The organism is Brevundimonas sp., from assembly GCF_046295075.1.
Lineage (GTDB): Bacteria > Pseudomonadota > Alphaproteobacteria > Caulobacterales > Caulobacteraceae > Brevundimonas.
Window position 1 is genome coordinate 223,990 of sequence record NZ_JBKBOC010000002.1, and the last position, 57,671, is coordinate 281,660.

A 57,671-nucleotide genomic window follows, 5' to 3' on the forward strand; every position below is an offset into this window, starting at 1 on the left:
GCATGGGCGACCGGGTGGTGGACACCAACCTGATCCCGGTCGGTCTTCTGGAACGGGTCGATGTGGTTCAGGCGGGCGGCGCGGCCGTCTATGGCTCGGACGCCATCGCCGGCGTGATCAACTATGTGCTCAAGGACGATTTCGAGGGGCTGGAGGTGGACGCCCAATACGGCATCTCCTCGCGTGACGACTATCCCCAGACCAGCCTGCGCATGACGTTCGGCGACAACTTCCTGGACGGTCGGGCCAATCTGGCGGGCAATGTCGAATGGTCGAAGTCGGACGCGCTCTATGGGCAGGATCGGCCCCGCTCGAACCTGTCGCGGCTGACCGTCTCGAACTCGGCCAACACCGGTCCCAACGACGGCGTTCCGGCCGTGCGCGAACTGCTGGACGCCCATTTCTGGCCGTTCAACACCAACGGGCTGATCTTCTCGACCCCGGCCCCGGTCCAGGGCTTCTTGGTGCGTTCGGGTGGCGTGCCGCAGCAGTTCTCGGCCGATGGGTCGAGCCTGATCGCCTATAACACCGGCGTCGTCGCCGGGGTGCCCTTCGCCTCGGGCGGCGACGGCTTCGACTATCGCGATCTGGCGGCCCTCTATTCGGGTGTCGAGCGGTTCAACGTGAACCTGCTCGGCCGCTACGATCTGACGGACCGGATCAAGCTGAAGGGCGAACTGCTCTATTCGAACACCGAAGGGCGCGATCCTTACGGCACCCAGGGTTCGACCCGCACGGTGCTGAACTCCGCCGCGTCCGGCGCGGGCCCCATCGCCTTCTTCAGGACCAACCCCTTCCTGACGCCGACCGCTCTGGCTCAGCTGACGGCCGCCAACCCCGGCTTTGCCGCCGGCGCGCCGCTGTGGCTGTCCAAGAGCTTTTCCGACGCCCTGCCCACGCGGGAGTTCGTGACCGAGACGGACGTCTGGCGCGGCCTGGTCGCGCTGGAAGGGGACTTCGACTGGGCGGATCGCAACTTCTACTGGAGCCTGTCGGCCAGCCGCGGGATCACCAAGGGCGAACGGTCGGGCTGGGACACCTGGACCTCGCGCCTGACCAATGCGGTCAACGCCACGCGCAATACCGGCGGCCAGGCCGTGTGCGCCATCAACGCCGACGCCTCGACAGCGAATGACGACGCCGCCTGCGTGCCCATCAACATCTTCGGCACCGGCACGATCACCGACGAGATGCGGGCCTATGTCGCCGTGCCGGTGGGCGAGCGGTTCGAGAACACCCAGGACGACATCCTGGCGACCATCGGCGGCGAGATGTTCACCCTGCCGGCCGGTGCGGCCAGCTTCAGCCTCGCCTATGAGTATCGGCGCGAGAAGGCCGAGTTCAATCCTTTCGACGCCAATCAGCGTGGGCTGACGGGATCGGGCACGCCGACGCGGGCCGCCAGCGGCGCCTACAACACCAACGAGTTCTCGGCCGAAGTCCTGGTGCCGATCTTCGGCGGCGACTTCACCCTGCCGTTCGTCAACTCGCTGGAGGTGGATGGCGCCTATCGGACCGTCGACAACTCGATCGCCGGCAAGGCCGACGTCTGGGGTGCGGGCCTGCGTTGGGAAGTCGTTTCCGGCGTGACGGTGCGTGCGTCGCGCAGCCGCAACTTCCGGGCGCCGACGTTGGATCAGTTGTTCTCGCCGTCCAGCACCACCCTGGGCGCCATCGCGCAGAACCCTTGCGATGCGGACCGCATCAACAGCGGCGCGAACCCCGCCGTTCGCCTGGCCAATTGTCAGGCGTTGTTCGCCGCCAATCCCGGCTATGGCGCGCTGACGGGCTTCCAGGATCCGGGCGAGAACTTCAACAACGTCCTCATCACGACGGGCGGCAATCCGAATCTGAAGAATGAGATTTCGGACACTACGACCTTCGGCATCGTGCTGCAGCCCAGCTTCGCGCCCGGCCTGACCATCGTGGCGGACCGTATCCAGGTGGAGCTGCGGGACGGCCTGTCGGCCTTCACGCCGCAGGACTTCATGGCGACCTGTTTCGATTCCACGCCGCAACCGGCCGACGTGTGCGGCCAGTTCACCTTCAACGCCCTGGGCCAGGTGGCGACCGCCAACTCGACCACCTTCAACGCCGGCACGGTGCGGTATGAGGGCGAAATCTACACGGTCAACTACGCCTTCGACGTCGCGGACCTGGCGCGGAGCGATGCGGATTGGGGCCGCCTAGAGCTGGGGCTGGAAGTCACCCACAACGCCCTGCTGGAAACCTCGGTCACCGGCTTCGACTACAACCGGACCGACGACACGACCCTGACGCCCGACTGGGTCAGCCGGTTCGATGCGCGTTATGCCCTGGGGCCTGTGCGCCTCAGCTATTCGATGAACTATCTGCCCAAGTCCCAGGTCAATCGGTTCGACACCATCGAGACGACGCCGACGCCATTGATCGAAGAGAACGTCCGCCACAACCTGTCGGGCGAGTATCGATTCGGCGACTATGCGGTGCGGGCCGGGGTCATCAACCTGACCGACGAGGAGCCGTCCTATCCGACGCGGAACTATGGGGACATTCTCGGTCGCCAGTATTTCGTCGGCCTGAACGCGCGCTTCTAAGACTGGGTCGTCGTCCCCGAGCGTTTCGGCGCTCGGGGACGGGACTGCGTGAGATTTCCGGGAGAGCCTGCGACATGACGATTGCCGACGTCCTGCGTCATCCTCTGTCGGTTCTGGCGGCCGTCATGCTGCTGTTGGGCGCGTTTCCCGCCTCGGCGTCGGCGCAGACGATGCAGGTCACGCTTGCGCCCGGCCATGTCGATGTCGCGCGCGGCCTCGCCCGGATGGATGTGGAACTGCAGATTTCGGCGATGGAGGCGGAGGCGGGGCAGGCCGTTCTGACCCTGCCGGTCGTCATCGCCAATACCGACACCATCGCCACGACCCTGACGGATCTGACGATGACCGACGCCCTGGGGCCGGTTCCGTTGACGGTGCGGGACGATCCCGTGGCCCTGGTCTATGCGCGGCACTGGATCGCCGGGCGAGCCGTCAGCGGGGACGTGACCGTTCGCTATCGCGCGCCGATCGACAATACGCCGCCGCGTCGCGGTTCGGGGCCGCCCTACAGCCTGCGCACCGAAGGCGGGGGCGTCTCGGGCGTCGGCAACACCTTCATCCTGATGCCGGAAGACGACCGTGATTATCGCATCGCCCTGCGCTGGAATCTGACCGGGCTGGGCGCCGGGGCCGGGGCGACGTCCAGCTATGGTGAGGGCGACGTCGAGTTGGAACCGGGGAAGGCGGACAGGCTGTCCTCTACCGTCTTCATGGCGGGGCCGATGCACCGCGAGCCGATGCCGGTGTCCAACGCCGGCTTCTCGGCCGCGTGGATGGGCGAGACGCCGTTCGAGGCGCGGCCGCTGATGGCCTGGACGCACCAGTTGCACGGCTGGATGAGCCGGTTCTTCGCCGAGCCGGGCGACCCGCCTTACCGCGTCTTTATGCGCTACAATCCGATCAACGCCGGCGGGGGCGTGGCGCTGACGCGGTCCTTCCTGGTGACCTACGGTCAGGCGACCGATCCGGCTGATCTGAAATCGACCCTGTCGCATGAGATGATCCATACCTGGACCCAGTGGGACGGGCGCGGCCAATGGTATGGCGAAGGGATCGCCGTCTATTATCAGGGGCTGCTGCCGTACCGCGCGGGGCTGATCACGGCGGATGACTATCTGGCCGACATCAACGAGACCGCGCGTCGCTATTATTCGAACCTGCTCAACGACACGCCGGACGATCAGATCGCGCCGCGCTTCTGGGAGGACAGCCGTATCCGGGTGCTGCCCTATGATCGCGGTGGTCTGTATTTCGCCGTAGTCAACGGCAAGATCCGTCGGGCCAGCCAGGGCGCGCGGTCGCTGGACGACCTGATCCTGGAGATGAACCGGCGCCGGCGCGCAGGCGAGCCGGTGGACGAGGCGGCCTGGGTGGCGCTTCTGACCGCCGAATTGGGCGAGGACGGGCAAGCGCTGCATGCCGCGATGAAGGCAGGCGAACTGATGCTGCCGGAATCCGGCGACTATGGTCACTGCTTCACCCGCTATGTGGGCCGGGCGCGACGGTTCGATCTGGGCTTCGACCCGAAATCCTTCGTCGGCGACGTGAAGACCATCCGGGGCCTCGTGCCCGGTTCGGTGGCTGAGCGGGCCGGGATTCGTAACGGGGACGTGGTCACCTATGCCGTGGCGATGGACGGCGTGCAGAGCGACCAGGAGGCGACGCTGACCCTGCAGGTGACGCGCGGCGAGGACCGCTTCCCGGTGACCTATCTGCCCAGGGGTGAAGAGGTCGATGTCTATCAGTGGCGGCGTGTGCCGGATGCCGCCGACACCGCCTGCAAGACCTGATCAGCCGCCGTGCGCAGCGGAATACAGCAGGCCGGCCGCCGCAATGTCCTGCACGGCGTGGCCCAGCGACTTGTAGACCGTGATCTCGTCGCTGTGGGTCCGCCCCGGCGCCGCGGCGGACAGGACGGCGCCGATCTCGGCCGCGATATGATCCTCGCCGATGCGGCCGGTTGCACGTGCGCGCAGAAACTCGCCGCCATGGACCCGGACGTGTTCGGCGTGATCGACGATGAAGCGGCTGCGTGCGACCAGGTCCGTATCGATCTCGGCGGCGGACGGTCCGCTGGAGCCGACGACATTGACGTGGGCGCCGGGCATGACCCAGGCGCCTTCCAGTATCGGATCGACGGCGGTGGTGACGGTGCAGAGGATGTCGGTGCCCTCGGCGGCGGCTTGCGGGCTGGCGACCGCCGAGACGGGAAGGTCGGTCAGCGCCGTCATCTCGGCCGCGAAGGCTTCGGCCCGCTGCAGGTCGCGGCCCCAGACGCGGATGGACGCCAGCGGGCGAACCCTGGCGATGGCGACGATATGTTCGGCCGACTGACGGCCCAGCCCCAGAACAGAGAGGGTTTTCGCATCGGGACGGGCCAAGGCCTGGGTGGCGACGGCGCTGGCAGCCGCCGTGCGCAAGGCTGTTATCTCGCCCGCATCGGCGATGCAGATCGGAACCCCCGTACGACCGTCGAACAGCACGACGACGCCCTCGTGCGCCTTGCGGCCCGCGCCATCGGCGAAGACGCTGACCAGCTTGGCGCCGAACAGGCCCTCGTCGGAAAAGGCGGCGGGCATCAGGGCGAAGGTCCGGCCTTCGCCCAGGCCGATGAAGCTGCGCAGATTCTGGCGCACCCGCCCGTCGGACAGGGCGATCATGGCGTCGCGGATGACAGGGATCAGCCGTTCGGCATCCAGACCCACGCGCACGGCCGCAGCGTCGAAGACGACGAGGGAAGTGGCGGGGGAGGGCGATGAAGACATGAACGGACGGACGCGGTGAAGGGATGGAGTTCGCGCAGCCTATCGCATCGTCCGTGGCTATTCCTGCCTTTCGTGGCGGCCGTCGATCGACAAGACGAAAGGATTATTCCGCCGCGTCGTCCTAGGATGGCGCGTTCCGAGCCTGTTGCGAGCCCCGCCATGCGTTTCACCCGAAGATCCCTGATCGCTGCGGCCGCCGTCTCGCCGACGGTCGGGCTGGCCTCGCAGACCACGGCGGAGGAGGCGCGGTCGGAGCCGCAGTTGACCCTGCCGGCGCGGGGGGCTTTCGCCGCCATGCCGGTGACCTATCTGGACAGCGGATCGACCCACCCGATGCCGCTGGGCGCCCGCACGGCGCTGGAGGACTATCTACGCTACAAGACCCGTGCGACCGGGGCGCCCGATCTGGACCTGTCGGCGATGGAAGAGAATGCGATCCGTCAGTTCGGCCTGCTGGTCGGGGCCGACCCTGACGAGCTGTGCTTCGTCCAGTCCACGACCATGGGCGAGAATCTGGTCTTGCAGGCGCTGGACATGCCGGAGACGGGCGGACGGATCGTCACCGACGCCCTGCATTTCTTCGGCTCCTTCTACACCTATGGGGAACTGGCCAAGGCCGGGATGGACGTCGTCACCCTGCCCATGACCGCCGAGGGGCGGATCGACATGGCGGCGATGGAGGCGGCGGTGAACGACCGGACGCGGCTGGTGTCCATCAGCCATGTCTCGACCATCAACGGCTTCGAGCACGACCTGAAGCGGGTCTGCGACCTGGCCCATGCTCACGGCGCCTATGTCTATGTCGATATCATCCACGGGGCGGGCTCGACGCCGCTGGACCTGAAGGCGGCGGGCGTCGATTTCGCAGCCTGTGCCTCTTACAAGTGGCTGATGGGGGACTTCGGCCTGGGCTTCCTCTATGTGCGCAAGTCCGTGCAGGACAAGATCCGCCGGCCCTGGTGGGGCTATCACCAGATCCGCTCCTTTCAGAGCCATGCCTACCCCTATGACGCGCCGGGCCCCATGCCCGCCGACTATGCGGCGCGGGAGGACGCCTCGGGGCGTTTCGCCATGGGGACGACCTCGTGGACGGGCGCGGTGCAGCTCGACCATTCCCTGACCTGGATCAACCGGCTGGGCGTCGACGCCATTCAAAAGGCGCGTCAGCCGCTGGCGGATGCGGTGCAGTCGGAACTGCGGCGGCGGGGCTATGAGCCTTTGACGCCGTTGGACAGCCGCACGGCCCTGGTCGCCTTCGCGCTGAAGGACTCCCGGCCCAAACTGTCGGAGCGGCTGACGGCGGCCAAGGTGCGGATCACCGTCTCCCAGCACCGGTTCCGGGTGTCGCTGGCGGTGTTCAACGACATGAATGACATCGACCGCCTGCTGGAGGCCTTGCCGGCGTCGCCGCCCGCCTGATGATCAGAAAGGGACGTGAACGCCCTGGTTCAGGGTGCGGGCGAGGTCGAGAAGATAGCGGGCGCTGGCCAGGTCCTGGGCGACGTGGCCCAGGGACTTGTAGATCGTGATCTCCTGATCGGAGGTGCGGCCGGATTTCAGGCCCAGGAAGACCTCGCCGATCTCGGCGACGACGTGATCGTCGTCCACGCGGCCTGCGCGCTTGGCCGACAGGAACTCCGCACCCTGGGCGAGAACGCCGGCGCGGGAATCGGCGATGAAGCGGGCACGGACCACTAGGTCGTCGTCGATTTCGACGGGGCCGTCATAGCTGGATCCGACCAAGTTCACATGGCAGCCGGCGGGCACGTCCGCCGCGTAGAGGATCGGCTGGGCCGAGGCGGTGGTGGTGCAGATGATGTCGGCCTGGGCGACCGCTTCGGCGACCGTGGGGGCGGCGGCGACCGGCAGGGAGGTTTCCTGCGCCAGACGTACGGCCAGGGCGGCGGCTTGTTCTGCTGACCGGCCCCAGATCGTGACGGACGACAGGCGGAAGGCGACGTGTAAGGCGCGGACATGGGCGGCGGCCTGTTCTCCCGTACCGAGCACGGCAAGGCGCGAGGCGTCGGCGCGCGCCAGAACCTGGGAGGCGGCGGCGCTGGCGGCGGCGGTGCGGATGCCGGTGACCTCGCCCGCGTGGACCAGGGCGGACAGGGCGCCTGTCTCGGGGTCGAACACGACGACGGCGCCTTGATGCGACTGCGGACCCGCCGCGTGGTTCTGGGGATAGACGCTGACCAGCTTGGCCCCGAAGACCCCGCCTGCTGACAGGGCGCCGGGCATGACGCCGAAGGCGCGGCCGTTCTCTAAGGGCACGATGCTGCGCAGCGGCTGGCGCGTTTCGCCTCTGGACAAGGCTGACATGGCGTCGCGCATCAGGGGTATGCAGGCGGCATAGGTCAGGTGGTTGCGGACGAAGTCGCGGTCCAGGATCAGCATCTCGGGCGCCTGCTCAGGTGTCGATGAAGGGCGTTCCGGTGACGAAACTGCGGATGTCGCGGGTGAAGGCCGTCAGGGCCGGCCGGTTCGTATAGGCCATGTGACCGCCCTCGTAGCGCCGCTGGATCACGCGTTCGGCGGGATAGTCGCTCTGGGCCGCAAGATAGAGGGCCGGGCCGACGGTCGTGGTCAGGTCGTAGATGCCGGTGCCGATCATCAGGCGGAAACGCGGATTGGCCTTGAAGGCCGCGACCAGTTTGGCGGGATAGTCGTATTCGTTGAACGGCCCGCCCGCCCCACCGGTGGTGTCGTAGGTCCAGGCGGCCACGCCGGGGGCCAGAGGGCGATAGTCGGCGGCGTCGCGTTCGGGCGCCAGGTCCGTGCGCAGATAGTGCTGCATCATCGGCAGGATGGCGTCCGATACCTTGGCGCCGAACGGATCTTGGGGACGCTGACCCTGGCCCGGGGCCGGGCCGACGTAACGGGCGTCGTAGATGCCCAGTCTCTGGCCCTTGTCGGCGAGCAGTCGGCCGGCGAAGGCGACCTTCGAAATGGTCAGGTCGCCGTCGAAATAGAAGTCGACGTCGATCCCGGTCAGCCGCTCCAGTTCGGCGGCGACGGCGCGGCGTTGTGTCTGCGGCAGGCCCCGGCCCTGGACCAGGGCGGCGAGATAGTCGCTCATCCCCCACGCATAGACATCGTCGATGAAGCGGTTCATCGACCGGCCGCCCGTGTCGGCCTTGCCATGATAGACCGCGATCGCCGCCAGGGCCGGCAGATTGGTCGCATAGGCGATCATGTTGTCGACGCGCTGGGACGTCTCGATCATGTTCACCGCCTGGCCGAAGAGGAAGACCCCGTCCAGCGGCATGTCCTGGGACAGCTGCTCCGCCATGACGGCGGCGCGGATGGTGCCGTAGCTCTCGCCGAGGACATATTTGGGCGAGGTCTGGCGACCGTGGTCCGCGATCCAGGTGCGGATGAAGTCCGACACCGCGCGCGCGTCGCCGTTGACGGAATAGGCCTCGGCGCGGTCGGCTTCTGACGCCAGCCGCGTGAACCCGGTCTCGGGCGGATCGACCAGGACGATATCGGCCACATCGAGCAGGGTTTCCGGGTTGTCGACCAGGCGCGGGGGCGAAAGGGCCGGGGCGGCGGGGGCCTGTTCCAACGCGATCCGCTTCGGCCCAAGGGCCAGCATGTGCAGGGTGGCGGACGAGGAGCTGGGGCCGCCGTTGAAGGCGAAGATCACCGGCCGGTCGCCATGCGCGACGCCTTCGCGGATGTAGCTGGCGCAGACGAAGCGCACCTGGGGCGCGCCCTGCGCATCCCTGACCACGGTCTCTTCCAGCCCGGCGGTGTAGGTCACGGTCTGACCGTTGAAGACACCGGTGCGTCGCTGGCGCGGCTGGGCTGCGGATTGGACGTGGGCGGAAACCCTGCCGGCAGACGCCAGCGCCAGGCCAGCGGCCGTGGCGCCGATGAGATGTCGTTTGGTGAGTGTCGTCATCGTCATCTCCGTGTTCGAGATCAGTCTAGAGCCTGGCATCGCGACAATTCATTCTTTGTCGCGGCTGACGCGCGCGGACGCGACACAGGTGTCATGCCGCTGTCCGATGAGACGAATAATATTTGCGCGGAAGACGGGAGCGTCCTCGGTTGGCGCTGGGCCTCGCAAGCAAGAGTTCGGGGCGAGATGTCGGCTGTCAGGCGCGAACATGGTCGATGCGCGAGTGTGGCGCTTGAGGACTAAAGCAGTCGTCTGTTCCCCCCGCCGCGACCGGGTTTGAATAGTCCTTTCGGACAGCCGGGGTTACGGTTGTCGTTCGCTCCCGTGGAGCCGATCAAACGCCCGGACACACGCCGCATGACCGCATCTTCCCCGACGCCATCGTCCGAGCTGAAGCATGGGGTCGGCCTGATCGACCTGGTGATGCTGGGCGCGGGGACGGCGATCGGGGCGGCGATCTTCACTGTGCTCGGTCCCGCTGCCGCCGTGGGCGGGACGGGCATACTGATCACCGTGGCCCTGGCGGCCCTGCCCATGGTCCTGTTCGCCCTAGTCTATGCCTATATGGCCTCGGCGGCGCCCAGCACGGCGGCGTCCTACGAATGGCAGCGCCGCTTCACCCATCCGCTGGTCGCCTTCGCCATCGTCTGGCTTCGGGTGCTGAGCAATGCGGTGGTCATGATCGTGCTGGCGCGGGTGCTGGTGAACTATCTGTCGATGGTGATCCCGTTGCCGGCCAAGCCGGTCATGTTCGGCCTGTTCGCCCTGATTTTTGCGCTGAACTATGTCGGCGTCGCCGTGGCCGCGCGGGCGCAGACCGTGCTGATGCTGCTGTTGCTGGCGATCTTCACCGTCTTCGTCGTGGCGGGGGCGCCCGACCTGAAGCCGGGACTTCTGGTCCAGGCGACGGCGGGCGGATGGCTGCCGATCCTGGCGGCCCTGCCTCTGATGATCCAGCTCTTCCTCGGCATCGAGACCGCGACCGAAGTCGGGGACGAGGTGCGCAACGCCAAGGTGGTTGTGCCGCTGGGGATCGCGCTTGGGCTGGCGCTGACCGTCGTCGTCTATCTGGTGATCACCTTCACGGCCCTGAGCCTGGTCGGGCCGCAAGCCCTGGCGAGCAGCGACGCGCCGCTTCTGACGGCCGCGGAGGCGGCGCTGGGGTCGTGGGCGGCGCCCCTGATCGTCACCGCCGCCGTGGTGGCCCTGCTCAAGTCGATGAACGCCGTCTTCCTGGTCTATTCCCGCTTCCTGTTCGCCATGGGCCGGTCCGGCGTCCTGCCTTCGGCCCTGGCGCGGATCCATCCCCGGTTCGGCACGCCGCATGTGGCGACACTCGTGGCCTTCGCCGCCTCTTCGGCCGCCCTGTTCCTGCCATCGAGCCTGTTGTTCCTGCTGCTGGCGGTGAATGTGCCCACGATGATGAAATATCTCGGGACCTGCCTGGCCGCCTACAATGTCGCGCGCGCCCACCCGGAGGTGCATGACCAGGCCCGGCTCCGGTTCAGCCGACCGACGGTCAAGACCCTGTCCGTGCTGGGCGTCATCGCCGCCGTCGTCATCGCCGCCCTGGGCTTCAGCACTGACTGGCGGCCCTATGTGCTGCTGGTCGTCTGGCTGGCGCTCGGTCTGGCCTACTACGCCTGGCGCCTGAGGCGTCAGACGCCCTGACGCACGGGCAGGGCGGTGGTCCGTTTCATTTCCGACAGGGCGACGGTCGAGCTGATGTCGATGACGCCGGGCAGTTTCAGGATCTTGCGGAAGATGAAGTCCTGGTACCATTTGATGTCGGGGGCGATGACCTTGATCATGGCGTCACGCTCGCCCAACACCGAATAACATTCGACGATCTCGGGGATGGCGGCGATCTCGCGGATGAATTTCTCGCGCTCGTTTTCGGCGAGATTGTTCATCTTCAGCTGGGCGAAGATGTGCATGTGGAAGCCCATCCGTTCGGGATCGAGAATGGCCACCTGCGCCTTGATGTAGCCCTCCTCGCGCAGGCGCTGGATGCGCCGCCAGCAGGGCGATTGAGACAGGCCCACACGCTCCGCCAGCTCCGAGGTGGAGATGGAGCAGTCTATCTGCAGTTGCTGCAGAATGCGGACGTCGATGGCGTCCAGGCCGGTGGACATCGTCTAGTCTCCGATTTGCCGATACAGCGCATTAGCTATCCAATCCCGCGAGCGTGCAAGCGGCGATACGCAAAGAAGCTGCGGCGCCGCGACGGTAACAATGCAGGGGTGAAGGACGACGCCCTGTCGTCCTCGACGGGCAAGCCATTGCGACAGACGAACACCCCAGCCGCAGCCTGTGGCGGCCCGGAGCCGCGAGCGTGATCGGGCGCCAGGCTCCGGCGCGGGCGCCGATCTACGACATTAGGGATTTCGCCGCCTTCGGACGATCCCTGTACCGGCATATGCCCCTGCCGGCCGAGGCTTCCATCCTGTTTGAAAGCACGGTCGCGGAGCCCGAACACCTGCTGGCGCGCCTCGTCACAGACGCCTTCGCCCCGCCTGTCAGCGACCGGTTCGAAAGCGTGTTCGGGCGCGGCAATCCCTATCTGCTGGCCGCCTTGGCCAAGCGGTATGGCGTTGACGAGCAGTGCATCCTGCCGACCACCGGCGTCTGCAACGGCGTCGTCCAGGTGCTGGCCGGTCTGGTGGCGCCCGGCGATCATGTGCTGGTCGAGACGCCGGGCTTCGACGTTCTTTCCGATCTGGCGCGGCTCGCGGGCGCCGAGGTCGAGCTGCTGCCTCGAACGGGCGATACGTTCGCCTTTGATACCGATGATCTGCGGGCGCGGTTGAGGCCGAACACGCGGCTGGTGATCATCACCAACCTGCATAATCCATCCGGTCATCATCTGGATGAAAAGGCGCTTCAGGCCCTGGCTGGCGTCGTCGCGACCGTGGGCGCCCATGTGCTGGTGGACGAGGTCTATGCGGACTTCGCCAGCGACAAGGGCGATCTGCCCGCCGCGCGGCTCGCGCCCAATCTGATCAGCGTCAACAGCCTGACCAAGGTGTTCGGCCTGTTCTCCCTGCGGTGCGGCTGGATCTTCACGACGCGCGCCACGGCGCGGCGGATCGCCAACGCCAGTGCGGGGCGCGAGTTCGGGGTGTCGAAACTGACCCATGCCATCGGGGCGCTGGTGCTGGAAAAGCCCGCGCCGTTCGAGGCGCACTGGCGGTCGGTGCTGGCCGAAAGTCGGCCGGTGGTCGAGCGTCATCTGGCGGCCATGCGCGCCGACGAACTGATCGAGGGCGACCTGCCGCCCTATGGCTGCATCGCCTTTCCCAAGGTCGTCGGTCACGCCGATACGCGCACACTGGCGGAGGTCCTGTGGCGCGACCACGACATCGTCACGGCGCCGGGCGAGTTCTTTGGCCAGGCCGGTCATATGCGGTTGGGGTTCGGCGTGCCGGCGCCGGCCATCGACCGGGGGCTGGCGAAGTTGCACGAGGCCCTGTTCGCGCTTCGACGCTCGGGCTCTCCGCTCGTTTCACGTCCTGCCGCAACGCGTTGAGGAGATGTCCATGCGTCGCTTGCTGACCCCGATCCTTTTCGCCGTCGCCTGGCTGGGCGCGACATCCGCCCTGGCTGAGGTTCAGCGGTTTGTGGTTATCTCCAGCGGCGAGAACGTCGGCCATCTGATCGTGGATCAGGCTGGCGATAAGGTCGATGTCGACTATCACGTCGACAACAACGGTCGCGGTCCCAAGCACAAGGAGCATCTGGTGCTCGGCGCCGACGGCATGCCGCGGCTCTGGACCATCGAGGGCGTGTCGCTGTTCGGCGCGCGCGTCGATGAACGGTTCGAGCATGGCGACGGGACGTTGCGCTGGTGCAGTCAGGCGGACAGCGGCGAACGTCCAACGCCTGCGCCAAGCCTCTATATCGCCAATGACGACAGCCCCTGGAGCCTGGCCCTCTACGCCAATGTGTTGAAGTCCGCGCCGGAGCAAAGCCTCGACGTGACGCCCGGCGGCCGTCTGACCTTGACGGCCGTCCGCAGCCAGGCGTTCGGCCCGAACGCCCTGACGGTGACCATCTATCGCCTGACCGGACTGGAACTTCAGCCCGGCTACGTCATGCTGGACGACGCCGGACGGATGGTCGCCGAGTTTTCGGGCAGCCAGATCACGGTGCGCGAGGGCCTGGAAGCGACCGCGCCCGAACTGATGCGGATGACGGCGGCGCTGGAGGGCGAGCGCATTCATGCGCTGCAGACCCAACTGGCGCACAGCTTCGATGCGCCGGTCCGCATCCGCAATGTGCGGATATTCCAGCCGGAGACGGGGACCCTGTCGGCCCTGTCGTCGGTGACGGTCTTCGGCGACCGGATCGCCGCCATCGTGCCCGAGCCGGACACCCCCACCGCCGCCGGAGATTACGAGATCGACGGCCAAGGCGGGACGCTGGTCCCTGGTCTGCACGACATGCATTCCCACAGCACCCTGCAGACCGGCCTGTTCTATCTGGGCGCGGGCGTGACCTCGGTGCGGGACATGGGCAACGGCAACGCCTTTCTGCTGAACCTGACCCGAGACATCGACCAGGGCGTGGCCCCCGGACCGCGCATCGTCCGCGACGGCATGCTGGAGGGGCGCAGCCCCTATTCGGTGCGCACCGGCCTGCTGGCCGATACGCTGGACGAGGCGCTGGAGGATGTCCGGTGGTACGGCCAGCGCGGCTATCGCCAGGTCAAGATCTACAACTCCCTGCACCCCGACTGGGTCGCGCCGGTCGCGCAAGAGGCGCATCGTCTGGGCATGGGAGTGACGGGCCACGTCCCCGCCTTCGTCACGCCGGACCATGCCGTGGAGGCGGGCTATAACGAAATCGCCCATATCAACCAGCTGATGCTGGGCTGGCTGCTTCAGCCCGGCGAGGATTCACGCACCACCCTGCGCCTGACCGCCATGGCGCGGGCGGCGGATCTGGATCTGAACAGCCTGCCGGTCCGACGCACCCTGGCCCTGATGCAGGAGAAGGGCGTGGCTCTCGACACGACGGCCGTGGCGCTGGAAGTGCTGATGCTGAGCCGCGCGGGTGAAATCCCGCCGTCGGCCGTCGGCTATGTGGACCACATGCCGATCGGTTATCAGCGATACCGTCGTCGATCCTTCGTCGACATCGACAGCCCGGCGGTGGACCAGACCTACAAGGCGGCGTTCCAGAAGCTGCTCGACACCGTGAAACTGCTTCATGACAGCGGCGTGCAACTGCTGCCGGGCACGGACGCCGGCACCGGCTTCACCGTGCACCGCGAACTGGAGCTGTACGTCAAGGCGGGTCTGACCCCGGCCGAGGCCCTGAGCCTGGGCACGCTGAAGGCCGAACAGTATCTGGGTCGCAACCAGTCTCTGGGCAGTATCGCGCGCGGCAAGCTGGCCGATTTCTTCCTGGTGTCCGGCGATCCGACGCAGGACATCAACGCCATCCGTCAGATCCGCATGGTGATGAAGGGCGGAGTGCTCTACTTCCCCAGCGAAATCCACGAGGCGCTCGGTATTCGCCCCTTCGCCGATCCCGTCGTCATCCAGCCGCCGAAGGCGCCGGAAGACACGTCGGCGGGCGTGGCGGGCGAGAGCTTTCTGTTCGGCGAGGGGATGGACGATGATCATGGTCACTGAGAACGTGAAGCGCCGGAAAATCCGGGTGGGCGCGGCCTTCGCCCTGGCTGTAACGGGGCTCGCCATGGGCATGGCGCCGGCCTCGGTCCAGGCGAGGTCGTCCGAGGCGGTCGCAGTCGCCGCACCGGTGGTGACCCGCCACGAAACGACCATCCGGGGTCAGCGGATCGCCTACACGGCCACGGCCGGCGAGACCCTGTTGCGCAATGATCGCGACGAACCGACGGCCTCGATCTACAGCTTCGCCTACGTCAAGACGGGGGGCGAGCGCGATCGGCCGGTCATGTTCGTGTTCAACGGCGGGCCGGGTTCGTCTTCGGTCTGGCTGCACATGGGGGTGGTCGGTCCGCGCCGGGTCCAGCTGGACCGCGAGGTGAATCCCAGCAATGTCCCGCCGTTCGGCGTGGTCGACAATCCCGACAGCCTGCTGGACGTCGCCGATCTGGTCTTCATCGACCCGGTCGGCACCGGCTTCAGCCGCATCGTCGGCGTCGGCAAGCCCGAGGACTTCTATGGCGTGGACGAGGACGCCGAGAGCGTGGCCCAGTTCATCGAGCTGTGGCTGACGCGGAACAATCGCTGGAACGCGCCCAAATATCTGATGGGCGAAAGCTACGGCAGCGCGCGGGCGGCGCTCTTGCCGCGCGCCCTGATGGGCGGGCCGACCTATGGCGGCGTGATGCGGGGGATCACGGTCAATGGAATCGTCCTGCTGGGGTCCAGCCTGAACGGCGCAGGGACGGCGGGACTGTCTCCGTCGCTCGCTGCGGCCCTGAACCTGCCCGCCATGGCCGCCACGGCCTGGGCGCACCATAGGATCGACCGCCGGGGCCTGACGATCGAGGCCTTCGACGCCGAAGTCACTGCCTTCGCCACAACCGACTATCTGGCGGCGCTGGACAAGGCGGCCGCCGGAACGCTGGACGACGTCGAACGCGGCGCGGTCGCGGCGCGTCTGGCGGCCTATACCGGATTGCCGGTCGGGGCCTGGTTGCCCGGTCTGACGATGTCGCCCAAGGCCTTTTCTCAGCAGCTTTTGGCCGCCGATGGTCTGACGGTCGGCCTCTACGACGGTCGCTACACCCTGCCGTCAGCGCACGACGGCGGTGAGCCGGTCGCCGACGATCCGGCCATGGGGCGCTATGTGCCGGGCTTCATCGCCGCCTTCCACCAGATGCTGGCCGAGGATCTGAAGGTCCAGGAGGACCGGCCCTACGGGGCCATCGTTTGGCGCAATCTTCTGTTCGGCTGGAACTGGAAGCGGACCGGCGTGCCCGAGGGCCAGTCCTTCGCCGGCGACCTGGCCACGGCCATGCGCCGCAACGGCGATCTGAGGGTGCTGGTGGCCAGCGGTTATTTCGACATGGTCACGACCCCGGCGGCCGCGCATGACGCGCTGGAAAAGGCGGGAGTTCCCGCCGATCGGCTGACGATCCGCAACTACGAGTCCGGCCATATGCTCTATCTCGGCGACACGGCGGCGGCCTTTTCCGATGACGTCCGGGCGCTGATCCGGGGCAAACGCCGATGAGAGCGAAGGGGAGTGAGCCGATGCGGTGGAGACCGGCTGGGTGTGTCCGGGGCGCCGTTTTCTCCGTCCTGGCCCTGATGATCGCAGCCGGTTCGGGCGTCGTCCCGGCGATGGCGCAAGTCGCCGCCGAACCAGTGTCCACCGCGCAGGCGGCGATGGAGCCTCGACGTTCGGTCACGCATCATGCCGGCCGCTTCAACGGTCAGGCCGTCGCCTACACCGCCACCGTCGCCGACAACTTCGTTGCCGGTCCTGACGGCCGGCCGGGCGCAGCTGTCATCACCATCGCCTATACGCGCGACGATGTCGGCGACCCGACGACCCGGCCGGTGATCTTCGCCTTCAACGGCGGGCCGGGCGCATCCTCGTCGCCCCTGCACATCTCGGCCCTGGGGCCGATGCGCAAGGCGCCGCAAGGGCAGAGCGGTCTGGTCGACAATCCGTTCAGTCCGCTGGATGCGGCGGATATCGTCTTCATCGATCCGGTCGGCACCGGCTTCAGTCGCGCCCTTCCCGGCATGGACGAAAAATACTGGTACACTGGCACCACCGATGCGAAGGCGGTGCAGACGGCCATACTCAACTGGTTGAAGCTCAACGGCCGCGAGGCCTCGCCGCGCTATCTGGCGGGCGAGAGCTACGGCACGACCCGGGCGGCGCTGATCGCCGCCGACGCCGAGACGCTGAGCTTCGACGGCGTCATGCTGATCGCGCTCGTCGCGCCGGTGACCGGGCGCGAGATGCCCTTCGTGGCCAGCCTGCCGACGATGGCCGCCGGGGCGTGGCATCACCAGAGGATCGACCGAGCCGGCCGCACCGTCGATCAGGTTTATGACCAGGCCCTGACGTTCGCACGCACCGATTACGTCGAGGCCCTGATCCAGGGTTCGAGCTTGCCAGATGCGGACCGACGCCGGGTCGCGGAACGGATGTCCGCCCTGATCGGCCTGCCGACGGATCTAATCTTGACCGAGAACCTGCGCATCTCCAGCAACACCTGGATGTTCAACCTGTTGAAGGACCAGGGCCTGCGCACCGGCCTGCTGGATGTCCGGGTCACCTCGCCCATGGAAGCCGGGGCGCTGGGCGCGCTGGATGATCCGTCCCTCGGCGTCGTGCCCAAGGGTAGGGCGGGCGGACCCGCACCGACCCCGGCTAGCATCGGCCCGATCGTCAATCAGGCCCTGGGCGACTATGTCCGCAACACGCTCGGCTTTGCGACCGACGAACCCTACTACAGCCTCAACTTTCTTGTGAACGCCGCCTGGTCCCATGGGGATTCGCCCGAGGCAATGGAGGGGCTGGCCAAGACGTTGCAGGCGCGGCCGGACATGCGGCTGTTCTGGGCGGCGGGCTACTACGACCTGACCACGCCAGCCTATGCGGGCCGCTATGTGCTGGATCAGGTGGGCGTGCCGGCCGAACAACTAACCGCCGCCTATTTCGCGGGGCCCCACGGCGTCTATGATGGCGAGGATAATCTTGCGCGGTTCAACGCCGCAATGCGCTCCTTCGTGAGCGCGGTCAGGTTGAGCGACCCGGATCGGGATTAGGACAGTCGGCCCGTCACAGCGGTTTGGGCGGCGTTTCCTCAAAAGCGGCGGCTGAGGCTTATGCGAGCTGTCCTGCCCAGAGGGTCCTGGCTGTCTCTGGCGTAGCCGGGTGCGGAACGGCCGTCGCCGAGGGTGGCTTCCGGGCGGGCGTCGAGCAGGTTTTCGATTTCGAATTCTAGACGAAGACCCTCGCTGCGGCGACGGCCGGCGGTGTCGCGCGCAGCGCTGGACGGCTCGATCGTCGTGCTGATCCGGACGCCGACCGTCGTCAGATCCGACAGGCGAAGGTCCTCCGGCCCGTCCCGGCCGAAGTCGCGGCGAAGACGGGACGGGCCTCTCCAGTTCAAGAGCGCATTCACGCCCCAGCGGGCGTAACGGCCGTCGAGCCTCAAGGTCAGTTGATGGCGGGGAACGGCGCCGCCGTCGCCCGCCAGTTGATCCAGCCTGGGGATGTCGTCGCGAATGGTGACGCCGTCGTCGAGCCGCCAGATATGGGCGATCGCCACCTGCACAGACCCACGCCGGGCCGATCCGCCCGTTTCGCCCCCAAGCGGAATATTGGCCGAAACACCTGAGGACAATGTGTCCGACGCGATCTGCGCCAGATTGATCGGGCGCTGGTCGATGCCGATCAAACGGCCCTCGGCGTCCCTGATGATGCGGTCGGGAAAGGCGGCTTCGACGGCGGGGGTCAGCGCCGGCAGGGCGCCGATCGCGTTGGAGGATCTGACGCTCTGGAGATCGACATTGCCCTGCACGCCCCAAGGCCCGAACGGCCCTGCCGACCCGGACAGCGACAGGGTTTCGGTCTTCTGAGCTTTAAGATCGGGGTTGCCGCCAAGAAGGGGCGTGATGTCCACCGCCTGTTGTGATCGGAAATCATAGACGGTTCTGGGCGGTCCATATCGCGGGGGATCGAACCTCTGTTCGCGTGTCGGTGCATCGGTCGCCTGCGACCACTGGCCCGACAGTCTCAGCTTGCTCAGAGGCGTCCAGGCGAAGCCCGCGTTCAGGCCTCCGTTGGCGCCGGTGTCGCCCAGGGCGGCCAGGGCGGCCAATCGGCCGCCGAGATTGACGGAAAGATCGCCCCAACCGCCGCTTCGGTCGGGAGATGTCGAGAAGATCGGCAGGTTCAGATTGGAACGCAGATCAAGGGTCTGGGACGACTGCGTCTGATCCGTCGGCGCGTCTAGGGTTTCGGATCGCGACCCGACGTAGCGAGCATCCGCCGTGACCAGAACCGGCCCGGCCGGCAGGTCCATCAAGGGGCGGTCGGCGGACAGGGTGGCGGAGAGGACCTGGCTGCGCGTCACGAGCGCCGCCAGCCCCGATTGGCGGGTCTCGGCGATCAGGCCGTCCAGACCGGCGCGCACGGACCAGCCCAGGGTCCGGCCGCTCACGCCGCCGGCGACGGTGACGGTGTCCGCGCGTTGGCGAGTCTCGACGACTTGGCCAGACGTGCGTGAGGTGAATGCGTCGCGCTGTTGTTGGGCCGTGGCGCTGAACGATGTGGCCCAATCGCCCAAGGCGCCGGTGATCGCGATATTGGCCGAGGCGACCTGGGTTTCCGGGCGCAGGCTATAGGCGCCAAACCCGGACGAATCTTGGTCGTCCGCCGGTCGCTCGTCCGCGCGAAGCGAGGTCGTTCGGGACGCCTGGGCGCCCAGTTGAAAGGTGTCGCTGTCCTTGATCTGCGACTGACGTCCATCGACAGCGACGGACGAGGTTCCGCCCGCCGTCGGGCGCGACATCTTCGCCTGGGCGTCGCGGCTCCTGAACGCGGGCTGGAGCACGATGTTGACGACACGGCGCGACGGGTCGCCGCCGTAGAGGGCGCCCGCCTGCGGCGGCAGGGCTTCGACGCGGACCAGGGCGTCGGGCGGGAAGCCCATGAAGTTTCGGGCGTCTACCACCTGGCGACCGTTGACGATCACCACGGGCGGCTGCTGCAAGCCCAGACGCTCGCCAAAACGGGCGATCACCTCGCCGATGTCGTAGGCGCCGAGATTGTCGATTTCCTCCGGGCCGAGCTCCAGCTCTGGCGCGACCCTGGCCGCGCCGCGTCGTCCAACCACCTCGACCTCTTCCAGCTGTGTGGGCGAGGGGAGGGCGGACGGCGCTTCCTGGACGACGATAAGAGCCAGATGAGCCAACATGGATCAATCGCCATCCCGGCCTGCCCGAACGACAGGCTGGAAGCGAAAAAGGCCGGACGTCAGAGACGCCCGGCAAGGCTTTTCAGGTTGGGGATCCAGGAAAGCGCCTGGCTTAAAGGATCTGCAGGCCGGGAATACGGATCGAGCCGCTACGGATCGTGCAGCTGCGACCGCCGGCGTTGACGGGCGGCAGCACATTGTTGCTGAAGGTGGCGGTGCTGGTCGCATTGTTCCAGGCCACGACGACGGTGCCGTAGCAGGGATCGTTGGCGACCGTGTTGGCCCCGATGGTCAGGGCGATCGAGGTCGTCGATCCCGGCACGACAGCGGCGCCCCACGAGCCGGTCGGCGCCACGGCGAAGCAAAGCACGCTGCCGGGGGAGATGCTGCGGGTCGGGATGGGCGCGCTGGTCGCGCTCAGCGGACTGGCGGTGACGGAGACGTTGCAGGTGACGGTCGTGGTTTGGGACAGGGTGACGGATCCGGAACCCGATACGCTGCCCGAGCTGGGCGAGAACGATTGGGCGAAGGATGGCGAAGCCAGGGCGACCGTCGCGAGGGCTGCGGCGGCGAAGGAAAGTGTCTTGATCATGATAGTCCTCCCTTGAGCGGGCCTTCATCGGCCCTTGTGAACCTTGGATTGTCCTAACGGCGGACGTGCTATTTACAGCGCCGTAAGCATCGATGAGTCAAGAATAAAATCGTTATTTTTCAGCGTGGTAAACGGAATATGGCGCAGCTTTCCCGGCCGCCTAAGCGACCGGGAGATGCCATAATCGACCGCGCGTCAGCGGTGTCCGAGCGTCAGAAGCTCTTGGTCAGACGCACGGCGATCAGCCGTGGATCCAGGGTGAAGACATTGGTGGTCAGGCCGGTGTCGTCGGAATTGGTGAAGGCGTCGACGATGGGCGCGTCGTCGAAGACGTTCTTCACATAGGCCTGGAGCGTTAGGCCGCGCTCGGCGTCCTTCAACGAGACGGACAGATTGAGGTTGTCCCATCCCCTCAGGCGGTCGTACTCGGTGTTGTAGACCCGGAAATAGCTTTCGGCCTGGCGGTAGTAGTCGCCTCGCACGGTCAGATCCCAGTCGCCCAGGAACCAGGTGTACTGAGCCCCGATGTTGGCGGTCCAGTTCGGTGAGTTGGGCAGTTCGTTGCCGCCCAGGTCCGCCTCGAAGCCCCGCCCGCCGTTCGGCGCCTGGGTCAGCGGATCATAGGTGAAGCCATAGAAGGCCCAGAAGGGCAGACTGGACGCGAGGTCGGGGTTGAACGTGCCGAACCGCGAGGAGCCAGCGCACAGGGCGCTGAGAGAGAAGACGGCCAACTCCGGGCCGAACGGACTGTTCAGGATCTGCTCGGCCAGATCCCGTGGCGCGACGCAGTTCGACGGCACCTGAATCCACGGACGTAAGGTGATCCAGTCCTCATTCCCCTGGGTCCGGTTCATCACGTCGATGGACCCCTCGCCATCGGCGACGCGGGTCTTCAAATATCCGAAGTTGGCGTCGATCTGGAAGTTGGGCGTGGGCTTGTAGACGGTCTCAAGTTCAAGCCCCCAGATCTTGGCGTCGAAGTTTTCGTTCAGCGAGATGCGGTCGACGATCTGAGAGACCTGATAGTCCTTGTAGTCGTAGTAGAAGGCGGTGGCGTTCAGGCGAAGCTTGCCGTCCAGCAGCGTATTCTTGGTCCCGATCTCGAAGGCGTTGACGTATTCGGGCTCGAAGGTGCTGGCCAGGGGCTGATACTGGACGACCGTGGGGTTCAGATCGAGGCGGGGCGGGTTTGTGCCGCCGCCCTTGTAGCCGCGCGACAGGGACGCATAAATCAGGGTGTCGTTCGTGAACGACAGGTCGGGTGCCCAGTCCAGAACGATGCGGCCCGTCAGCGCCTCCCACTTCTGTTCGATGTCCGGCAGCGCATAATAGCCCTCTCGCACATAGCCGCCGGTGGCGAGGCCGGGATCGCCGTTCAGATTGGCGCCGAGCAGCAACTGGCTGGGATAGGGCGTCGTGTCCTTGCGGTCCTCTGTGTAGCGCAGGCCGGTGGTCAGGCGCAGGTCGGGCGTCAGGTCCCAATAACCCTCGCCGAAGACGGCCCAGGAACGGGTGTGGATGACGTTCTTGCTGCGGAAATAGTTGTGCCCGTCCTCGTTGATCTCTCCGAGCGGGTTGGGATCGACGTAAACGCACTCGAAGGGCTGGGTGTCGTCGCATGGCCGCGTGATGTAGTTGCCGTTCGGCGAGAAGTCGCCGTTGTAGAAATATTCGGCGATCAGCGAGAAGGTGTTGTTGAAGACGAAGTAGTCGTCCTGGGATTTGAAATCGAGGTAGTTGGCGCCGAGGCTGAAGTTGAAGCCACCGTCGCGGTCCGACTGCAGCCGGAACTCCTGATACCACTGACGGCTATCGGAGCGACTGATGTCCGCCGACAGGATGCGATCTGAAGGCCCGAGTTGCGGGTCCGTGTAAACGCCGCCCGGTGTCGCCGTGGATGGGAGGGGGGCGCCGAAGAAATCGTAGACATTGTTGCTGTCGACGAAGGCGGGGTTGGAGACGTAGCGCGCATAGTCCTGCGACGCATAATAGTCGTCCTTCGAATACGCCGTTTGAGAATACAGCGTCAGCGTGTCGGTGAGATCGAACTCAAGATTGAACTGGAACAGATCGTTCTTGGCGCGGAACACAGGGTCGTAGTTGGTGGCGATCTCTCTGAGGTTTTTGGACTGAACCACGCCCTCGTAGGGATCGAACCCGAGAGGGATGAGATTGACGGGCTGGAAGTTGAGATCGACACCGACGCTGGGGCCTGTCCCCAGCAGTCGAACCGGGCCAAACGATCCGCCATTGGGCACGCCATAGGCTGCGTCGCTATACAGGGAGCCGGGCAGGCACCCCTGGCTCAGCTGATCCTGGGTGTAGGGCGTCGTGATCGTCGCCGATCCGACCTGGGTCGGACCGGGATCGGTGGTGCAGAGCTGCTTGCCGGTGCGTGAGCGGTTGTCGTCTTCCTCGAAATGTTCCCAGATCGCATTGGCCCGGAACCGTTCCGTCGGCTCCCACCGCGCCGACAGTCGGGTGGTGAAGAGGTCGCGGTCGTTCACATGGGTGTCGTTGAAGCTGTTGTAGTCGAAACCGCCGCGCTTGGTGAAGGCGAAGGCGCCACGGACGGCGAAGGTGTCGCCGAGCGGGATGTTGGCCATGGCCTGTGCGCGCTGGGTGTCATAGTTGCCGAGCTCGCCGGTCACGAACCCCTCAGACTGGAAGCGCGGCAGTTGTGGGAACATGTTGACCACCCCGCCCGTGGCGTTGCGGCCGTAAAGCGTGCCCTGCGGGCCGCGCAGCACCTCGACCCGATCGACGTCCAGATACTCTTGCTCGAACAGTCGGTTTCGGATCAGGGGGGTGTTGTTGAAACTGACGGCGACCGCCGGGTCGCTGGAGGCCGAGACGGCCTTGGTCCCGATCCCGCGGATCGAGAAGTTGTACATGCTGAAGTTGGCCTTGGAGAAGGTGACGTTCGGCACCGCGCGCAGCAGTTCCGACCCGCCTTCGATCTGACGCGACTGCAAGGCTTCGGACGACAGGGCGGTGACGGCGATCGGCACGTCCTGCACGGACTGCTCGCGCTTCTGGGCCGTAACGATGATGTCGTCCACGACGGCAGGAGCGGGATTCGGCTGGGGTGCGGTTGTTTGCGCCAGCGCGGCGGGCGCCCAGGTTATCAAGAGGGCCGTCGCCGATACGGAGAGCGCGAGGCGCGCGCGAATACAGACCGCTGAAGCCATGAAATCCTCCCGAAGCGCGCCGATTTACCGACAGCGCGTGATGTGCGTTTCCTCCCGCCTGATGTTTCCGCTCGACGGGGCGGGGCCACCGGCGGTTGTCGCCAACTTCGCACTACTCACCAGCATGTCAATACATATTGACAGTAATGTTGGTTGACGGTCGCCCGAAGAGACGGTCAACGTCGAGGTCGTTGAGCTGCCAAACTCAGGGGGCGGGATGAACTATGACGCCGTGATCGTCGGGGCGGGTCTGGCCGGTCTGGTCGCCGCAAACGAACTGGTCCAGGCCGGCCGTCGGGTGGCGGTGGTTGATCAGGAGAACGCCGCCAATCTGGGAGGTCAGGCCTATTGGTCGTTCGGCGGTCTGTTCTTGGTCGACAGTCCCGAACAGCGCCGTTTGGGCGTGCGCGACGGCTTCGATCTGGCCTGGTCCGACTGGCAGGGCAGCGCCGGCTGGGACCGGCTGGACGGCCCGCTGGCGCAAGACGAATGGGCGGCGCGCTGGGGACGGGCCTATGTCGAGTTCGCAGCGGGCGAGAAACGCAGCTGGCTGCGTCGTCACGGCATTCGCCTGACGCCGATGGTCGGCTGGGCTGAGCGCGGGGACGGCCGGGCTGCGGGCCACGGCAACTCCGTGCCCCGGTTTCATGTCGCGTGGGGCACGGGCACCGGCGTCAGCGGTCCGTTCGCGGCGCGCGCGCTGGAGGCGGAGGCGCAGGGGAAGCTGACCTTCTACTGGCGCTGCCGCGTGGACGATCTGATCGTGGAGGCGGGACGTGTGACCGGCCTGTCGGGCGTTCGCCTGGCGCCGGACGCCGCGCCGCGTGGAGCGCCGTCCAATCGGGATGCGACAGACCCCTTCACCTTGCGAGCGTCGTCGGTTCTGATCGCGACGGGCGGCATCGGCGGCGACCATGAAAAGGTGCGACGCCTCTGGCCGACGCGACTGGGCGCGCCGCCGCGCGAGATGATCACCGGCGTGCCCGCCTATGTCGACGGACGGGGGCTGGACATCGCCGAGGCGGCCGGCGCGCGTCTCGTGAACCGCGACCGGATGTGGCACTATGTCGAGGGCATCCGGAACTGGGATCCGATCTGGCCCGGACACGGCATCCGCATCCTGCCGGGGCCGTCATCGGTGTGGCTGGACGCCTTGGGGCGTCGTCTGCCGTTCCCGGCGCTGCCGGGCTACGACACCCTGTCGACCCTGCGCCATCTGCGGACCACGCCTGACCTGGCGGCGCACGACCACTCCTGGTTCGTCCTGACCCAGGCGATCATAGAAAAGGAGTTCGCTCTCTCCGGCTCCGAACAGAACGGCGACATCACCTCGGGCCACTGGCTGCGGGTGCTCAGGACGCGATTGGGCAAGGGCGCATCGCCGGAGGTGGAGGCCTTCAAGGCGCAGGGCGCGGATTTCGTGGTCGCCGGCGATCTCGAAACCCTGGTCGCCGGAATGAACGCCCTGACGCCGACGCCTCTGCTGGACGCGCACATGGTGCGGGGGGTGGTCGAGGCCCGCGACGCCCAGATCGACAATCCCTTCGCCAAGGATCTGCAGGTTCAGGGCATCCATAACGCCAGGCGCTACCTGGGCGACCGGTTGGCGCGGGTGGCCAAACTCCATCGGATTCTCGATCCCGATGCAGGGCCGTTGATCGCCGTCAAACTGCATGTCCTGACCCGCAAGAGCCTGGGCGGGATTCAGACCGATCTCGACAGCCGTGTTCTCAAGCCCGACGGATCGGTGCTGGAAGGTCTGTTCGCCGCCGGCGAGGCCGCCGGCTTCGGCGGCGGCGGCGCCCACGGCTACAACGCCCTGGAGGGCACCTTCCTGGGCGGTTGCATCTTCACCGGACGCGCGGCCGGCAGATCCATGGCGTGACCGCCGCGCTTCAAGGCGACCGGGTCCAGGTCTGGGTGCGACACAGCAGGGGCGCGATGCAGCCGCGCACGGAAAGCCGGTCGCGCTCGACCAGCGTCAGACTGCCCCGACCGGCGCGCTGGCCGCTGTCCGGGTCATAGAGCGGGCCGCCGGTCCAGGTCGTCGGACCGCCCGTGAACCCGTCCAGAACCCGCAACCCGCGTAGGGGACGCGTCCGCAACGCCGGATCATGATTGCGGACATCCGTCTGGTCCGGATTGCGCCGAAGCGGCGCCGCATCGACCACGCGGCCGCACAGGGCGCCGCCGCAGCGGTGGATTTCGACCACGCCGCCCTGGGCGGCGGTGCGCCACCGCCCAAGGAGCGGACTGTCCTGAGCCGACGCGGGTCCGACCACCATCAGACCAGCGATCATGGCGACGGCGACGCGAAGCATCAGGCCGCGACCAGGAGGGTATTGCGCACCTCGACCGGAATCTGATCGTAAAGCGTCGGCCCGGCTAGGCCCAAACGGGCGCGCGCCTGATGCAGAGGTTCGGCCATTAAGGCCTCGTAATCCAGACCCGGCAGCCAGGCCGCCCGGCGCCCACGACGCCAGGCCTGAAGAATGGCGCGCGCACAAGGGTGACCGGTTCGCGCCTTGGCGGCTTCGATGGCGACCCCCGCCGCGATCAGGCCGAACCCGGTGCTGCGCGTCTGCGGCAGGGAGAAGGCGACCACGCAGGCCTCGCCCAAGGCGTCGGTGCGATAGCCGGTCAGGATGTGCCACAGGTCGTGGACGTCGCGCAGGCGTCGCGCGTACCAGGCATAGGGATGGGCGGCCTCGATCTCGCTGTCGGCGACCTTCTGGCTCTCGCCCGCAAGGCCGTAGGCCGACAGATTGCGCTCGTCGATGAAGTCCAGATAGGCCCGGCCCACCGAACCGGACGGCAGCGATTCCAGCCAGGCGCGATCGTGAAGGCGGTCCGCCAGCTCGACCATCAGGAAGGCCTGCCGAGAGCCTTCGTTTTGCTCCAGCATCTTGTGATAGCCGCGCCTGACCGACCCTCCGGCCAAGGCGTTCATGATCTCGAACACCTGGGTCGTGTCTTCTTTGTCGGCGATCAGGCGTCGCAGCGCGCGAAAGGCCCGAAGCGGCTGAACACGCCGGGGTTTAAGCCGTCCAGACGTCCGCGAGGGTGCGGGCGACATCGCGTCGTCGATCAATAGTTCCGCCGTCACTTGCTCTCTCCCGTCAGTGCGCTTAACCAATCTGCTATCTACATGGATGTAACTAACACTGATGTCAATAGAGCGTGTCCGTCGTCGTCGACGCACTCCCGATGAAGCCCGGCTGGAAGCTGTGGCCTGCGCTCGTGCGCGTTTGCTGGCCGGGGGGCCGGATTCTGTCACGCTCAAGGCGGTGGCCGATGACCTGGGCGTGACCCACGCCAATCTGATCCATCACTTCGGATCGGCGGAAGGGCTCCAGTCGGCGCTGATGGGGTCGATGGTGGCGGATCTGTCGAACGCGCTCGATACGGCCATCGCACGTTTGCGAACGGACGAGGGCGCGCCGCTTGAACTTATCAACGCCGTCTTCGACGCCTTCGCCGAAGGCGGCGCGGGCAAGTTGGCCGCCTGGATCGTCTTGAAAGGCGATCTTACCCATCTGGAGCCGGTTAGAGCCGCCGTAAACGGGCTGGTCCAAGCCATTCAGGACAAGCTCGGCGACCCCTTGAATCCGTCGCAGAACCAGCTTTCCGCAGCTGTCTTGTTCATCGCTCTAAGCGCGTTCGGAGAGGCTTTGATCGGACCTCCGCTGCGCAACATGCTTGATCAAGACGACGACGCCAGCCGGAAGGTTGTCGCCGGCTTGCTGCCTTACTTTCTGCTGAAGTCGGAACGCGGAGCTTAGGCGACGCTACCGTTAAACTCGGCTTTGCCAGCGTATGATGACGCGGTCGTTCACGACCCTGATTGCGGCCTTGGGCTTGTAGTTTGGACTTCGTCCCGTCAGCCACTCATCTCAGTAGTTCGAAATTCCGGAGTTATCTGGAGATTTGGAACGATCCGACCGTTAGCGCTAATGTTGGGTGGCGCGGGCTTCACATTTCATCAGCATCGGTACGTGAAAAGGTGGCAAAGCGGCTCCTGATCGACCAGTTCGGCCATCGTGCGCCCGGGAACAGCACAAGGTTTTTTGCAAAGGCGGTTGATCGCTTTGTCAACCGGGGAGATCAAGCATGAAACTGCGCATCGGTTTGAGCCTGTGTCTCCTCCTGCTGGCCGCGTCCGCGCCGCTCGCGAGGGCGCCGGTCAGCGGGGCTGATGCGTTCGCGCGGCACGATTTCGGGGCCGTGAACTTCAGGGCCTTGGACACCGTGGCCGTGCCGTGGAAGCTGGTGGCGGCGGCCCTGGTGCTTGACGATCCGCAGGGGGGCGAGGTCAGTCAGGCGCATCTCAAAGCAAGGCTCCAGACCTTCGGCTTCCTATGGCCCGAGCGGATCGAGGGCGCCGATGTGCCGATCATGCCCAGCCGCGACCATCCGTTGGGCATCAGCGTCGGCGAAGTCACGCCGGGCCTGCCGCCGGTCAAGGTGACGGTCGCCAATCTGGGCTGCGCCTCGTGCCATGCCGGGCCTGCCTATGCCGCTGACGGGTCGCCGCGACCGACGACCGCCTGGCTGGGATCGCCCAACACCAGCCTGGACCTGGAAGCCTATACCCGCGCCGTAACTCAGGCCCTCAAACGTCGGAGCGGCGATACGCCCGAGCTTCTTGCGGCGGTTCGGACGCTCTTTCCCGAGACCGATGCGTGGGAGATGGCCAGCCTGCGCTGGGCGGTCATTCCGCTGGCGCGGCGACGGCTGGCCGAGGTTCCCGACGGCGGCAGTCCCCTGCCGTTTGTCAACGGCTCGCCCGGCCTGACGAACGGGATCGCCGCGTTGAAGCTGCAGGGCCACACCCTGTCCAGCGCGGAGGAGGCCGGTTTCACCTCCATCCCGGATCTTGCGGACCGCAGCTTCCGTTCGACCCTGCTGTACGACGGCGCCTATGCGCCGCAGGGCCAGTCGCGCTGGCGGTCGATGGGGCGCGAGGATCTGACGCCGGAGCACCGCGACCGCCTGGCGGCCATCACCAGCTTCTTCACCGTGCCCAGCATGGGTCAGTCGCCGCGCGGGGCCCATCGTCAGATTCCGGATGCGGAACGCGCCTTCGCCTGGCTGGAGACGCGTCGCCCGCAGGCCTTTCCGGGTCCGGTCGACCGGGCCGGCGCGGGGAGAGGGGCGGTGGTCTATGACCGCGCCTGTTCGTCTTGCCATGGCGTCTATTCGGGTCCGATAGACCGCCCCCGTCTTCAGCGTTTTCCGAACTGGCACGGCCATGTCGGATCCGATCCCGTGCGGGCGGCGGCCTTCACCAACGACCTGACGCGCTACGCCGCCAACGGCGGTTATGACAAGGTTCTGGACGCCAGACCCACCGGCGAATACGCCGCCACCCTGTTGTCCGGCCTGTGGGCGACGGCGCCCTATATGCACAACGGCTCTGTGCCGACGCTGGCGCAGTTCCTGTTGCTCGAACCGCGTTCCGAACGGTTTCTCGTCGGGGGTCATCGGCTGGACTTCGCGGCCGTCGGCATTGCGGGCCAAGATCAGGGCGGGGTGCGGGTCTATCCAACCGGCTACACGCCTTGGTCTCAGCCGGCCGTATTCGACACCCGCATGCCCGGCCGATCCAATCGCGGTCATGAAGCCCAGATCGAAGGCCTGACGGTCGCCGAGCGCCGGGACCTGATCGAATATCTAAAGGGCCTCTAGCTCAGACGATCAGGGCGTCTAGCCCGAGGCGGGGCTTGGGCGCCAGCTCGCGAGCCGGCGCGATCCCCAGCCGGAAGGCGGTGATCAGGCGACGGTCGCTGCCAGTCTCGAAATCCGCCTGCAAACGTGCGCGCGCCTCGACATCGTCCGCCAGCACCGCCATCGGCGCGGCCGACAGTCCGGCCTGGGTGAAACCGAGCCAGGCGCGATGAAACCGTCGTCCTGTGTCGAAAGGCGCTTCGTTCGCGGGGCGATGGAACAGGACGATGGCCGAGGCGCTGCGCACCACCGCCGCCTCCGCGATCAGGGCGCCGGCCAGGCCGACCCGGTCCAACGTCTCGAATACCCCAGGTCTCAACACGACGCCGGCCCCGACGGCCTCGATCCCGGACATTTCCATAGCCTCTGCGTTCAGCCCATCCAGCGACCAGGACGGATGGCGTCTCGACAGCCGCATCCATGACAACAGTTCCGCCCGATAGGAGGCGTTGCGGAACCAGCGCAGGCTGGCCTCATCGTAAAGGCGCGCCAGTTCGGTGATAGGCTGCGGGGTTTGGACGACGATCAGGTCGTCGCTCCGCTCCAGTCGGGCCAGTGCGGCGTGAGCGGCCTGACCGCCTTCGAACTTTCCGCGATAGGTTCGCCGCTGCGTCAGATACGCCGCCAGCGGATCGGAAGCCTCTCCAGGGCGGACGGTCAGTTCAACGACGTGGACGCCGTCATGTACGACATCGACGATCAGCCCACGCCGTCCGGCGGCGAGACAGAACCCCTCCACCGCAGAGCCATGGCTGACGTTCAGGTCGCGGCCTTCGGGATCGCCGACGGGCAGCCTGCGGCCTTCGTCCTCCAGCACCTGCACCCGGCCGTCGGGCGCCAGCCGCCACCGCGTCGGCTGAGTATTGTGCACGCTCGGCGAAAGGGCGGCCTCGGCCACCAGCGTCCGGAGCGTCTCTGCATCCAGCGTCATCGCAGGTCTTTCCTGAACAGGTTCAGCCGCTGAAGCCGCCGCGCGCCCAGCTTCTCCATCTGGCGCAGCGACGCGGTGTTCTCGTCGGCGATCCAGGTCACGCCGCATTGTCTGTAGCCGCCTGCGAACAGGGCCTTGATCACCCGGTGCAGCATGGCGCCGTTCAAGCCCTGTCCGTGCAAGGCGCGCTTCACCGAATAGAAGATGATCACCGCGCGTCGGCGCCTAAGCCGCTCTCGGATGAAATGGACCAGGGTCATCGGTCCCATCCGACCGCGCGTCGCTTTCTGGAACGGGTTCAGATCCGGGATGCAGATCACCACCCCCGCAGGTTCGCCCCTGTAGTGGACGACGCAGGCGATGCGGGGATCCACGATCCACATCATCTCGCCGGCCTGAAAGTCGAACTCGGCCGGGGTCAGGGGCACGAACATCGGATTGTCGCTGAAGCCGTCGTTGAGGCATTGCCGGGCCTCCTCGAACCGGGCCTTGAAGGCGCTGCGGCTGATGGGCTTCCACGTCCAGTCAGGGTCCGACAGCACCGCGCGCTGCCTGTCGCCCAACAGGGCGTCGGCGGTGTTCGGTCCGACATCGAACTCGAACGTCGACATCGGGAATACGGGTGAGTAGCCGCAGGCTTCCAGCAGGCGCGGCAGATGCGGCGCGCCCCAGATCATGTCGGTATAGGGCTGGTTCTCGAACCCTTCGGTCAGGACGCCGGCCTGCTGCATGGCCGTCAGGTTGAAGGCGCCGACCAGTTCATCGCAGCCTTCGCCTTGCGCGAAGGTCTCGGCCGCGTCGAACAGAAGCCGCGCGGTTTCGACACGGTCCTCGCAGTCGAAATAACCGAACTGACAGCGTCGCGTGCCGTGACGCGCGTTCGAGGACGGATGGGTGTGGGCCGTCAGCCGCCCGACCGGACGCCCGTCTCGCCAGGCGGTGAAGAAGGTCAGGCGGCCGCCGTCGTCGCGCATCAGGGGGTTGCGCGCCGGATCTAGATACCGCTCCAGATCCGCACGCATCGGCGTCACATAGGGGCTGTCGGGGGGATAGATCTCGAACGGAACCCGGAAGAAGCCTTCCAGATCGCCCTCGCGAAGGTCCAGGGTCGGGTCGGTCATTGGCGGTTCTCCGCCGTCAACTGCGCCATTCGGAAGGCGAGGCCCAGATCGATCTCAACCTCGGTGTTGCGCAACAGATCCGGCAAACGAACGAGGCCGATCCGAACCGGCGAGCGGCTCAACAGCCCGACATGGGTGGCGTCCGATCGCGCCAGAAGATCCAGCAGCGGCTCGCGTTCGGCCTCGTCGATCGTCCCCGCACCGGCCTGCAGGGCGGCCGCGCTCCACAGAGGCTGGCGCTCCAGCGTCTGCGCCATTGCCTTGGGGCGATAGTCGGCGAGATCGTGTTCGGACAGCACCGAAAGGTCCTTCAGCATCGGCTCCTTGGTCAGGTCGCCCAGGAAGCCGTCCAGGGATCGGGTGTTCGCCGAGGCCAGGCGCTGGCGCAAACTGGTGCGCCGACCGGCGGCGCCGAACGGCTGGATGCGGACCACCAGGGTCATGGTGATCAGGGCCGCGCCGATCAGGGCGAACAGTCGAACCCGGTCGCCTAATGCGCCAACATCCAGCTGCTCGATCAGGCCGCAGGTCAGGGCCAGGGTCGTCGCCACGATCACGGCGACGTCGATCCACACGTCGCGCGCATCGCTGACCCCGTTCGACAGGGCCAGCAGGACGATCACGAGGGCGGCGATGGGGCTGAACCCGATGGGCGAGGCCACCAGTTCAGAGAAGTCCGTGCCGATCAACGGAATGACGATGGCCAGGCCAACGGCGAGACGGCGGACGGCGCCGTTCTCCGCGCGGGACAAGGCCTTTCGGTCTCTTGCCCATAGCAGGATCAGGATGGCGACCAGCGACGAAAGGATGATGACGGCCAGCGCGATGCGAGAGCCGAAGGCGACATGGCTGGTCGTGAACAGGGCGAAACCCAGACCCAAGGCGGACGCCGCGAAGACAGCGATCTTCATCGCGCGTGGCGCATGACGGCGAAGTACTCCTTCAGCCAGCAGTAGCGCCGCCAGCGGGGCGAGCGATATGGCGGCGTAGGTCGCGCCTTCGAAGATCGGCAGGCCCGTCCGGACGGCCAGGCTGCGGACGCCGTAGAAGACCGACATGACCCCGAACAGGAAGACCAGCCGCGGCGTCAACGGACCGCCGGCGCGGCGCACGAGCAAAGCCGCGACATAGGCCGCCAGACCCGCTGCCGCGAACCCGTCGAGCAGGGCCTGGGTCTCGACGCGGATCATGCGGCGCCCTTCAGCAGCCGGGCCATGAAGGCCCGCACGATCAGGCCCTTCACGGCGGCGACCGGACCCCACAACGGCCGTTCGGTCCGGCCCGCGAACGCATTGAGGAACCAGCCTCGGCAATCGGTCCTGGATCGGCGGCCCATCAGCAGCCACAGCGCCTCATAGGCCATCAGGCAGCCGGTTGAGATCACCATCGGCGCAAAGGACATCCGCTTGGCCGTCCCGGCGGCTAGGGCGGCTGCGGCGTCCAGATCGACGTGATGGGCCGATGATGAATGGACCATGACGTATTCGAGCTCCTTCATGAAGCTGGCTCGCAGGTCTTCGGGCCGGATCGCATCCAGCGCCTTGCCGCGCGTCGGATACTTCAGACGCGCCTCCGGTCGCGGGTCGGACGGCCGCACGACGATCACGGAGGGCAGGGGCGAGGCATAGGCGTCGATCACCGTCGCGCCTGCCGTTTTCGCAGCACGATACAGGGCGATGCCGGCGGCGATGTCGTCGGTTCCGTTCACGATCACCGGGTAACGCGCGGCGAGGTCCGCGACCTGATCCACCCACGCCGCGCCCAGACGCTCGATCTCGACCTGGGGGTTGATGCGCCGCGCCGCCGCGCAGGCGACCTCGGCCTTGTCCTGCCCGACCGTGTCGGTGAAGGCGAAGACCTGACGGTTCATGTTGGAGGTTTCGAACACGTCGATGTCGCAGACGGCGAACCGCCCCACGCCCGCGCGGACCAGGGCCAGAAAACAGGCGCTCCCCATGCCGCCGACGCCCGCGACGAACACGGCGCCGCCTTTCAGGGCCGCCTGTTCCGCCTCGGTGACGAAGCCCAGATTGCGGGTGGTGAATTCGGCGTAGTCGAAGGCGGTCAAGTCTTCCATGCGCGTAGACTCCCCCAGGGTTGAGTGTGATCGAGCCAGTGCACCAGCGGCAGCAGGGCCGCCTGGATCATCAGCAGGGCGAACCGACCGAGCAGGCCGGGAACGGTGTCGGACGGGGCCACCTTGGCGAGATAACGGCTGGCGGCACGCATATCGATCTGACCGATCTGAAGCAGGTCGTCGCCCCGACCATAGTCCAGCTCTGCGGCGCAGAGGTCGTTGTAGATCGCGTCGCGATGTTTGGCGGCGGTCTCGAAGGTCTTCTTCAGCTCGTCCGAACCGCCGGTATAGCCGTCGGTGATCACGAACCGATCCGCGTCGAAACCGGCCTCTTCGCCGACGCCGAAGGCATGACGCCAGCGGCCCATGATCTGGCGCGCCAGTCTCTCGTGCTGGAAGGATCGGCGCGCGGGCGGCCTGGCGGGATAGACGTCGGAAAAGGTCTCGGCGACCATGCCGACGACGGCCGGCACCTGGGTCACGCTGGACACCCAGACGGCCCGGCATTGCCGGCGCACGAACAGCAGCACGCAGGTTAGCCCATAGAGGGTTGCGGACAGACCGCTTCCACGTACATCCGGACGCACCATGACCAGGCCCAGGTGCAGTATCTCCACCGGCCGGCCGCCCAGATCGGCATCCAGAATGGCCAGGGCGTTGAAGGCGACGGGCCGTCTGCTCTTCTTTTCATAGACCACCGTCAGCACGGTCCGGGACAGAGTCTCCGGATCGCCGACGAAGATCCCGTAGGTCAGATCGCGGTCGCCTAGAACGCTGCTCGCGATCGACCGAACATCCTCGATCAGGACCGCGAGATCGGCCGGCGCCAGCGCAAGGCCTGGCCGTTCGACAATCCTGGAACGCAGACCCGGCCCCGCGCTCACCGTCGTATCCAGCAATCGGGGCGTCACAGGTTTGCTCAAGGAAGGCGATCTCGCTTTAGATCTCTAATCCTAATACGTTCGACCTTCGCCTTTATGAACATCGAACGGGCTAGCGAGCGTCGATCCATCCGTTCCCGACCGTCTCGTCCAAAGCCTGCACAGTCAGGGTACGGGCCGCCTGGCGTCTTGGAGTGCGTTCGGACTACGATCAAGAAGCGCGCGGGTTACGCCGTTCGTCCAGCCGAATCCGTCCTGAAGCGGGTATTCGCCGCCGCCGCCGGGGCGCTGGTCTTCGATGTCGTATTTCTCAAGCATTTTCCCTGTCTCACGGTAGACGCGATCGACCGTGGCGAGCCAGCGCGCCGTGATTGTGTCCGCCGTTTCGCGATGGCCGTAGCGATCCAGGCCGGCGACCGCGACCCACTGAAGGGGCGCCCATCCGTTGGGGCTGTCCCACTGCTGGCCGGTCGAAACGACCGTCGTTCGTAGGCCTCCCGGCGCAAGGAGCGTCTCTTGGGTGGACTGCGCCGCGCCTCGCGCCTGATTTGGTGTCGCGAGGCCGACAAAGAGAGGGTAGAGCCCTGCGGCGGACACGGCCTCAGTCATCCTGCCGGTCCGCTGGTCCCAGTCGCCGAACCGCCGCTCGCGAGCGCTCCAGAGATACCGATGCACGGCGCGGCGGCGGTCGTTTGCTCGCCGGCCGAACTCACGGATGCAGGCGCGCTCTGCGAGTTCGCGACAGTGGGCGGCGATCCGGGTTTCAAGCGACCACATCAGACTGTTCAGATCGACCGGGACGATGTCGGTGACGTGGATCGTCGCCAGATCTTGCGGATCATCAAGCCAGCGGGAGCTGAAGTCCCAGCCGCTTTCCGCGCCCGAGCGCAGCTCTCGGTAAACCTCCCGTGGCGCGCGATCGGGCGCCGAGGCGGCGGTCGCCACATCCTCGGCCCAGGACTCGTCGCGCGGCGTCTCGCGTGCGTCCCAGTAACGATTGAGCAGTGAGCCGTCCGGCATCCGCACGACATGCTCGCAAGCCGCCGTCGCCGTCACACAAGCGGCGCCGGACATCCAGAAGGCGTGTTCGCGCTTCATGGCCTCCAGTTGGGTTCGCCGCGAGGCGGGGTCGGTGCGCTCCGACAGCCCCACCATCAGGGCGAAGAAGGGCGGCTGGGAGCGGCTGAGATAATAGGTTCGCGCGCCGTTCGGGATGTGGCCGTGGTTGGCGATCAAGGCCTCGAAATTCTCCAGCATGGACTCGATGAGCGGCTGCTGGCCGTCGGCTTTCAGGCCCAGCATGGTGAAATAGCTGTCCCAGTAATAGATTTCGCGGAAGCGGCCGCCGGGAACGACATAGGGCGCCGGCATGGCCAGGGCGGAGGAGCCAGGTTCGGGCGTCAACGCCGGCCGGGTGAGAATGGGCCACAAGGCGGCGATGTGCGCCTTCAGATCCAAGCCTTGCGGCACGGGCGGCGTGTCCGGCGCGGGCGTATCTCCGGGGATGACGAAGCGGGCGTCGACGAAGGCCTTCAGCGCCGCGGCGTCGGCCGGCGGTGAAGCGGCGTAATCGGCCATGATCCGGTCGACAGGCAGACGGGGCACGGCATCGACGAAGGTCTTGCCGTCCGGAAAAATCCTCTGTGACTGAACCGCCTCGAACAACGGACCGTAGAGATCAGCCGGGGTCTGGTCGGGTGCGCGCGCCGCCAGGCTGGAGGCCGCCAGGGCGACCAGCAGCAGGCGTCCAAATGGGGGTTTCGCGAAACGCATCGTCGAGATCTCCAATCTGCGGGCAAGGACGCCAGGTTTCTGAACGGAAAAAAGACGCCCTCCGTTCGACAGAACACGAACGAAGGGCGAGGCTCAGGAGGCGGGAGGAGGCGCTTGTCGAGGCACGCCGAGATGGCGGTCGAAGAAGCGGGCGATCAGGCCGTACGCCTCCTTCGATTCCGGCAACTCAGGCCAGACGAAGAAGGCGTGCCACAGCCCGTCGAACAGGAAGAGTTCGGACTCGACGCCGACGGCGGCTAGGCGACGATGCATGGTCGTCAGGGTCGAGGCCGCGAAGTCGCGGGCGCCGGCGAGCAGCAGGGTGGGCGGGAAGCGCGCGATGACGGCGGCGTCGGTTACCGGATAGGCTTCAGCGTCATCGAGCGCCACGCCCTCCATATAGGGGTTGGGGATGCCGATCGTATCGGCGGCGCCGGGCGGCGGGGCCGTTCCGCCCGTGGTCGCCTGGCCCAGGAAGACGCTGTCGCCGCCATAGCCCGACCCGGTGCCGCAGAAGGTGCCGATCGCCCCGGGCGTCGGCAGGTCGTGGGTCTGGAACCAGGCGGTCGCCTGGGCCACGACGACCCCGCCGGCGGAGCAGCCGTACAGACCGATATTCTCCGGGCGGTAGGTTTTGAGGAGCTCGCGATAGACCGCTGCGACATCTTCGGACGCTGCGGGATAGCGGTGCTCAGGCGCGAGCCTATAGTCGACGGCCACCACCTTGATCCGACCGACGGCGGCGATGGGAATGGCCTCCACCAGGGCGCCGCTGCCGGAACCCCACATCCAGGCGCCGCCGTGGACATTGATCAGGACGCGGTCCGCGTTTCGCTCTGAAACGCCTTGGCTGGGGACGACGATATCGACCGGCACGCCGCCCAGGGTCTGACGGTCCTCGCGGCTGGCGTAAAGCGCTCTCACCTCGGCGAGGCGCGCATCGTTGTAGCGGCCGTAGTGGTCGCGCGCCTTGGCGATGTCGTCGCCGAGCACGAAGGGCGGCTCATGCATCAACCGGCCGGCGAGGGTCCGCGCCTCCGGGCTGGCGAAGTTGGAATAGGGCAGGACGATCGGTGGAAGATGCGCTGTGGACGGGTCGTCGAGGACAGCGGTGGTCTGGGCCACGGCCGGCGGGGTCGTCATCAGCAGCGCCAGAGCGGCGCAACAGGTGCGGATCAACATGGCGACATGGGCTCCTTTATCGGGACAGGTCCGACCGCGCGATGCGGGCCAGAATCTGTGCGCTGGGCTTGATCGTCCGCTTGAACGTGGCCCGATCTACCGAGACGAGGCCGAACTTGGGACTATAGCCCGAGAACCATTCGAAATTGTCCAGCAGGGACCAATGCAGGTAGCCGATCACCGGCACGCCCTCGTCGCGGGCGGCGAGAACGGCCGCCGTCGCTATGGGAATGAACCGGGCGCGCACCGTATCGTCCTGGGTCGCCAACCCGTTCTCGGTCACCAGAATCGGTCGGCCGGTCTGGGCATGGGCATAACGGATCGAAGCGCCGATCGCCTGCGGATAGAATTCGTCGCCCATCTGGGTCCGTTCGGCCCCTTCAGGGACCGGCAGCGGTCCCTCAGCGCCGATCAGGCTGCGGCTGTAGGTTTGGACACCGAGGAAATCGTCCTGGCGCGCCTCTACGAAGAAGGGGGCGTAGACCGTCGCCCGCTTCTCCTCGATCCGGCTGTCTGGGCCCACGGCCTGGTCGTCGGGAATGGCCAGGGTCATCCCAACCGGCAGATCCGGTCGGACCCCCTTGATCGCCTGGCGGGCCTGACGATGCGCCTCAAGAACGGGCGCGACCATGGCCGCCGCGTCGCCCGTGTTCATTAGTGAGAAACGGTCTGACCCGCTGGCCTTCGCCGCCGCCGCCAGCATGTCGGTCATGGTCTGTCGCACGGCCGGGTCGGGCGTCCTGCCCCATTCGCCCAGAAGCTGAAGGTTGGGTTCGTTGAAGGTCACGACGTGGCTGACGCCCTCGCCCAGGTGGCGAATGACCCGCTCGGCGTGACGCGCGAAGACCGTTGGCGCATCCGGATGTAACCACCCGCCCTTGGCCGCGAACCAGCGCGGCGAAGTGAAATGGCTGAGGGTGACGATCGGGGCCAGTCCCGCTTCGCGGCAGGCCAGGACCATACGACGATAGTGGTCCAACGCCGACAGGGAAACCTGTCCCTCGGCGGGCTCTATACGCGACCATTCGACCGAAAACCTATAGGCGTTCAGGTTCAGCGACCGCACGATCTCGATATCTTCACGCCAGCGTTCGAAACTGTCGCAGGCGTCGCCCGACGGTTCGCTGAACAGGGTCGGTTTGACCTGTTCCAGCAGCCAGACATCGCTGGCGACATTGTTGCCCTCGACCTGATGGCCTGCCGTGGCCGCGCCCCACAGAAAGGGCGTCGCGCTTGCGTGGCGGCCGTCGCGTAACGGCGCAACGGCGGTCGCCGCAGCGCCGGCTCGGGGGGCGAAGGCCGCCGCGAGGGTTCCGGCCGCCAGAACGGCGCGTCGGCTGAGTGAGCGCATCAGAAGCTCCTGCTGTCGAGGACATCGTCTCCGAGGCGAAGACGTAACGCCTTCTTGTCGATCTTGCCGACGCTGGTCCGGGGTAGGGCGTCGATGAGAATGAGGCGGTCGGGCGCGGCCCAGCGGCTGAGCTGCCCTGCTGCGACAAGAGGGGTCATGTGATCCTTGAGCGTTTGCAGCTGCGGCGTACGGCCCTCTCGGGCGACGGCGAACACCACAGGCCGTTCGCCCCAACGGGGATCCGGGGCGCCGACGACCGCCGCCTCGGCGATGTCCGGGTCCCGCAGAGCCAGGTCCTCGATTTCGGCCGAAGAGACCCACTCGCCTCCGGTCTTGATCACATCCTTCAGTCGGTCCCGAATGACGAGGTCGCCCGCCGCCTCACGAGTGGCGACGTCCTGGGTGTGGAGCCAGCCGCCAGACCAGAGGGCGGCGCCGGCCTCGGCGCTGTTCGGATAGGTTTGGGTGAGCCACGGCGCGCGCACCACGACCTCGCCTTGGGCGCCGCTTTCGTCCGAGACGTTGTCGCCGTTCTCGTCCTGTAAGTGGACCTGGACCAGGGGAATGGGACGGCCGGCCCAGCGGCGGACCTGCTCAGGCGGGCGAGCGTCATCGTCCTCGTGGCGCGAGAGCGTGAGCACCGGACCGGTCTCCGACATGCCGTAGCCTGCCACGGCGGTGATCCCGACAGCGGCGGCGGCGCAGAGCAGCGACTCCGGCAGGGCCGATCCGCCGATGATGACGGTCCAGGGACCCAGCCGGGCGTCGGGTCCGGCCTCGTCCAGGATCATCTGCAGGATCGTGGGCACGCAGTGCGAATAGGTGACGCCCTCGTCCCGCTTCAGCGCCAGCAAGCGCGCCGGGACGTATCGGCCGGGATAGACCTGCTTCAGCCCCAGCAGAGTCGCCACATAGGGCAGGCCCCAGGCATGGACATGGAACATCGGCGTCACCGGCATATAGACCGACCCGCGCCACAGACCCTGTTCGCAAGGCTGTTGCCCCATGGCCAGCCCGACCGCCAGGGTATGGAGGACCAGCTGTCGGTGGCTGAAGGTCACAGCCTTGGGCAGGCCCGTCGTTCCGGTGGTGTGGAAGGTGGTGGCCAGGGCGTTCTCGTCGAAATCGACGAAGTCGTAGGTCTCACTCCCCGCGGCCAGAAGCGCCTCGTAGTCGCCGAGGCTGTTTGCGACGGAGGCGGCCGTTCCGTCATGGCAGGTGATGACGATGCAGTCCCCCGGCAGCGCCGTTCGCAACGCCTCTAGTTCGGCGACGAAGTCCGCGTGGACGATGAGGGCGCGGGGGCGGGTGTCGTTGAGGGTGTAGGCGATCTGATCACGAGACAGACGCACGTTCACGGTCTGCAGAACAGCTCCCATCATCGGGACAGCGAAATAGGCCTCAAGGTAGCGGTGGCTGTCCCAGTCCATGACGGCCACTACATCGCCCGGCTCGACTCCGTGTTCGGCGAGGACGGCGGCGAGACGTCCGACGCGCTGCGACAGCGCCTCATAGCCGTGGCGGCGCCCGTCGGAACCGACGATCTCCTGACCGCTCCGGGCGTCCAGAGCGCTGTGCAGCAGATGCCGGATCAGCAGCGGATAGGCGTAGGCCTCCGGCGCCGGATGGGCGAAACGAAGCGCCATGGATCAGGGCGCCGGAGCGGGGGGCGGCATGACCGGCGTCGGCCGTTGACCGGTCGTGGTCCAGGCCTGCAAGGCGTCGAAGGCAGCGCCCAACTGCGCCGGGGTGAAGCCGCAGTGCGCGATCCCTTCGAGGCCTGTTCCCGGCAGGGGCGTTTTGATCTCAGGAACAGTGATGGCCAGGAGGCGATCGGCGTTCCCGGCGGCTTGCGTCTTTCGGACGAGGCCTTCGAACTGGCTGTAGGGAACGAGGGAATCGACGCGATTGTGAAGCGCGACCAGCGGCGTGCTGAAGCGCCCTGTCGAGCGCCGCCAGCGATCGGCATAGGCGACGGCCGCAGGATCAGCCGTGATCCTGGCAATCTCACGATTCAGCCGCTGGCTCTCCTCGGACGACAGGAGCGGGCTGGCGTAGACCTTGGCCGAATTGTCGTAGATGAAGCCGCCGAAGGTGGCGTTCATGTCGTCCATGCCCAGGCTGACGGTCATGATCGGGACGATCAGAGACGCCGGTTCGGGGGTCACGCCGGTGATCGAGGCGATCTTGGCGATGATCTGGTCTTCACGCCCGCCGGGGCTATCGCGCGCCGCCTTGAACAGGGCGGCGATCGGGTCTGCGATCCGCTTCATTTGCAGCAGACGATAAGGGTCGCCCAGCAGACCGATGGCGTCGGGCGTGGTGGTCGAGATGGCGGAACGTCTGATGTCCGTCTCTCCCGGCAGGGCGTATTCGGTGTCGCGGGTGTAGAAATTGTAGAGCGCGCGCAGATCGATCAGCAGGCCGACCTCGTCGCTCCAGTTATCGATCAGGCCGCATCCCGACAGGGCGCCCTTGAAGGCGGTGGGATGCGTCTCGATGATCGCCATGACGACATTGCCGCCCATGGAGCCGCCGGCCACATAGGCGTCCGTGACGCCCATGCGACCGAGGAAGGCCCGCAAGCGAAGCGTGTTCTCCACGGCGGATTCCACGCCCACCCCGGCCTTGTCGAAATCGCTGTGGGCGACGGCGAAGCCTTGGGCGTAGGCGCCCGTCATCAGGCCGCCGGAGGGGTCCTTCTCGACCGGATCTTTCGACACGGCGATCGCGCTGCCGGGCACGGAATATCCGTGAGCGAAGACCAGAGCTTGGCCATTCCAGTTAGACGGCACGGCCATGGCGAAATGATCGCCGTCCAGCCGGCCGTTGACAGTGAAGCCGCCGTCGGCCCGCGTTCGGACATCGACGTCCGTCGCTTGCTGGGCCGTGGCGCGAGCGGCGAAGGCGGCCTGGGCCGGCTGCAGATCGGCGTTGGCCGGGGTGCTGCAGGCGGCGCCCGACAGGACGGCGGCGAACGCCAGGACCGCGATCGCGCTCCCGCTTCGACCGAGCTTGGGCGTCATCGTCATGGCGGTCTCTCCTACCAGCTGTAGCGCAGGGTCACGCCATATTGGCGCGGATCGCCATAGGCCGCACCGACGAGACCCGTCGTGTTGTAGGTGGCGTTCGAGGTGACCCGATATTCCTCGTCGGTGACATTGGTCCCATAGAGCGAAAGGGCGACGTCCGATCCCGCGATATGCTCCCAGTCCAGGCGAACATTCAGCAGACCATAGGCCGGGATCACGCCGAAGGGTTGCAGGTCCGAAGCGACCTGCTGGTCGTCCTGCCAGGCATAGGAAGCGCGCAGGCTGACGTCGCCGATCGTCGAGGGGACCGGGAGGTAGAGCTTGGCGTCGAGACTGTATTTGTTCTTGGGAACATACTGGAACGGGAAGCCGCTACGATCGACGCTAAGACCGTCGATGTATTTGTCGTAGGTCGCGTCATTGTAGGAATAGGTCGCCGTAAGCGTTAGCGGCGCGATGGGCTGGATGACGCCCTCGAACTCGAAGCCCTTGACCGTCGCCTCGGCGGCGTTGGTGATCAGCTGGGTATTGAACCCGCCGATCAGGGCGTAGTCGCTGCGCTGGATATCCTCATACTTCATGTAGAAGGCGGACAGGTTCGTGCGCGCGTTGATCCCGGAGGCTGACCAGTCGTGCTTCAGGCCGATCTCGCCGTCGGTGACGGTCTCGGGCCGGACGCGGAACAGGGGGCTTGTGGCGCTGACCAGCAGGACGGACGGGTTGATGCCGCCGCTCTTGTAGCCGTGCCGACTGACGCCATAGATCAGTGTGTCCGGCGTGGCCTGCCAGTCCAGGCCGATCTGCCAGGTGTCGCCGTCGCTCTCGCCGTCGAAGGCGCGGCTGCAGTTGGGGAAGGCGAAGCCGGGATTGGTGCCGCAGGCGTTGCCGAATTGTGGGATGTAGATGCTGATGTCGCCGCCGAACTCGTCCCAGGTATAGCGATAGCCGGCGTTGGCGGTCAGCGTATCCGTGATCGCATAGGTGAACTGGCCGTAGACCGCCTTGGAGCTATCGTTGGCGTGGGCGCTGTCCTGAACCAGGCTGACGGCTCCAAGATTGGCGCGCTGGACGAACGTCAGGGGGGTGACTGTGGAGGTGTCGGAATAAAAGAGGCCGGTCTGGAAGGTCAGACGCCCGAGTTCGATCCGGGCCTGCAGTTCTTCCGTCCAGGTCTCGTTATCGACGTTCCATCGTCCCGGAATGGCGCCGTTCAGGTCGTTGATCACCAGAACTGAAGCGTCGCCATCAGAGCCGAAGTCCGCGCGGTTCGAGTGTAGCTGACGACGTTCTTGAGGGTGACGTTGTCGTTGAGCCGGAACGTCGTGTTGTTGAGCGCCAGCAGAGTTCGGCTGACGTTCTTGGTGTCGGCGCTGAGGGCGATCCGGTCGTTGCCGCGGGCCTGCTGGGCCGCGAGCAGCGGATTGAGCAAGGCGGCCGCCGGGCCGGCGGGGTTGACGGCGAGCAGCACCGTGCCGGGGCCGTTCTCATCGATGTCGACATAGTTGAGGGCGGTATAACTGCTCAGCCGGTCGTTGGGCCGGAACAGCAGGCCGCCGCGCAGGCTGAAGTTGTTGCGGTCGTTGTAGTCCTTGCCGGTGTTGACGTCGGTGACGAAACCCTCGCGCTGATCAAACTGGCCCGCCAGGCGAAGCGAGAGGGTGTCGCTCAGCGGCAGGGTCACTGCGGCCCGGCCCGAGCGGCGGTCCAGATTGCCGACCGTCCCCTCGATATAGCCGTCGGGTTCGAAGCCCGGCTTGACCGGATCGAGCAGGACGGCCCCGCCCGTCGTGTTGCGGCCGAACAGGGTGCCTTGCGGACCCTTCAGGACCTGGATGGACTGCAGGTCGAACAGCAGGCCCGGGCCGCTGGCGGTCGAGGGCACTTCGGCGAAATAGGCGACGACGCCCGGTCCGCCGCCGGTCCCCAGGCTGCCGATTCCGCCGATGCCGCGGATCGTATAGTTTTCCTGGTTGCGGTTGGTGTTGCCCACGACGCTGAGCGACGGGGTGAAGTTCTGCAAGTCGGTGCCGGTTTCGATGCCGCGCTGGCGAAGGCCCTCCTGGCTGAAGGCGGTCACGGCGACGGGCACCTTCTGGATGTTCTCCTCGGTGCGGCGGGCGGTGACGACGACTTCGTCCAGAGTGGCGGCCTCCGGCTCGCCTCTCGGGTCGGCCGTCTGGGCGAAAGCCGGCGACCCGGCGAAGGCAAGCGCGAGCGCGCTTGCGCCCATCATTATGGTCTGCCGCATCGCGGTCTCCGTTCCCTATGTGAGCGGCCGGCTTGTCGTCGGCTCATCTGTGTCCGTTGGTCGAACGAGCGGATTAAGACCGAGGGGATTTCGGTCGTCAACAAACTTTATTGGCGATAAAATAAAGAAGTGATCCGTATGGCGTCGCGGCGGCGATGGCCGTATCTACAGCCTCGGATTTGCAGCGGCGCACCATGACCGACATCGTCACCCCGTCTTCGACATCGAGGTCGAACCTCAAGCCGACGAAACGGCCGCGCCGCCGTCCGCAATCGGAACGGCGCGAGGAAGCGACGAACACGATCCTGGACGCCGCCGAGAAACTCTTCGCCTTGCATGGTCGTGACGGGGTCACGCTCCGGGCGATCGCCACGGCCGCCAGTGTCGATACGGCATTGATCCACTACTATTTCGGCGACAAGGACGGAGTCTTCCGGGCCGTGTTCGCCCGCCGCGCCGGTGAAGTGAATGCGGCCCGGATCGCCGCGATGGACGCCTATGAGGCGCGAGTCGGTGACGCGACCACCATCGAAGGCGTTCTCGATGTCTTCCTGCGCCCCATCTATGAAATGGTGATCGAGAAGGGCGAAGGGTGGGTTTATTTCGCCGCCATCGTCGGCCACGCCAACGCCTCGCATTTTGGCGGCAAGGACGTGATGGCCGAGAACTTCGACCCCATCGTCCAGCGCTTCATCGGCATGCTCAAGGCCTTGGCGCCCGAGGCTCCACCGGAGCGCATCTACTGGTTCTTCGATCTCGTCTCATCCAGCCTGACCCACGGCCTGGCCCAGACCGGTCGGATTGACGACGTGTCCGGCGGATTGTGCACATCCTCCGATCTTGCTGCGGCGCTCGAAACCATGATCGCCGTATTCAGTTCGGGTTTTCAGTCTGTGAAACGCTAAGATCGCGAAGTCTGCATTTTGCGTCGTCATCAACGGCGCGCCGCAGGAACATGTGCCTCCGCTGACGGAAGCAGACCGCTTCGGCGATGCGCCAGCGGGGTGGTCGAGGCCTAGATCCAGTATTTTCACCACCGAACTTCCCACGCTTTGACGGAAAGTTCGTCCGCGCGCATCGTGCTCCCAAAGGGGAGCGACGGTAGGTGCAAGGCGGCGGGGAGTCGGAACGAGCGCGGGTGCGCTGGTTGGCGCAGGAAATCCTGCCCCATGAGCAGGATGTTCGTGTCTGGTTGAAGCGTTCGCTCGTCACGTCCAACGATGTCGATGACGTCGTTCAGGAAGCCTATTGCCGACTGGCGAACCTGAAGGCGGTCGAACAGATCGAAAGCCCGCGCGCCTATTTCTTTCAGACCGCGCGGTCCGTGGTGCTGGAGCAGATGCGGCGCGCCCGGATCGTGCGGATCGACGCCGTGACGGAAATCGACGCCCTGCGCATCGAGTGGGACGAACCGTCGCCCGAGCGTATCGCCGGGGGGCGCAAGGAACTCGAACGCGTAATGAAGATCGTCGCTACATTGCCGGAACGCAGCCGACGCATCTTCGAGATGCGCCGGATCATGGGGCTGTCGCAAAAGGAGATCGCGGTTCAGCTGGGCGTAACCGAAAACGTGGTCGAGAACGAAGCCGCGCGGGGGCTGAAGGCGGTCCTGGCCGGCCTGGCGAAGGCGGATTCCCAAATTCATGCGTCGTCGAGCGGGGAGCGGCGCGCATGAGCCGGGAAATCTCGACCGAAATCGACGCCGTCGCCGCCGAATGGGCCGCTCGGCTTGACGCGGGCGCGTTGGGCGCTGGGGACCAGATCGCACTGAACGACTGGCTCGCAGGCGACAGCCGTCGTCAGGGCGCCTTGTGGCGGGCGCGGGCGGTCATGACCTTGATGGTCGATCCTGTGTCGGAGGCGAAGGCGCACCAGACGCCGGCAAAGCTCGACCGCCGCATCCTGTTGGGCGGTTTTGGCATAGCGGCGGCGGTCGCCGCCGGCGTCGTGCTGACGCCGGTCTTGTCGCGACAGCGTTATCGCACCCTGGTGGGAGAGATCCGTCGGGTGCCGTTGGCGGACGGGTCGATGGCCGCGATCAATACCGATACGACGCTGGATATCCGCTTCCAGAAGGCCGAGCGCGCCGTGACGCTGGACCGCGGCGAGGCCTGGTTCCAGGTCGCGAAAGACCGGGCGCGTCCGTTCGTCGTGGCGGCGGGCGACATTCGGGTTCAGGCGGTCGGCACGGCCTTCTCCGTTCGTCGCAAGGCCGGCGGGGCCGAGGTTCGGGTGACCGAAGGCGTGGTGGAGGTCTGGAGCGACAAGGGCGCCGAAGGACTGCGTCGCCGAGTCTTGGCCGGCGAACAGGTCTTCGTCAGTGATCAGGCCGGCGCCTCAAGCCCCGTCAAGCGTCCGCTGGAGATGGAGCGCGCCCTGTCGTGGCGGGATGGCCAGATCGTCCTGGACGGCGACACCATCGCCGCCGCCGCCGCCGAGTTCAATCGCTACAACAGCCGCAAGATCGTGATCGTCGATCCCGATCTGGAAGGCCGCACGGTCGTCGGCTGGTTCCGCACCAACGAGCCGGAAAGCTTCGCCGAGGCCGTCGGTGTCGCCCATGGTGCAGGGGTGACGATCGGAAATGACGTCATCATGCTGGGCGGGGCGAAATAAATCTTTTGATCCGGCGACGGAAAGTCGGCCGCCGGACATCGAGACTCTTGGAACCCTCGCAGAAGGGTCCGGGAACCAGGAAACAGAAAAGGGAGGGCCGACACATGGCCATGTCGCGAAACCAAGGCGCGAGGGCGTCGCTGATGATCGCCGTCAGCACGATGGCTCTGGCCGGCGCTGGCGCCGTCCAGGCGCAAGACAGGCAGTTCAATGTTCCGGCGCAACCCGCCTCGACCGGCGTGCCGGCGTTTGCGCGCCAGGCCGATCTGCAGGTTCTGGCTTCGACGGATGCGGTCGCCGGACAACGTACCGCCGCCGTGCAGGGCGTCTATTCCGTCAATCAGGGCCTGAACCAGCTTCTGCAGGGCAGCAATCTTGTCGTGGCGTCCAACAACGGACGGACGGCGGTGCTCGCCGGCGCCACCGTGGCCCCACAGACCGCCGCTCAGGGGAGCGAGGTCGAGGATCAGGCCGACGAAGTCGAAACTATCGTGGTAACCGGTTTCCGCGCTTCGTTGGGCAGCGCGCTGACGGCCAAGCGTCGGGCCAACGGCGTCGTCGATGTGATCAAGGCCGAGGACATGGCCGACTTCCCCGACGCCAATCTGGCCGAGTCCATCCAACGGGTGCCGGGCGTCTCCATCGCGCGCGACGCCGGCGAAGGCCGTCAGATCACGGTGCGGGGTCTGGGACCGCAGTTTACGCGTGTCCGCATCAACGGCGTCGAGGGTCAGAGCACGGCGTCGGGCACCGACAGTTCGGGCGGCGCGAACCGCAACCGCGCGTTCGACTTCAACGTCTTTGCGTCCGAGCTTTTCAACAGCATCACCGTGCGCAAGACCGCCTCGGCCGAGACTGAAGAAGGCTCGCTGGGCGCGACGGTCGATCTACAGACCGGGCGACCCTTCGACTATTCCGGCGCCAATCTCGTGCTGTCGGGCCAGTATGGCTACAACGACCTGTCGCGCAAATGGGACCCTAGGTTCGCCGCGCTCGCCAGCAACACCTGGATGGACGGTCGGCTCGGCGCCCTCGTGTCGGTCGCCTACACCAAGCGTCAGCTGCTGGAAGAAGGCCACGGCTCCGGCGGCTGGCTGAACGGCCAGGAGGTCGGCGGCTACAACCCCGCGTCGCCCTTTGCGGATGCCAGCCGGGCGGATGTCTATACGCCGCGCTTCCCGCGCTACGGACGGCTCACGCATGATCAGGAACGTCTCGGCCTGACCGGCTCAGTGCAGTTCCGCCCGCAGGAACAGACGCTGATCAACCTCGATCTGCTCTATTCCGACTTCAAGGCGACGCGTCAGGAGAACTGGCTGGAAGCCCTGTCCTTCGCCCGAAACGGCTTCCAGGGCGGACGACCGGAAATCATCGTGCGCGACGGCGTCATCGATGCGAACGGGGACATGGTCTATGGCCTGTTCGACGATGTCGATGTGGAGACCGAGACCCGCTACGACGAGCTGGACACCAAATACACCCAAGGCACGCTGAGCATCGAACATGCGTTCAGCGACCGGTTCCGCGTCAAGGGTCTGATCGGCTATTCCAAGTCCGACTTCGATAACCCGATCCAGACGACGGTGATACTGAATCGTGAGAATTCGGACAACTACTTCTACGACTATCGGCAGAACCGCGACGCGCCGCTGATCGGCTTCGGCTACGATGTCACCGACCCGCTGGCCTATAATTTCGGAGCGGCGCGCTCGGAAATCCGTCTGCGTCCGCAGGGGGTGACGAACACGATCAAGACGGCGCAGCTCGACGGAGGCTTTGACCTGACGCCTTCGCTGACGCTGAAGGCGGGGCTGAACTACAAGGAATATGAGTTCGATTCCTGGGCTCTGGCGCGCGTCAACGAGGGCGTCGTGCCCCAGCTGCCCGCGGGTGTGACCCTGGCAAGCCTGACCGAGCTGGTCAGCGGTTTCGGACGCAATCTGGGTGCGCCGGACGGCACTGTCACCAACTGGATCGCACCGAACCTCAACGCCTTCGCGGACCTGTTCAACATCTACAGCGGCACGGGCCTGTTCGAACTGAGCGGCGCATCGAACGCCAATGCGCGCGGCAATATCCGCAATGTGACCGAGAAGGATTCGGCCGCCTATCTTCAGCTGGACTTCGATACGGAGCTGGGTGGGATTCCGGTGCGTGGCGACATCGGTGTTCGCTATGTGAAGACGAAGCAGAGCTCGACAGGCTATTTGCTGGTCGCCGGCGCCGCCCAGCAAGCTACGGTCGATCGCGACTACGACGACGTGCTGCCTGCGCTGAACCTGACGGCCGAAGTCTCTCCGGACTTCCTGCTGCGCTTCGGTGCTGCCAAGGTCATGACGCGCCCCAACCTCGGCAGCGTGACGCCGGGCGGCAGCCTGAGCACGGTGGGCGTCTTCAGCATCAGTTCGGGCAATCCGTATCTGGATCCCATTCGCGCCACGACCTACGACCTGTCGGCCGAATGGTATTTCGCCCCGGACGCCCTGCTGTCCGTCGGGCTCTTCTACAAGGACATCGAAAGCTACATCCAGACCTCGCGCGTTTCGCAGCCGTTCAACCAGTCTGGCCTGTCGCCGGATCTGCTCAACGGCACGGGCGTGCCGCCAACGGCTGAGTTTTTGTTCAGCCAGCCTGTGAACACCGAGGGCGGTCCGTTGAAGGGGATCGAGATCAGCTATCAGCAGCCGTTCAGCTTCCTGCCAGGTCCGTTCGACAATCTCGGCGCCATCTTCAACGTCACCCTGGTGGATTCGAAAATAAAATACCTCTCGTCGCGCTCGCCGACCGGCTTCGTCGAGAACGACCTGCTCGGTCTGTCGAAGACCGCCTACAACGCCACCCTCTACTATGAGGACGAACGGTTCAGCGCCCGTGTCTCGGCGGCCTATCGCGATCGCTATCTGACGGCGGTGCCCAGCGGCACCAGCACCAACGATATCGACGGGGTGCGCGAGATCGTGACAGTGGACGCTTCGGCCTCCTACGCCTTGAACGACCGCATCAAGGTGACGTTCGAAGGGCTGAACCTGACCGACGCCTTCAACGAACAGTACACCGACAGCCGCCGCGACAGCATCTACGTCTATTCGCACACGGGACGGCAGTACAACTTCGGCGTCCGTTACACCTTCTAAGACACTCCCAACTCCCCCCGGGAGACTGGGCGCTGGCCGGTACGCCGGCCGGCGCCCTCTTTTTCCATTCGGAGCCGCCATGATCCCGCTGGTCTCACGTCGCAACCTGTTGGCCGCCGGCGCCGTCCTGCCGATGATGGCGTCGACGCCGTCATGGGCGGCCGCGACAGCCTTCGACGCGGTCATCTGGGCCGGCCCCGGCGACGGTCAATTCGGGGCGCCCGTCTATCCCAGCCTGTCCGCTGCGATCGCGGCTGCGCCGGCGGATGGCCGACGACCATTCCGCATTCTGGTGACGCGCGGAATCTGGACCGAGCAGGTCGTGGTGGACAAGCCGTTCATCCATCTGATCGGCGAGGATCGCTCGGGCTCTGTGATCAACCACCTGGCGGCCTCGGGGCTTGCGGCGCCGGATGGCCGGATGTGGGGCACGTTCCGCACGCCGACCCTGTTCGTGCGGGCGCCCGATTTTCACGCCGAGACTTTGACGATCAACAACGCCTTCGACGGTCTGGCGGAAATGACCAAGCCGAACGGCCTGCATTCGCACAATGGGGCAGGGCCGCAGGCCGTGGCCCTGATGATGGACAAGGGGTCGGATCGCGCCGTCATCCGCAACTGCGATATCCTCAGCTATCAGGACACGCTGTTCCCTGATGCAGGCGCAACCCTGTTCGATCGCTGCCTGATCACGGGCAGCTATGATTTCATCTTCGGGGGCGGACGCGCCTGGTTCGAACGCTGCGAAATCCGGTCGCGCCTGCGAGCCGCCGATCCGGTCGAAGGCTATATCGCGGCCCCCAGCACGCCGATCGAACAGGCTTACGGCTTCGTCTTCCACGATTGCCGCCTGACCAAGGATGATGGCGTCGCCCGGCACTCCGTCTTCCTGGGGCGTCCGTGGCGGCCCTCCAGCGCCTTCCCGGATGGACGATATGGCGACCCGCGTTTCGTCGGGGCGGCGACCTTCCTAAACTGCTGGATGGACGACCATATCGCGCCGGAGGGCTGGACCGAGATGTGGTATACGGGACGCAACGGCAATCCGCGCACCATGCTCCAGCCCGAAGAGGTTCGCTTCGCGACCTTTGGCTCGCGCGGGCCGGGTCGCGCGGACTTCTCGCGCGGCGCACGCCTGACGATGGAGCAGGCGAGGAGCATCCGGCAAGGGGACGTGCTCGCGAGCGCCTGACCTGCCGGATAGGTTGATCGCCATGATGAACACACGATGTCGTCGGGTCACGTCTGAAGTCTGGCGATCAGTCGGAGGGACGCCGCGCCGCTTTCTCGATAGCAGCTTCTGATGTGCCGGTTTGAATAATTGTGGACGACGCAGGACGATTGGACCAAGTGCGAATGATCGCCGTGGCGCCAAGGAAGTTCGAAGTGTCCCATTCATCGTCAATCATCGAGCGCATCGTCATCGTCGGTGGCGGAACGGCGGGCTGGATGGCGGCGGCGGCGCTGGCCCATGCCTTCAGCGGGTCCACGAAGTCGGTGTCACTGGTGGAATCCGAGGCCATCGGCATCATCGGGGTGGGGGAGGCGACGATCCCGGAAATCCTGAAGTTCAACGCCCGTCTGGGGATCGACGAGGCGGACTTTCTTCGAGAGACCAAGGCCACCTTCAAACTGGGAATCGAGTTCGACGGCTGGCGGCGTGACGGCGAGCGCTATTTTCATCCGTTCGGCGGGTTCGGATTGGATATGGAAGGCATCGCCTTTCATCATTTCTGGCTGAAGGCCTGTGCCGACGGGCAGGCTGAACCGCTCGAAACCTATTCCATGGCTTGGCAGGCGGCCAAGCGCGACCGCTTCGCCCATCCGCAGGGCGGGCCGCAATCGCCGCTGTCCAACCTAGGCTACGCCTATCATTTCGATGCTGCGCTTTACGCGGGCTTCCTGCGTCGGTTCGCCGAAGGCCTGGGCGTCGTTCGACACGAGGGCCGCGTCGTCGAAGTTCAGCAGGCGGCCGACGGCGACGTCTCGGGCGTGAAGCTGGAAAACGGGCGCGTCATCGCCGGCGACTTCTTCATTGATTGCACCGGTTTCGTCGGGTTGCTGATCGAGAAGGCCTTGAAGGCGGGCTACGAAGACTGGTCTGCCTGGTTGCCTTGTGACAGCGCTGTCGCCGTGCCGTGCGACCGGAACGGCCCGCTGTCGCCCTACACACGCTCCACAGCCCGCGAAGCCGGTTGGCAGTGGCGCATTCCGTTGCAGCATCGCGTCGGCAACGGTTACGTCTATTCGTCGAAGTATCTGTCGCATCAGGATGCGGAAGACGCCCTGTTGTCGCGACTTGAGGGCGCGGCCCTGGCCGAGCCGCGTCCGCTGAGGTTCGCTACCGGACGAAGACGCGAATGCTGGAAACGCAACTGTGTGGCGGTCGGCCTGTCCAGCGGTTTTCTTGAGCCGCTCGAATCGACCAGTATCCACCTGATCCAGAGCGCCATCACCAAGCTGATCAGCCTGTTCCCGGCGCGTACAAGCGACGATGGGCTACGGCGCCAGTTCAACGCCTTGATGGAAGAGGAATTCGTCACAGTCAGGGACTTTCTGATCCTGCATTACAAGCTCAACGAGCGAGACGGCGCCTTTTGGGACCAGGTCCGGGCCATGCCGATTCCGGATCGGTTGATCGAAAAAATCGCCCTGTTTCAGGAAACGGGGCGAATCGTCCGGCGCGATCACGACATCTTCGCCGAATCGAGTTGGTTGGCGGTGGCGATCGGCCAGGGCCTCGTTCCAAAAGGCCGCCACCCGATTTCGGACGTCCTCACACCAAAGGAAAACGCCGGCCGGTTGGCGGCGATCCGCGACAGTATCCGGCGCACCGCCGACGCCCTGCCGCAGCACGCAGATGTCGTGTCGGCGACCATAAGCCGACGCCGCTCCTGAACTTGCCCTGATCTGCAGGCTCAGGCCTGAGGTCTTCGGACATCCCCGCAACAGCCCCAAAAATCCTGGAGGTCACGGTTGCGAGGCGTTGACATCGCTGTCAATCAGTTGTCCATACGGTCTTCGGACGGTCGAAAAGGCCGCCGACAGCATAGCGACGGCCATGTCCGTCGGACTTGGGGGAATCAGAAGTGAAGTCAGAAATGTTCCATGCCGCACATGCGCCTGCCGCGCGTGGCCTGCGCCGCTCCGTGTCCGCCCTGGCGCTGACGGTCGCCGTCGTCGGCGCGACCGCTGCACATGCGCAATCGACGCCTGCGTCGCAGACGACAGCTCCGGCAACGGATGACGCCGCCCAGGTCGATGACGTCGTCGTCACGGGCATTCGCGCGCGGATCGCCTCGTCGCAGGCGATCAAGCGCGACTCCGACACCTTCGTGGACGCCGTCACCGCTGACGACATCGGCGCCCTGCCGGACAAGTCGGTCAACGAGGTGCTGCAGCGCATTCCCGGCGTCAACATCAACCGCTTCCAGGGACCGACCGACCCGGACCACTTCTCGGTCGAAGGGTCGAACGTCATCATTCGCGGCCTGAGCTATGTCCGGTCCGAGTTCAACGGCCGCGACGCCTTCAGCGTCAACACCGGCCGGGCGCTGGGCTTCAACGACGTCTCCCCTGAATTGCTGTCGAGCGTCGCCGTCTTCAAGAATGCGACGGCCGACCGCATCGAGGGCGGCATCGCCGGCGTCGTGGATCTGCGCACGCGCAAACCTTTCGACAACAGGAAGTTCGTATTCGGGGCTTCGGTCGAAGGATCCTACGGTGATCTGCGCGAGAAGCCGGGCCTGGGTTATTCCGCTCTGATGAGCAACGTCTGGGACACGCAGCACGGCGTGTTCGGTGCCCTGTTGAGCTATGGCGAATCCGAACTCTATTCTGAGGCCTACGGCAGCCACCTGACCGACTTCGTGTATCGCCCCGATCTGTCGACGGGCGAAGATCGCCGCTATGTCCCGCGCGGCGGGGCCGTGCGGACGCAGCAGTTCGACCGCTCGCGTTCGACGCTGGACGGCGCGCTGCAGTGGGAATCGAACGACGGCCGCGCCAAGCTGACGGGCGAATACATCCGGGCCGACTCGCGGTCCGGCTGGGTCGAGCGCGTGATCGAGGTCGATCTGGGCAGCGGCGGCGATCCGACGCCGACGGCCGGCAATCCGTTCACCTATGATTCGAACGGCGTCTTCACCAGCGGACTGCTGGTCGACAATGCGCCGAACCTGCAGGTGGCGCCCAAGCGCGAGCGTGACCTTCAGACCCTGACGGAAGATTTCTCGCTGGCGGGCGAATTCCATCCGACGGATCGACTGTCGATCTGGCTGGACGCCCAGTACAGCAAGGCCTCGGCCGACGACGTGGACATGAGCATCTCCGGCGCGATCACGCCGGTCTACACCCTGATCGGCGAAGGCCGCCACGGCGTGCCGGACATCCAGTTCGTCGATGCCTCGGGCCAGCCCTCGGCCCTCGCCAACGATCCGGCGAACTTCTACTACCGCGCGGCCATGGACCATATCGAGCAGTCCGAAGGCGAGCAGAAGGCCTTCAAGGCCGACCTGAAATACGACTTCGACAACTCGTTCCTGCGCGCCATCCGCATGGGCGCCCGCTATTCGGATCGCGAACAGACGCGCCGATACACTGCCTATAACTGGGGCAATATTTCCGAAAGCTGGAGCGGCGGGGTTTCTCCCTTCCAGACCACGGGCCCGTTGGCGGTCGCACAGTACGACTTCCCCAACTTCCAGCGCGGAAATAACCCGAGCCCGATCAACGGCTACTATCCGACGGTCGACCTGGCTTCGGCCTATCGTGATGGTTCGCTGCAGGCGGCCTTGGCTGGCGTGCGCAGTTCGGGCGGAACCTGGGTTCCGCTGGACCAGCGGCCCGGCGCCATCGCAGGCACGCCGTTCCTGCCCGGCGACATCAACAACTCGTCTGAACAGACCTCGTCGGCCTATGTCCGGTTCGACTTCGGCCGCGACGAGATCTTCGGGCCGGATACCGCGCTGAGCGGCAATATCGGTGTGCGTTACGCCAAGACCGATTTCCAGACGATCGGCTTCATTTCCAGCCCGAACGTCGGCCTGAACTTCGGCGACGCCGACCAGAACGATCCGCGCTTCCCCGGTCAGAACATCCCGGTCACCCAGAGCAACGCGGCGGCGATCGCCCGCTATCGGTGCGCCCTGATCCAGCCCGGACAGTCCGCGCCAGGGTACTGCCTGCTTTCCGATGCGCGACTGGACGAACTGATCGCCTTCAGCGACGGCAGCAACCAGGAGGTCGAGCGCAGCAACAGCTATGACGATTGGCTGCCGAGCCTGAACCTGAACCTGAAATACAAGGAGTGGGTCTTCCGCGGCGCCGTGTCGCGCGCCATGACGCGCCCGGACTTCGGCGTGACGGCCTTTGCGGCGACCCTGTTCTATACGGACATGAACCAGATCCAGGCGAACGGCGGCGACGTCAACACCGCGCCGCTGTTGAGCACCTTCACCGGCGGCTCACAGCTGACGGGCGTGCGGGCCTGGAACTATGATCTTGGCGTGGAGTGGTACTTCAAACCGGGCAGCTCGCTGACGTTCAACGCCTTCTACAAGGACCTGTCGGACATCCTGGCCAGCGGCTCCAACGTCCAGCAGTTCAGCAACGCCCAGGGCGTTTCGACGGATGTGCTGGTCAACCAGCAGGTCAACATCGGCTCCGGCTGGATCAAGGGCTTCGAGGTCGGCTACCAGCAGACCTACAGCTTCCTGCCGGGTCTTCTGAGCGGTCTGGGCATCGAGGCCAACTACACCTTCGTCGAGCCCTCGACCTTCCCCAACGCCGTGACGGAGCCGCGATACGCGGGTCTTGAACTGCCGTTGCAGCAGCTGTCGAAACACACCTACAACTTCTCGGTCTTCTACGAGAGGGATCGGCTGTCGGCCCGCCTTGCCTACAACTGGCGCAACGGCTTCCTGTTGACGCCGCGCGATGACGTCAATCCGTTCTCGCCGATCTTCAACGACTCGACGGGCCAACTGGACGGTTCGATCTTCTACACCCTGAACGACAACTGGAAGATCGGGCTGTATGGCGCGAACCTGCTGGACGAGGTCACGGTCACGCAGCAGCAGACGTCATACAACGTCAACGGCGCGAACCAGGCCGGCCCGCTGGCGCCGCGCTCCTACTTCCGCAGCGACCGTCGCGTGACGTTCAGCCTGCGCTACACCTTCTAGGTCTTCTCTGAGCTGAGCCTGGGGCGTCGATCCACGGATCGACGCCCCCTTTTTTTGCCTGTCAGTCGGCGCGACGAAGGCTGTTCAGGACGGCTTCGTGCGACGGCATGGCCGCCAGTGTCTGGTCGAACGCCATCACCATCCGGCCGATAGACCCCATCGCTGCGGACAGGTTCAGACGGTCGGCCTGCACGTCATGACGACGCGCCTGAAGGCCCAGGCCCGCCATCAGCATGATCCAATGCTGAGCGTCGTAGGGATCGCCGTCCAGAGCGACCGACGCGTTGCGAGATCGGAACAGATCGATCCGCCGCTGCAGGTCCGGCCCCGGCGGAGCCAGCCGCTCGCCGCCCGGTCCCTGAAGTCTGATCAGATGCAGCCGGTCGGCCCGGTGGCCGAGATCGCGCGCCAAGGCCTGGTTGTAGGCCGCCGCGCAGGCCGAGACCTGATCTGACGCACCGGGCAGATGGGTCGCCAGCCGCCGCAACTGCTCATCCAGACAGACGCTGTCCATAAGGGGGCCGAACCGCGCTGCGGCGAGGCCGAAGGCCAATGTCTTGGCGCGCCATGGCGCACGCACGAATCCTGGACTGGAAGACGCATCTGTTTCTTGCAGAATGTCCGTCTCGCCGATCAGCGATGTGATGTCGCGGCGCGCCTGATCGGTCGTGACGAGGGCGCTGTCGTAATCGAGACTGACGATCTCGACGTGGGGCATGGCGAAACGTGTCGCCAGTCCTTCGACCAGAAGGCGCATCTCCACATAGGGTTGAGGCGCACGGCGTGGCCGAATGTGCATCGTCAGTCGCCGATCATGACCCAGTCGCGTGCGCCAGTCCGCGTCCCCGGCGAATGCGGCGGGACGGGTGTCGAGGGTCATGAACGGCGACAGGCCCGCCGCATCAGTCTCGCAAACAGCCGTTACGCCCAACTGCCGGGCCTTCGCCTTGAGGCGCGTCGCGAGCGCATTTCCGCCCAGAATTATCTGGGGCTTGAGCAGCGATCGCGGCGACTGTCGATCAGCACTGGGATGGGCGTAGCGTCCCGCGATCATCGCGCGCGCCTGAAACTGCAGCGGCGCCAGCAGGTCGGCATAGCTATGGCCATCGGACGCCGTCGTTGCGGCGCGGTGGACCAGATCCGGGATCGCCACGCCGTCGATGTTGGGCAGCGGCTCCTGATGAGCGACCGCGATATCCTTGCCTGCGCGCCAATCGCGCCAGACCGCGCCCAGGCAGAAGCCAGCCTGTCCGGCGGCCAGCAGTTCGTCGGCGGCCCCATCGGCCAACTGAAGCAGCATGCCGTCCGGGTCGGCCAGAACGACATCCACAGTGTCGTCGGCGTCTTCGGCGGCGTCCTCCACGACGACCACGCTGTGATCGGACGTCAGGTCGCGGGCAAGAAGCACCGCTGCGGCCCAGGCGGCCAAGCCGCCGCCATGGATCACCCAGGTCTTTGCGGCCATGTCAGTGCGCCTCATGATGACGCAGCGCATTGTCGCGT

41 protein-coding genes (2 of these 41 only partly in view) are annotated in these 57,671 nt (G+C 66.0%); 18 read left to right on the forward strand and 23 right to left on the reverse strand.

All coding sequences use genetic code 11. The features are described from left to right. Together ACK4MH_RS03100 and ACK4MH_RS03105 are read left to right on the forward strand one after the other, a co-directional pair. Positions 1 to 2,576, forward strand: the 3' portion of a protein-coding gene (locus tag ACK4MH_RS03100) for a TonB-dependent receptor domain-containing protein (RefSeq protein WP_409714611.1). It extends 406 nt beyond the left edge of the window; only the last 2,576 of its 2,982 coding nucleotides appear in the window; the start codon falls outside the window, past its left edge; it ends in the stop codon at positions 2,574 to 2,576. 74 nt (positions 2,577 to 2,650) lie between these two features. After that, the gene (locus ACK4MH_RS03105; protein WP_409714614.1) at positions 2,651 to 4,366 is read left to right on the forward strand and encodes a hypothetical protein; all 1,716 of its coding nucleotides are present in this window, start codon (positions 2,651 to 2,653) and stop codon (positions 4,364 to 4,366) included. Here the strand turns inward: ACK4MH_RS03105 and ACK4MH_RS03110 are convergent, their stop codons facing one another. Next, positions 4,367 to 5,341 (reverse strand): ornithine cyclodeaminase family protein, encoded by a 975-nt coding sequence (locus ACK4MH_RS03110; RefSeq protein ID WP_409714617.1) that lies wholly within the window; start codon positions 5,339 to 5,341, stop codon positions 4,367 to 4,369. It lies immediately after the preceding gene. A 159-nt stretch (positions 5,342 to 5,500) separates the two neighbouring features. Between ACK4MH_RS03110 and ACK4MH_RS03115 the strand changes: the two genes are divergently transcribed. Then, on the forward strand, positions 5,501 to 6,760 hold the full coding sequence (locus ACK4MH_RS03115; RefSeq protein ID WP_409714620.1) for an aminotransferase class V-fold PLP-dependent enzyme: 1,260 nt from the start codon (positions 5,501 to 5,503) through the stop codon (positions 6,758 to 6,760). Between the two features lie 3 nt (positions 6,761 to 6,763). Here ACK4MH_RS03115 and ACK4MH_RS03120 read toward each other — a convergent pair whose 3' ends face one another. Then, a complete protein-coding gene (locus ACK4MH_RS03120) occupies positions 6,764 to 7,738 on the reverse strand; it encodes an ornithine cyclodeaminase family protein (protein ID WP_409714623.1) in 975 nt (324 codons plus the stop codon). 13 nt (positions 7,739 to 7,751) lie between these two features. Next, positions 7,752 to 9,248 carry a S10 family peptidase gene (locus tag ACK4MH_RS03125; RefSeq protein ID WP_409714625.1) on the reverse strand — a complete coding sequence of 499 codons (1,497 nt, stop codon included), beginning with the start codon at positions 9,246 to 9,248 and terminating at the stop codon, positions 7,752 to 7,754. 357 nt (positions 9,249 to 9,605) lie between these two features. Here ACK4MH_RS03125 and ACK4MH_RS03130 point away from each other — a divergent pair, with 357 nt between their 5' ends. Further along, on the forward strand, positions 9,606 to 10,919 hold the full coding sequence (locus ACK4MH_RS03130; protein WP_409714628.1) for an APC family permease: 1,314 nt from the start codon (positions 9,606 to 9,608) through the stop codon (positions 10,917 to 10,919). On the opposite strand, the gene ACK4MH_RS03135 is transcribed toward ACK4MH_RS03130, so the two are convergent. Continuing rightward, positions 10,907 to 11,383 (reverse strand): Lrp/AsnC family transcriptional regulator, encoded by a 477-nt coding sequence (locus ACK4MH_RS03135; RefSeq protein ID WP_312597182.1) that lies wholly within the window; start codon positions 11,381 to 11,383, stop codon positions 10,907 to 10,909. The genes ACK4MH_RS03130 and ACK4MH_RS03135 overlap by 13 nt on opposite strands. A 200-nt stretch (positions 11,384 to 11,583) precedes the next feature. On the opposite strand from ACK4MH_RS03135, the gene ACK4MH_RS03140 reads away from it, so the two are divergent. The 4 genes from ACK4MH_RS03140 (at position 11,584) to ACK4MH_RS03155 (ending at position 17,971) form a co-directional block, all read left to right on the forward strand. Then, a complete protein-coding gene (locus tag ACK4MH_RS03140) occupies positions 11,584 to 12,777 on the forward strand; it encodes an aminotransferase class I/II-fold pyridoxal phosphate-dependent enzyme (RefSeq protein ID WP_409714631.1) in 1,194 nt (397 codons plus the stop codon). Positions 12,778 to 12,787: 10 nt separating this feature from the next. Then, the gene (locus ACK4MH_RS03145; protein ID WP_409714634.1) at positions 12,788 to 14,887 is read left to right on the forward strand and encodes an amidohydrolase family protein; all 2,100 of its coding nucleotides are present in this window, start codon (positions 12,788 to 12,790) and stop codon (positions 14,885 to 14,887) included. After that, positions 14,877 to 16,418, forward strand: a complete 1,542-nt coding sequence (locus ACK4MH_RS03150; protein WP_409714637.1) for a S10 family peptidase — start codon at positions 14,877 to 14,879, stop codon at positions 16,416 to 16,418. Before ACK4MH_RS03145 ends, ACK4MH_RS03150 begins: the two co-directional genes overlap by 11 nt. A 77-nt stretch (positions 16,419 to 16,495) precedes the next feature. Further along, positions 16,496 to 17,971 carry a S10 family serine carboxypeptidase-like protein gene (locus ACK4MH_RS03155; RefSeq protein ID WP_409714640.1) on the forward strand — a complete coding sequence of 492 codons (1,476 nt, stop codon included), beginning with the start codon at positions 16,496 to 16,498 and terminating at the stop codon, positions 17,969 to 17,971. Between the two features lie 38 nt (positions 17,972 to 18,009). On the opposite strand, the gene ACK4MH_RS03160 is transcribed toward ACK4MH_RS03155, so the two are convergent. The 3 genes from ACK4MH_RS03160 to ACK4MH_RS03170 all read right to left on the reverse strand — a co-directional run bounded on the left by ACK4MH_RS03160 (position 18,010) and on the right by ACK4MH_RS03170 (position 23,910). Continuing rightward, positions 18,010 to 20,127: a TonB-dependent receptor gene (locus ACK4MH_RS03160; RefSeq protein ID WP_409714643.1), complete on the reverse strand. Its 2,118-nt coding sequence runs from the start codon at positions 20,125 to 20,127 to the stop codon at positions 18,010 to 18,012. 112 nt (positions 20,128 to 20,239) lie between these two features. Further along, positions 20,240 to 20,719, reverse strand: coding sequence for a hypothetical protein (locus ACK4MH_RS03165; RefSeq protein WP_409714646.1), 480 nt, complete (start codon positions 20,717 to 20,719; stop codon positions 20,240 to 20,242). 212 nt (positions 20,720 to 20,931) lie between these two features. Beyond that, positions 20,932 to 23,910 carry a TonB-dependent receptor gene (locus ACK4MH_RS03170; RefSeq protein WP_409714649.1) on the reverse strand — a complete coding sequence of 993 codons (2,979 nt, stop codon included), beginning with the start codon at positions 23,908 to 23,910 and terminating at the stop codon, positions 20,932 to 20,934. A gap of 217 nt (positions 23,911 to 24,127) precedes the next feature. Here ACK4MH_RS03170 and ACK4MH_RS03175 point away from each other — a divergent pair, with 217 nt between their 5' ends. Then, positions 24,128 to 25,795, forward strand: coding sequence for an FAD-binding dehydrogenase (locus tag ACK4MH_RS03175; RefSeq protein WP_409714652.1), 1,668 nt, complete (start codon positions 24,128 to 24,130; stop codon positions 25,793 to 25,795). A 10-nt stretch (positions 25,796 to 25,805) separates the two neighbouring features. Here ACK4MH_RS03175 and ACK4MH_RS03180 read toward each other — a convergent pair whose 3' ends face one another. Both ACK4MH_RS03180 and ACK4MH_RS03185 read right to left on the reverse strand, forming a co-directional pair. Beyond that, a complete protein-coding gene (locus ACK4MH_RS03180; protein ID WP_409714655.1) occupies positions 25,806 to 26,231 on the reverse strand; it encodes a DUF2147 domain-containing protein in 426 nt (141 codons plus the stop codon). Then, on the reverse strand, positions 26,231 to 26,872 hold the full coding sequence (locus ACK4MH_RS03185; protein WP_409714658.1) for a Coq4 family protein: 642 nt from the start codon (positions 26,870 to 26,872) through the stop codon (positions 26,231 to 26,233). Before ACK4MH_RS03185 ends, ACK4MH_RS03180 begins: the two co-directional genes overlap by 1 nt. 205 nt (positions 26,873 to 27,077) lie before the next feature. Here ACK4MH_RS03185 and ACK4MH_RS03190 point away from each other — a divergent pair, with 205 nt between their 5' ends. Next, complete coding sequence (locus ACK4MH_RS03190; RefSeq protein ID WP_409714661.1) at positions 27,078 to 27,692, forward strand: TetR/AcrR family transcriptional regulator; 615 nt, start codon at positions 27,078 to 27,080, stop codon at positions 27,690 to 27,692. 328 nt (positions 27,693 to 28,020) lie between these two features. Continuing rightward, on the forward strand, positions 28,021 to 29,598 hold the full coding sequence (locus tag ACK4MH_RS03195) for a hypothetical protein (protein ID WP_409714663.1): 1,578 nt from the start codon (positions 28,021 to 28,023) through the stop codon (positions 29,596 to 29,598). A gap of 1 nt (position 29,599) precedes the next feature. On the opposite strand, the gene ACK4MH_RS03200 is transcribed toward ACK4MH_RS03195, so the two are convergent. From ACK4MH_RS03200 to ACK4MH_RS03255, 12 genes are all read right to left on the reverse strand, one after another. Further along, entirely contained in the window at positions 29,600 to 30,568 is a 969-nt protein-coding gene (locus ACK4MH_RS03200) for a hypothetical protein (RefSeq protein WP_409714666.1), read from the reverse strand. After that, positions 30,565 to 31,689, reverse strand: coding sequence for an N-acetyltransferase family protein (locus ACK4MH_RS03205; RefSeq protein WP_409714669.1), 1,125 nt, complete (start codon positions 31,687 to 31,689; stop codon positions 30,565 to 30,567). The genes ACK4MH_RS03200 and ACK4MH_RS03205 overlap by 4 nt, the downstream gene beginning before the upstream one ends. Beyond that, on the reverse strand, positions 31,686 to 32,879 hold the full coding sequence (locus tag ACK4MH_RS03210) for a hypothetical protein (RefSeq protein ID WP_409714672.1): 1,194 nt from the start codon (positions 32,877 to 32,879) through the stop codon (positions 31,686 to 31,688). The genes ACK4MH_RS03205 and ACK4MH_RS03210 overlap by 4 nt, the downstream gene beginning before the upstream one ends. Next, positions 32,876 to 33,766: a HesA/MoeB/ThiF family protein gene (locus ACK4MH_RS03215; RefSeq protein ID WP_409714675.1), complete on the reverse strand. Its 891-nt coding sequence runs from the start codon at positions 33,764 to 33,766 to the stop codon at positions 32,876 to 32,878. Before ACK4MH_RS03215 ends, ACK4MH_RS03210 begins: the two co-directional genes overlap by 4 nt. Further along, complete coding sequence (locus ACK4MH_RS03220) at positions 33,754 to 34,689, reverse strand: hypothetical protein (RefSeq protein ID WP_409714678.1); 936 nt, start codon at positions 34,687 to 34,689, stop codon at positions 33,754 to 33,756. The genes ACK4MH_RS03215 and ACK4MH_RS03220 overlap by 13 nt, the downstream gene beginning before the upstream one ends. Before the next feature lie 123 nt (positions 34,690 to 34,812). Beyond that, positions 34,813 to 36,420: an alpha,alpha-trehalase TreF gene (gene treF, locus ACK4MH_RS03225; RefSeq protein WP_409714680.1), complete on the reverse strand. Its 1,608-nt coding sequence runs from the start codon at positions 36,418 to 36,420 to the stop codon at positions 34,813 to 34,815. Positions 36,421 to 36,513: 93 nt separating this feature from the next. Next, a complete protein-coding gene (locus ACK4MH_RS03230; protein WP_409714683.1) occupies positions 36,514 to 37,602 on the reverse strand; it encodes an alpha/beta hydrolase in 1,089 nt (362 codons plus the stop codon). A gap of 16 nt (positions 37,603 to 37,618) precedes the next feature. Next, positions 37,619 to 38,953: a glycoside hydrolase family 1 protein gene (locus tag ACK4MH_RS03235; protein WP_409714685.1), complete on the reverse strand. Its 1,335-nt coding sequence runs from the start codon at positions 38,951 to 38,953 to the stop codon at positions 37,619 to 37,621. Continuing rightward, a complete protein-coding gene (locus ACK4MH_RS03240) occupies positions 38,953 to 40,599 on the reverse strand; it encodes a long-chain-fatty-acid--CoA ligase (RefSeq protein ID WP_409714688.1) in 1,647 nt (548 codons plus the stop codon). The genes ACK4MH_RS03235 and ACK4MH_RS03240 overlap by 1 nt, the downstream gene beginning before the upstream one ends. A 3-nt stretch (positions 40,600 to 40,602) precedes the next feature. Further along, positions 40,603 to 41,985, reverse strand: coding sequence for an alpha/beta hydrolase family protein (locus tag ACK4MH_RS03245; protein ID WP_409714691.1), 1,383 nt, complete (start codon positions 41,983 to 41,985; stop codon positions 40,603 to 40,605). 11 nt (positions 41,986 to 41,996) lie between these two features. Next, the gene (locus ACK4MH_RS03250) at positions 41,997 to 43,211 is read right to left on the reverse strand and encodes a TonB-dependent receptor (RefSeq protein WP_409714694.1); all 1,215 of its coding nucleotides are present in this window, start codon (positions 43,209 to 43,211) and stop codon (positions 41,997 to 41,999) included. Continuing rightward, a complete protein-coding gene (locus ACK4MH_RS03255) occupies positions 43,208 to 44,233 on the reverse strand; it encodes a TonB-dependent receptor plug domain-containing protein (protein WP_409714697.1) in 1,026 nt (341 codons plus the stop codon). The genes ACK4MH_RS03250 and ACK4MH_RS03255 overlap by 4 nt, the downstream gene beginning before the upstream one ends. Before the next feature lie 194 nt (positions 44,234 to 44,427). Between ACK4MH_RS03255 and ACK4MH_RS03260 the strand changes: the two genes are divergently transcribed. The 7 genes from ACK4MH_RS03260 to ACK4MH_RS03290 all read left to right on the forward strand — a co-directional run bounded on the left by ACK4MH_RS03260 (position 44,428) and on the right by ACK4MH_RS03290 (position 56,168). Next, a complete protein-coding gene (locus tag ACK4MH_RS03260; RefSeq protein WP_409714700.1) occupies positions 44,428 to 45,138 on the forward strand; it encodes a TetR/AcrR family transcriptional regulator in 711 nt (236 codons plus the stop codon). Positions 45,139 to 45,371: 233 nt separating this feature from the next. Then, the gene (locus ACK4MH_RS03265) at positions 45,372 to 45,908 is read left to right on the forward strand and encodes an RNA polymerase sigma factor (RefSeq protein WP_409714703.1); all 537 of its coding nucleotides are present in this window, start codon (positions 45,372 to 45,374) and stop codon (positions 45,906 to 45,908) included. Continuing rightward, the gene (locus tag ACK4MH_RS03270) at positions 45,905 to 46,849 is read left to right on the forward strand and encodes a FecR family protein (protein ID WP_409714706.1); all 945 of its coding nucleotides are present in this window, start codon (positions 45,905 to 45,907) and stop codon (positions 46,847 to 46,849) included. Before ACK4MH_RS03265 ends, ACK4MH_RS03270 begins: the two co-directional genes overlap by 4 nt. A 104-nt stretch (positions 46,850 to 46,953) precedes the next feature. Then, a complete protein-coding gene (locus ACK4MH_RS03275) occupies positions 46,954 to 49,983 on the forward strand; it encodes a TonB-dependent receptor (RefSeq protein WP_409714709.1) in 3,030 nt (1,009 codons plus the stop codon). Positions 49,984 to 50,062: 79 nt separating this feature from the next. Next, positions 50,063 to 51,175, forward strand: coding sequence for a pectinesterase family protein (locus tag ACK4MH_RS03280; RefSeq protein ID WP_409714712.1), 1,113 nt, complete (start codon positions 50,063 to 50,065; stop codon positions 51,173 to 51,175). Between the two features lie 194 nt (positions 51,176 to 51,369). Beyond that, entirely contained in the window at positions 51,370 to 52,881 is a 1,512-nt protein-coding gene (locus ACK4MH_RS03285; protein WP_409714715.1) for a tryptophan halogenase family protein, read from the forward strand. Positions 52,882 to 53,072: 191 nt separating this feature from the next. Then, the gene (locus ACK4MH_RS03290) at positions 53,073 to 56,168 is read left to right on the forward strand and encodes a TonB-dependent receptor (RefSeq protein WP_409714718.1); all 3,096 of its coding nucleotides are present in this window, start codon (positions 53,073 to 53,075) and stop codon (positions 56,166 to 56,168) included. Positions 56,169 to 56,229: 61 nt separating this feature from the next. Here the strand turns inward: ACK4MH_RS03290 and ACK4MH_RS03295 are convergent, their stop codons facing one another. Further along, a complete protein-coding gene (locus tag ACK4MH_RS03295) occupies positions 56,230 to 57,633 on the reverse strand; it encodes a tryptophan 7-halogenase (protein ID WP_409714721.1) in 1,404 nt (467 codons plus the stop codon). 1 nt (position 57,634) lies between these two features. Further along, positions 57,635 to 57,671, reverse strand: partial view of a tryptophan halogenase family protein gene (locus ACK4MH_RS03300; RefSeq protein WP_409714724.1) — the end only. It continues 1,490 nt past the right edge of the window; the window shows 37 of its 1,527 coding nt (coding positions 1,491–1,527); its start codon lies beyond the right edge, outside the window — the gene reads right to left on this strand; its stop codon occupies positions 57,635 to 57,637.

Excerpts from the sequence above, each read along its gene's own strand:
- ACK4MH_RS03260 (WP_409714700.1), top strand. The coding sequence starts at position 44,428 with ATGACCGACATCGTCACCCCGTCTTCGACATCGAGGTCGAACCTCAAG.
- ACK4MH_RS03180 (WP_409714655.1), bottom strand. The coding sequence starts at position 26,231 with ATGCTTCGCGTCGCCGTCGCCATGATCGCTGGTCTGATGGTGGTCGGA.
- ACK4MH_RS03205 (WP_409714669.1), bottom strand. The coding sequence starts at position 31,689 with ATGACCGACCCGACCCTGGACCTTCGCGAGGGCGATCTGGAAGGCTTC.
- ACK4MH_RS03150 (WP_409714637.1), top strand. The coding sequence starts at position 14,877 with ATGGTCACTGAGAACGTGAAGCGCCGGAAAATCCGGGTGGGCGCGGCC.
- ACK4MH_RS03280 (WP_409714712.1), top strand. The coding sequence starts at position 50,063 with ATGATCCCGCTGGTCTCACGTCGCAACCTGTTGGCCGCCGGCGCCGTC.
- ACK4MH_RS03235 (WP_409714685.1), bottom strand. The coding sequence starts at position 38,953 with ATGCGCTCACTCAGCCGACGCGCCGTTCTGGCGGCCGGAACCCTCGCG.
- ACK4MH_RS03105 (WP_409714614.1), top strand. The coding sequence starts at position 2,651 with ATGACGATTGCCGACGTCCTGCGTCATCCTCTGTCGGTTCTGGCGGCC.
- treF (WP_409714680.1), bottom strand. The coding sequence starts at position 36,420 with ATGCGTTTCGCGAAACCCCCATTTGGACGCCTGCTGCTGGTCGCCCTG.
- ACK4MH_RS03200 (WP_409714666.1), bottom strand. The coding sequence starts at position 30,568 with ATGACGCTGGATGCAGAGACGCTCCGGACGCTGGTGGCCGAGGCCGCC.
- ACK4MH_RS03115 (WP_409714620.1), top strand. The coding sequence starts at position 5,501 with ATGCGTTTCACCCGAAGATCCCTGATCGCTGCGGCCGCCGTCTCGCCG.
- ACK4MH_RS03175 (WP_409714652.1), top strand. The coding sequence starts at position 24,128 with ATGAACTATGACGCCGTGATCGTCGGGGCGGGTCTGGCCGGTCTGGTC.
- ACK4MH_RS03155 (WP_409714640.1), top strand. The coding sequence starts at position 16,496 with ATGATCGCAGCCGGTTCGGGCGTCGTCCCGGCGATGGCGCAAGTCGCC.
- ACK4MH_RS03275 (WP_409714709.1), top strand. The coding sequence starts at position 46,954 with ATGGCCATGTCGCGAAACCAAGGCGCGAGGGCGTCGCTGATGATCGCC.
- ACK4MH_RS03130 (WP_409714628.1), top strand. The coding sequence starts at position 9,606 with ATGACCGCATCTTCCCCGACGCCATCGTCCGAGCTGAAGCATGGGGTC.
- ACK4MH_RS03160 (WP_409714643.1), bottom strand. The coding sequence starts at position 20,127 with ATGTTGGCTCATCTGGCTCTTATCGTCGTCCAGGAAGCGCCGTCCGCC.
- ACK4MH_RS03110 (WP_409714617.1), bottom strand. The coding sequence starts at position 5,341 with ATGTCTTCATCGCCCTCCCCCGCCACTTCCCTCGTCGTCTTCGACGCT.
- ACK4MH_RS03210 (WP_409714672.1), bottom strand. The coding sequence starts at position 32,879 with ATGATCCGCGTCGAGACCCAGGCCCTGCTCGACGGGTTCGCGGCAGCG.
- ACK4MH_RS03270 (WP_409714706.1), top strand. The coding sequence starts at position 45,905 with ATGAGCCGGGAAATCTCGACCGAAATCGACGCCGTCGCCGCCGAATGG.
- ACK4MH_RS03255 (WP_409714697.1), bottom strand. The coding sequence starts at position 44,233 with ATGCGGCAGACCATAATGATGGGCGCAAGCGCGCTCGCGCTTGCCTTC.
- ACK4MH_RS03240 (WP_409714688.1), bottom strand. The coding sequence starts at position 40,599 with ATGGCGCTTCGTTTCGCCCATCCGGCGCCGGAGGCCTACGCCTATCCG.
- ACK4MH_RS03245 (WP_409714691.1), bottom strand. The coding sequence starts at position 41,985 with ATGACGATGACGCCCAAGCTCGGTCGAAGCGGGAGCGCGATCGCGGTC.
- ACK4MH_RS03215 (WP_409714675.1), bottom strand. The coding sequence starts at position 33,766 with ATGGAAGACTTGACCGCCTTCGACTACGCCGAATTCACCACCCGCAAT.
- ACK4MH_RS03295 (WP_409714721.1), bottom strand. The coding sequence starts at position 57,633 with ATGGCCGCAAAGACCTGGGTGATCCATGGCGGCGGCTTGGCCGCCTGG.
- ACK4MH_RS03125 (WP_409714625.1), bottom strand. The coding sequence starts at position 9,248 with ATGACGACACTCACCAAACGACATCTCATCGGCGCCACGGCCGCTGGC.
- ACK4MH_RS03145 (WP_409714634.1), top strand. The coding sequence starts at position 12,788 with ATGCGTCGCTTGCTGACCCCGATCCTTTTCGCCGTCGCCTGGCTGGGC.
- ACK4MH_RS03230 (WP_409714683.1), bottom strand. The coding sequence starts at position 37,602 with ATGTTGATCCGCACCTGTTGCGCCGCTCTGGCGCTGCTGATGACGACC.
- ACK4MH_RS03195 (WP_409714663.1), top strand. The coding sequence starts at position 28,021 with ATGAAACTGCGCATCGGTTTGAGCCTGTGTCTCCTCCTGCTGGCCGCG.
- ACK4MH_RS03165 (WP_409714646.1), bottom strand. The coding sequence starts at position 20,719 with ATGATCAAGACACTTTCCTTCGCCGCCGCAGCCCTCGCGACGGTCGCC.
- ACK4MH_RS03170 (WP_409714649.1), bottom strand. The coding sequence starts at position 23,910 with ATGGCTTCAGCGGTCTGTATTCGCGCGCGCCTCGCGCTCTCCGTATCG.
- ACK4MH_RS03120 (WP_409714623.1), bottom strand. The coding sequence starts at position 7,738 with ATGCTGATCCTGGACCGCGACTTCGTCCGCAACCACCTGACCTATGCC.
- ACK4MH_RS03190 (WP_409714661.1), top strand. The coding sequence starts at position 27,078 with ATGTCAATAGAGCGTGTCCGTCGTCGTCGACGCACTCCCGATGAAGCC.
- ACK4MH_RS03135 (WP_312597182.1), bottom strand. The coding sequence starts at position 11,383 with ATGTCCACCGGCCTGGACGCCATCGACGTCCGCATTCTGCAGCAACTG.